At 48.8% G+C, this 41,442-nt stretch carries 39 protein-coding genes; 9 read left to right on the top strand and 30 right to left on the bottom strand.

What is annotated here, in order from left to right:
- Positions 1-104: 104 nt before the first annotated feature.
- From BGX12_RS12200 to BGX12_RS12120, 19 genes are all read right to left on the bottom strand, one after another.
- Entirely contained in the window at positions 105-1,070 is a 966-nt protein-coding gene (locus BGX12_RS12200; protein WP_109736336.1) for an NAD-dependent epimerase/dehydratase family protein, read from the bottom strand.
- Positions 1,071-1,081: 11 nt separating this feature from the next.
- Positions 1,082-1,801 (bottom strand): 2-C-methyl-D-erythritol 4-phosphate cytidylyltransferase, encoded by a 720-nt coding sequence (locus tag BGX12_RS12195; RefSeq protein WP_109736335.1) that lies wholly within the window; start codon positions 1,799-1,801, stop codon positions 1,082-1,084.
- 12 nt (positions 1,802-1,813) lie between these two features.
- Positions 1,814-3,028 carry a CDP-glycerol glycerophosphotransferase family protein gene (locus tag BGX12_RS12190; protein ID WP_158278244.1) on the bottom strand — a complete coding sequence of 405 codons (1,215 nt, stop codon included), beginning with the start codon at positions 3,026-3,028 and terminating at the stop codon, positions 1,814-1,816.
- A gap of 22 nt (positions 3,029-3,050) precedes the next feature.
- Complete coding sequence (locus BGX12_RS12185; RefSeq protein ID WP_146196333.1) at positions 3,051-4,514, bottom strand: lipopolysaccharide biosynthesis protein; 1,464 nt, start codon at positions 4,512-4,514, stop codon at positions 3,051-3,053.
- Positions 4,515-4,625: 111 nt separating this feature from the next.
- Positions 4,626-5,723, bottom strand: coding sequence for a GDP-mannose 4,6-dehydratase (gmd, locus tag BGX12_RS12180; protein WP_109736332.1), 1,098 nt, complete (start codon positions 5,721-5,723; stop codon positions 4,626-4,628).
- 63 nt (positions 5,724-5,786) lie between these two features.
- On the bottom strand, positions 5,787-6,965 hold the full coding sequence (locus BGX12_RS12175) for a GDP-L-fucose synthase (protein WP_109736331.1): 1,179 nt from the start codon (positions 6,963-6,965) through the stop codon (positions 5,787-5,789).
- A gap of 189 nt (positions 6,966-7,154) precedes the next feature.
- Positions 7,155-7,424: a hypothetical protein gene (locus BGX12_RS15350; protein WP_146196332.1), complete on the bottom strand. Its 270-nt coding sequence runs from the start codon at positions 7,422-7,424 to the stop codon at positions 7,155-7,157.
- On the bottom strand, positions 7,399-8,112 hold the full coding sequence (locus tag BGX12_RS12170; RefSeq protein ID WP_109736330.1) for a nucleotidyltransferase family protein: 714 nt from the start codon (positions 8,110-8,112) through the stop codon (positions 7,399-7,401). The genes BGX12_RS15350 and BGX12_RS12170 overlap by 26 nt, the downstream gene beginning before the upstream one ends.
- 43 nt (positions 8,113-8,155) lie before the next feature.
- Entirely contained in the window at positions 8,156-8,305 is a 150-nt protein-coding gene (locus BGX12_RS15545; RefSeq protein ID WP_158278243.1) for a hypothetical protein, read from the bottom strand.
- A 31-nt stretch (positions 8,306-8,336) separates the two neighbouring features.
- Positions 8,337-9,344: a PD-(D/E)XK nuclease family transposase gene (locus tag BGX12_RS12165; protein ID WP_158278242.1), complete on the bottom strand. Its 1,008-nt coding sequence runs from the start codon at positions 9,342-9,344 to the stop codon at positions 8,337-8,339.
- Positions 9,345-9,535: 191 nt separating this feature from the next.
- Positions 9,536-10,672 (bottom strand): dTDP-glucose 4,6-dehydratase, encoded by a 1,137-nt coding sequence (locus tag BGX12_RS12160; RefSeq protein WP_199220771.1) that lies wholly within the window; start codon positions 10,670-10,672, stop codon positions 9,536-9,538.
- Positions 10,673-10,709: 37 nt separating this feature from the next.
- Complete coding sequence (locus BGX12_RS12155) at positions 10,710-11,075, bottom strand: four helix bundle protein (protein WP_109736327.1); 366 nt, start codon at positions 11,073-11,075, stop codon at positions 10,710-10,712.
- Positions 11,076-11,147: 72 nt separating this feature from the next.
- The gene (rfbC, locus tag BGX12_RS12150) at positions 11,148-11,720 is read right to left on the bottom strand and encodes a dTDP-4-dehydrorhamnose 3,5-epimerase (protein WP_109736326.1); all 573 of its coding nucleotides are present in this window, start codon (positions 11,718-11,720) and stop codon (positions 11,148-11,150) included.
- A 102-nt stretch (positions 11,721-11,822) separates the two neighbouring features.
- On the bottom strand, positions 11,823-12,710 hold the full coding sequence (rfbA, locus tag BGX12_RS12145; protein WP_109736325.1) for a glucose-1-phosphate thymidylyltransferase RfbA: 888 nt from the start codon (positions 12,708-12,710) through the stop codon (positions 11,823-11,825).
- A gap of 88 nt (positions 12,711-12,798) precedes the next feature.
- Positions 12,799-14,880 carry an OmpA family protein gene (locus BGX12_RS12140; protein ID WP_109736324.1) on the bottom strand — a complete coding sequence of 694 codons (2,082 nt, stop codon included), beginning with the start codon at positions 14,878-14,880 and terminating at the stop codon, positions 12,799-12,801.
- 41 nt (positions 14,881-14,921) lie between these two features.
- Complete coding sequence (locus BGX12_RS12135) at positions 14,922-15,959, bottom strand: NAD-dependent epimerase/dehydratase family protein (RefSeq protein ID WP_109736323.1); 1,038 nt, start codon at positions 15,957-15,959, stop codon at positions 14,922-14,924.
- Between the two features lie 5 nt (positions 15,960-15,964).
- Positions 15,965-16,876 (bottom strand): dTDP-4-dehydrorhamnose reductase, encoded by a 912-nt coding sequence (gene rfbD, locus BGX12_RS12130; protein WP_109736322.1) that lies wholly within the window; start codon positions 16,874-16,876, stop codon positions 15,965-15,967.
- A 256-nt stretch (positions 16,877-17,132) separates the two neighbouring features.
- Complete coding sequence (locus tag BGX12_RS12125) at positions 17,133-17,855, bottom strand: M15 family metallopeptidase (RefSeq protein ID WP_233246384.1); 723 nt, start codon at positions 17,853-17,855, stop codon at positions 17,133-17,135.
- Positions 17,856-17,858: 3 nt separating this feature from the next.
- On the bottom strand, positions 17,859-20,207 hold the full coding sequence (locus tag BGX12_RS12120; protein ID WP_109736321.1) for a hypothetical protein: 2,349 nt from the start codon (positions 20,205-20,207) through the stop codon (positions 17,859-17,861).
- A 78-nt stretch (positions 20,208-20,285) separates the two neighbouring features.
- On the opposite strand from BGX12_RS12120, the gene BGX12_RS12115 reads away from it, so the two are divergent.
- The 3 genes from BGX12_RS12115 (at position 20,286) to BGX12_RS12105 (ending at position 23,245) form a co-directional block, all read left to right on the top strand.
- Positions 20,286-21,617, top strand: a complete 1,332-nt coding sequence (locus BGX12_RS12115; protein ID WP_109736320.1) for a nitrilase-related carbon-nitrogen hydrolase — start codon at positions 20,286-20,288, stop codon at positions 21,615-21,617.
- Between the two features lie 12 nt (positions 21,618-21,629).
- The gene (locus BGX12_RS12110; protein ID WP_109736319.1) at positions 21,630-21,995 is read left to right on the top strand and encodes a hypothetical protein; all 366 of its coding nucleotides are present in this window, start codon (positions 21,630-21,632) and stop codon (positions 21,993-21,995) included.
- Positions 21,996-22,432: 437 nt separating this feature from the next.
- Positions 22,433-23,245 (top strand): hypothetical protein, encoded by an 813-nt coding sequence (locus BGX12_RS12105; protein WP_109736318.1) that lies wholly within the window; start codon positions 22,433-22,435, stop codon positions 23,243-23,245.
- Positions 23,246-23,607: 362 nt separating this feature from the next.
- Here BGX12_RS12105 and queA read toward each other — a convergent pair whose 3' ends face one another.
- The 4 genes from queA to gltX form a co-directional block, all read right to left on the bottom strand.
- Complete coding sequence (gene queA, locus BGX12_RS12100; protein ID WP_109736317.1) at positions 23,608-24,651, bottom strand: tRNA preQ1(34) S-adenosylmethionine ribosyltransferase-isomerase QueA; 1,044 nt, start codon at positions 24,649-24,651, stop codon at positions 23,608-23,610.
- A gap of 9 nt (positions 24,652-24,660) precedes the next feature.
- A complete protein-coding gene (locus BGX12_RS12095; protein WP_109736316.1) occupies positions 24,661-25,638 on the bottom strand; it encodes a YafY family protein in 978 nt (325 codons plus the stop codon).
- A gap of 16 nt (positions 25,639-25,654) precedes the next feature.
- On the bottom strand, positions 25,655-26,899 hold the full coding sequence (locus tag BGX12_RS12090; RefSeq protein ID WP_111361659.1) for a BON domain-containing protein: 1,245 nt from the start codon (positions 26,897-26,899) through the stop codon (positions 25,655-25,657).
- A gap of 98 nt (positions 26,900-26,997) precedes the next feature.
- Positions 26,998-28,470 (bottom strand): glutamate--tRNA ligase, encoded by a 1,473-nt coding sequence (gene gltX, locus BGX12_RS12085; RefSeq protein ID WP_109736314.1) that lies wholly within the window; start codon positions 28,468-28,470, stop codon positions 26,998-27,000.
- A gap of 234 nt (positions 28,471-28,704) precedes the next feature.
- Between gltX and BGX12_RS12080 the strand changes: the two genes are divergently transcribed.
- Complete coding sequence (locus BGX12_RS12080) at positions 28,705-30,147, top strand: sodium:alanine symporter family protein (RefSeq protein WP_109736313.1); 1,443 nt, start codon at positions 28,705-28,707, stop codon at positions 30,145-30,147.
- 167 nt (positions 30,148-30,314) lie between these two features.
- Here the strand turns inward: BGX12_RS12080 and BGX12_RS12075 are convergent, their stop codons facing one another.
- On the bottom strand, positions 30,315-30,674 hold the full coding sequence (locus BGX12_RS12075) for a type II toxin-antitoxin system RelB/DinJ family antitoxin (protein WP_233246383.1): 360 nt from the start codon (positions 30,672-30,674) through the stop codon (positions 30,315-30,317).
- A gap of 217 nt (positions 30,675-30,891) precedes the next feature.
- Between BGX12_RS12075 and BGX12_RS12070 the strand changes: the two genes are divergently transcribed.
- The 5 genes from BGX12_RS12070 (at position 30,892) to BGX12_RS12050 (ending at position 35,582) form a co-directional block, all read left to right on the top strand.
- Positions 30,892-31,449, top strand: coding sequence for a hypothetical protein (locus BGX12_RS12070; RefSeq protein WP_101479653.1), 558 nt, complete (start codon positions 30,892-30,894; stop codon positions 31,447-31,449).
- A gap of 36 nt (positions 31,450-31,485) precedes the next feature.
- On the top strand, positions 31,486-32,211 hold the full coding sequence (gene ispD, locus BGX12_RS12065) for a 2-C-methyl-D-erythritol 4-phosphate cytidylyltransferase (protein WP_109736312.1): 726 nt from the start codon (positions 31,486-31,488) through the stop codon (positions 32,209-32,211).
- A 54-nt stretch (positions 32,212-32,265) separates the two neighbouring features.
- Entirely contained in the window at positions 32,266-33,648 is a 1,383-nt protein-coding gene (locus BGX12_RS12060; RefSeq protein ID WP_146196331.1) for a hypothetical protein, read from the top strand.
- 12 nt (positions 33,649-33,660) lie between these two features.
- Positions 33,661-34,953 carry a hypothetical protein gene (locus BGX12_RS12055; RefSeq protein WP_109736310.1) on the top strand — a complete coding sequence of 431 codons (1,293 nt, stop codon included), beginning with the start codon at positions 33,661-33,663 and terminating at the stop codon, positions 34,951-34,953.
- 89 nt (positions 34,954-35,042) lie between these two features.
- Entirely contained in the window at positions 35,043-35,582 is a 540-nt protein-coding gene (locus BGX12_RS12050; RefSeq protein WP_199220770.1) for an HD-GYP domain-containing protein, read from the top strand.
- Positions 35,583-35,635: 53 nt separating this feature from the next.
- Here the strand turns inward: BGX12_RS12050 and BGX12_RS12045 are convergent, their stop codons facing one another.
- The 6 genes from BGX12_RS12045 to BGX12_RS12020 all read right to left on the bottom strand — a co-directional run bounded on the left by BGX12_RS12045 (position 35,636) and on the right by BGX12_RS12020 (position 41,279).
- A complete protein-coding gene (locus BGX12_RS12045; protein ID WP_109736309.1) occupies positions 35,636-37,735 on the bottom strand; it encodes a heavy metal translocating P-type ATPase in 2,100 nt (699 codons plus the stop codon).
- A gap of 25 nt (positions 37,736-37,760) precedes the next feature.
- Complete coding sequence (locus BGX12_RS12040) at positions 37,761-37,988, bottom strand: DUF1490 domain-containing protein (RefSeq protein WP_109736308.1); 228 nt, start codon at positions 37,986-37,988, stop codon at positions 37,761-37,763.
- Between the two features lie 193 nt (positions 37,989-38,181).
- Positions 38,182-38,913, bottom strand: a complete 732-nt coding sequence (locus BGX12_RS12035; RefSeq protein ID WP_109736307.1) for a hypothetical protein — start codon at positions 38,911-38,913, stop codon at positions 38,182-38,184.
- Positions 38,914-39,004: 91 nt separating this feature from the next.
- The gene (locus BGX12_RS12030; protein WP_109736306.1) at positions 39,005-39,433 is read right to left on the bottom strand and encodes a flavodoxin; all 429 of its coding nucleotides are present in this window, start codon (positions 39,431-39,433) and stop codon (positions 39,005-39,007) included.
- 53 nt (positions 39,434-39,486) lie between these two features.
- The gene (locus BGX12_RS12025; RefSeq protein WP_109736305.1) at positions 39,487-40,047 is read right to left on the bottom strand and encodes a DUF3793 family protein; all 561 of its coding nucleotides are present in this window, start codon (positions 40,045-40,047) and stop codon (positions 39,487-39,489) included.
- A 125-nt stretch (positions 40,048-40,172) separates the two neighbouring features.
- Positions 40,173-41,279 (bottom strand): hypothetical protein, encoded by a 1,107-nt coding sequence (locus BGX12_RS12020; protein WP_109736304.1) that lies wholly within the window; start codon positions 41,277-41,279, stop codon positions 40,173-40,175.
- Between the last annotated feature and the right edge of the window lie 163 nt (positions 41,280-41,442).

Raw genomic sequence — 41,442 nt, 5'->3', positions numbered from 1 at the left:
TCTCGGTTAAGTCTCATCGCTTGTCCTTTTCTTGGTCGAAAACGCAAGTTAGAAACCTAACCATCCCTAGAATTCACTTTCTAGGGATTTTTTTTGTTTTCAGCCTAGATCGGATTTACTTGACGATGAGAATCCGCGATTGAAAAAATGGATTTCGTCACCGTGTTGAACCCTTTTTTCTCGGCGTCGGTAGGGATTTCAAATACGACTTTTTTATGACCACAGGAGGCTATCATTTCTGCTAATTCTTTGATTGACAGGTTTGATGATGGGTCGGCAATGTTGTAAGCTTGACCATTACCTCCTTTTAACATGATATGTAATATAGCGGAAGCACAGTCCACCACATAGCACCAAGATCGATACTGATTCCCTGAACTTTTTAATACGATATTCTCGTCATTAAGAACATTTCTCATAAATTGAGCGTAGACTCTATTGTCTGTATCGGAAAAATTTGGCCCATAAACATGACACGGCCTGGCTATACAAAGATCTACATTGTACTGGTGACTATATGCGATACACAGAGACTCAGATGCCCTTTTCGCAGATGGGTAACATGCTCTTAAAGAGGCGCAGTTTACGTAGCCGCTGTAGTCTTCTGTAAAATCACGCCCATCGCCTTCTCCGTATATCTCTCCGGAAGAAACATAAACAAATTTTTCCAAGTGGTGATTGATTCCATATTTGAGTATGTTGTCAATGCCCCAAAGATTTGATTTTATTACACTAATTGGGTCTGTTGAGTAAAGTTGTGGAGATGCAACCCCTGCGGCTGCAACTATATAATGAAAATCGATGTCGCATTCGAGTGGGTTTAGAATGTCATGCTTTAAGAAGTGAAAATAGTTTGAATTAAGGTAATTTTTGAAGATTGTTTTTATTCTTTCTTCGCTTCGTCCCGATGCGTAGACATGTAAATTTAGATTGAGATGCTTTAATAACGTCTCGACGATACAACAACCAATTAATCCTGTGGCTCCAGTCACAAGAATGTTTTTCCCTTGAAGCTTTTCCCGAGGAAGGTCTTGGTTTGCTGCTTCTAATATGTCACTTTGATAACTCATGGGATTATATGTTATTTCATCCAGGGTTCTGGGTTTGTGTGGATGAGTGCTTTAAATAAGTCCACATCTTGGGGCCTTGTTAATTTTAATCCGTTTTTTTCAGAACCTTCAACAATATGTTGATTTTTTACTCCGGTTAAAGCCAGTAAGGTGCATGATGCAACTGTATCTGTGATTCCCTGAGAAATGGCTTTTTGGTGGGCTTCTAGGAGTGTGCTTAATTTATACGTGTGGGGAGTCTGGGTTCGAACAAGTCGTTCTCTAGGAATGTCGATGTCGGTTACCGTTTGGCCGACAAGTTCCATGATGGCTTCTTTACATGTTAGTCCAGTGACTGCATAGCCAAACTCTTTACATGTTGCAATATTGTCTGTGATAATTCTGGGATCAACAAGAGGTCTAACACCGTCATGAACAAGGATTATATCGTCATCAGAGCAGCCGCTTTTTTTAAGTCCCGTTATACCGTTGTAAATGGACCCTTGATTTGAATCTGCCCCGTCAAAAATCCATTTTAGCTTCGTTATGTTATATTGATTTGCGTATGCTTGTAGAATCACGCTCCAACCGGGAAGGCAGACTACAGCGATAGCATCTATTTCAGGGTGATACTGAAATGCTTGCATAGTGTAAATGATGACGGGTTGGTTGTCTATGCACATAAATTGCTTTGGGATGTCCTGTCCCATTCTGTTGCCAACTCCACCTGCGGTTAATAAAGCTATGTTCATTTCTAGTCCTTGTTAGTCATTTAAAATTTTAGAGATAATGTTGTCGCATGCTGATTTGTTGTTCGGGGGCAGTAAGTATTTGTTGTAGTACGAGATGCGTTTTTCTCGTAGTGGGTCTGTTTCTGCGATTACATTTTTTATAAATGATTCGATAGCACTCTCTGAAGATGCTAAGTAGTGAGCAAGGAATGCTTCATGCCCGAATTCTCCCTGTCGGTCAGTTTGCTTTGCGTCCAGTTGTAAAAAAAGAACTGGGTTTTGGCTAAACATATATTCAACGGTAAAAGAGCTGCAATCATGAATCATTGCGTCAGAATGTTTAAATAAACCTGCGTATTCTCCAAGTTCAATTTGAGTGTTTTCTAAAGATTCCCATGTTTTATAGTATTGGTCCGTTTTTTGTTTGCCCCATTTCTTTATCAGTTTGGGATAAAGAGTCGGGTGGGGTTTGAATGCCCATTGAACGGAGTCTTTATATTTTTCGGCCATTTTAAGTAAAAATTCCCCGAATACCAAAAATGTTGCGTATTCAATACCTATTCCGTTTGTTCCTGGAAAAGAATGGTGTGGTGCATAAATGATTTTTTTCTTTTCACCACAGGATTTCCATGGATTGGCGTAATTGGTTTTACTTGCACATAATTGATCTTGCATCGGGTAGCCTGTTATTGCAACGTTGCCGTGGTAAATCTTTTTTACTGATAATCGTGTTTTGTAAACGGCTTCGTTTTCTAAGAAGACAAACCATGAATATTTGCAAACCAGGTGGCCAAAAGCCCAAAAGTCACTGCCTGTATTGAATGCATAGTGAATATGACATGTTAGTGAACGAAGATGTTTTTTGAAACCTATTGATATGGGATATGAACCGCTGTACGGTTTGTAATAGAATTTGATATCAGGGTTTATTTGTTCTATGACATTTTTCCCATTATCAAGATCTATGTAATCATATCCCTTGGATTTTATATAGTCAATAAGAGGTTGTTTTGAACCGGGTACCTCTTGTGATGTTGTTACTCCAAGTATTGCTTCAAATCTAGGATGCTTTAGCATAGCCTTAAACAGTGCTTCTGTTTTCCAAGATCCAAGTTCAGCCAAAATAAATAAAACTCTGATTTTATTTTTTTTTCGAATTTTTTTTGCTTTGTACGTTACATAAGGCCTGTAAAGAAGATAAAGATACGACCAAAAACGATACACCAAGGCGTTGAACAACTTATTCAATGTTGCAGAAATTTTTATTAGCTTAGAAGGCATGTTTGCTGACAACCTCCAATATTTTTTTGTTAACGAAAGTTCTTTCTTGCTTTGTTATGCCCCAAAAGTAGGTACTTGCAATTACGGAGAAAACGCAAAATGTTATTGAGATGATTGATGATGTGAAACTTTGAGGAAGTATGTTGTGAATACAGACTGCTGGGGTCGCTGACAGCATGGTGACAATAAATATTGGTAATAGGACTTTTTTCATATAAGTTGAAATAGGCATGCCTACCTGTGATTTTATTATGAAAATTCTTGCAATAATGCCAATTACGGTACATGAAAGCGTACATACAAAAACACTTTCAGGAAGTAAAGAATATTTTATGGCAAAGTATGTGATAGGCATAAACCCGTAAGAAATAATACTTATACAGATATGATATATTTTAACCTTTCCTGTGGCAAGATTTGTCGTGAACATTGGATTAACTATGGCGTCTAATATCACGTTGGCAAGAGTAATTCTGATGAAATTTACTGTATGATCAGGGACTTGTCCTAACCATAGTTGTAAAATTGAGCTCGCTTCGACCATAACAGGCAGTGATAGAACGAAAAGTAAGTAGAAACAAAAACGAGAACTCGCGAATACAAGCGTAAACATTCTTTCATGGTTATTTTCCGCATAGGATTTTATTATTTGCGGATTGATTGCTGTTTGAACATTTGATGCGAAGTTCTTAATTACCCCATCAACCTGAACTGCAATACCTCTTGCAGCATTTACCGCAGGCCCGCAGAATGCGTTTAACATCAAATTGATGCCTTGATTGAAGAAAAAAAATGAAAAATTACCTAAGAGACTCCAACCTGCAAAACCAAACATTTCTTTAAATAATCTAGAATCCCAATAGAAATGCAATTTTGTTTCTTTAAATTTTATTTTGCAGTAGCCAAAGTATATTGCAATGTCGATGATTTGTACAAAGAATATGAGGACGCCATAGAAGATAAGTTTATCATACGGAGCGTGAATTAACGCAAAGACGATAGAGAGCTTTAATATTGCATCTAAGATTGAAATATAGGCGAAAGCGCTCATTTTTTCGTGTGCAATAATTGTTGCGTTAAATGGCACATATAAAATCCCAATTACAGCTGATGCAATAGATAACTGATATAGCCAAAAAGCAGCTTGAAATCGTCCATCCGGTATGACGAGTTTTTCGTATAGGTACCAAAGACCTATTGTCTCCCCCAAGAGAATGATTATCAATGCAATGGTAGCGTGGATTATGAATGACATTGAAAAAACGTCGGAAAGACGTTTGAAATTCTTTTGGCCCAAGAAGAAGGTTATGTACCTTGATGTAGTATTGGTCATAGCTCCGTTCAAAAAACCGAACATGGCTATGATTCCGCCGATGACATTGTAGAGGCCGTATTCTTCCGCACCCAACACCCGTAGAACAACTCTTGATGTGTATAGGCTGACCGCCATCATTACAAACATCCGGAAATACATAAAAACAGTATTTTGGGCAAGACGTTTGTTGTTCGAATTGATTGCGGTCATGTATTTGGGAGTGGGTTGTGAAAGAATGGACTTGTGTTTTTATTTTACCAATCCCTTTTCCAGGTATTCGGCCAGGTTGGTGTGTACTCGGCTGGCGGCTTCGTCTGCGGCAACCTTGCGCATGTCATGGTCCACCATTAATGCAACAAGCTGCTCGAAGGTTGTGGTCTGGGGGTTCCAACCAAGTTCCTTTTTAGCCTTGGTGGGGTCGCCCCAAAGGTTCACAACGTCGGTGGGGCGGTAGAAGTCTTCGGATACGGCTACAACGGTTCTGCCGGTCTTTGCGTCGATACCCTTTTCGCTAATGCCTTCACCTTCCCAAATCAGTTCAATGCCTGCATGGTGGAAGGCAAGGGTTGCAAATTCACGAACGGTGTGTTGTACGCCGGTGGCAATCACAAAGTCCTCAGGCTTGTCGTGCTGCAAAATCAGCCACATGCATTCCACGTAATCCTTGGCGTAGCCCCAGTCACGGAGGCTGTCCAGGTTACCCAGGTACAGGCAATCCTGCTTGCCCTGGGCAATGCGTGCTGCGGCCAGGGTAATCTTACGGGTCACAAAGGTTTCGCCACGGCGTTCAGATTCGTGGTTGAACAGGATGCCACTGCAGCAGAACATGTCGTAGGCTTCGCGGTATTCCTTAATGATCCAATAGCCGTAAAGCTTTGCAACGGCATAGGGGCTATAGGGGTGGAAGGGAGTATTTTCGTTCTGGGGAACTTCTTCAACCTTGCCATAAAGTTCGCTGGTACTTGCCTGGTAAATGCGGCAGGTCTTTTCCAAATGGTTGGTGCGTACGGCTTCCAAAATGCGGAGTACGCCGGTTGCGTCTACGTCGGCAGTGAATTCCGGGGAATCGAAGCTTACTTGAACGTGGCTCTGTGCAGCCAGGTTATAGATTTCGGTAGGCTGGACTTTGCCAACAACCTTCACCAAGCTCATGGAGTCACCCATGTCGGCATAGTGAAGATGGAAATTCGGGGAGCCTTCCAAATGAGCGATACGTTCACGATAGTCCACAGAAGAACGGCGGATAATGCCGTGGACTTCGTAACCCTTAGAAAGGAGGAATTCAGAGAGGTAGGAGCCATCTTGGCCGGTAACACCGGTGATAAGTGCAACGTTGCGCTTTGTCATTCTTTGTTTTTCCTTCTTATTTATAAATGCTTTTCTAGATTCTTCGCTTCGCTCAGAATGACGCTAGCGAGATAAACTTTCCTTGTACCAGTCGAAGAGCTTCTGAACGCCCTGGTCAATTTCAACTTTGTGGGTCCAGCCCAGGCTATGGAGTTTGTCCACGTTAATAAGCTTGCGCATGGTGCCATCAGGCTTGCTGGAGTCGAAATACACTTCGCCTTCAAAGCCTACGGCCTTGACCACCAATTCGCTCAGTTCGCGGATGGTCAGTTCCTTGCCGGTGCCCACGTTAATGTGGCAGTTGCGGATTTCGCCCAGCTTGGGGATGGCGCCGCCGCGGCCTGCGCTGTGGTTACGGTCTACCGCACCATCCACGCTTGCGCCGTAATGTACGCTGGAGTATTTTTCAATGCCGATGATGTCGCTGAAGTTCACATTCAAGAGAACATGCACGGATGCGTCGGCCATGTCTTCGCTCCACAGGAATTCGCGGAGGGGCTTGCCGGTGCCCCAAAGGGTCACCTTGTTGTTCTCGATGCCGTACTTGGCCAAAACCTTGAGGATTTCTTCCTGGGAGGCGTCGCCGTTGATGCCTTCTACCGGGCGCTTGTCCATATCTACCTTGATGCTAGCCCAGTCGTTATCGTGAATGAGCTTTGCCAGGTACACCTTGCGCATCATGGCGGGCATTACGTGGCTGTTTTCCAGGTGGAAGTTGTCGTTGGGACCGTAGAGGTTGGTGGGCATCACAGCGATGTAGTTGGTGCCGTACTGCAGGTTATAGCTTTCGCACATCTTGAGGCCGGCAATCTTTGCAATGGCGTACTCTTCGTTGGTGTACTCCAACTCGCTGGTCAAGAGGGCATCTTCCTTCATAGGCTGGGGTGCGTTCTTGGGGTAAATACAGGTGGAACCTAGGAACAGGAACTTCTTTACGTTGTGGGCGTAGGCTTCGCTGAACACGTTGCACTGGATCTTCATGTTCATCATCATGAAGTCGGCACGGTACAAGGAGTTTGCCATGATTCCACCCACGAATGCTGCGGCAAGCACCACTGCGTCAGGCTGTTCTTCGTCAAAGAACTTCTTTACGGCGTACTGGTCGGTAAGGTCCAGTTCCTTGTGTGTGCGGCCAACCAGGTTGTTGTAGCCGCGAGCCTTAAGATTGTTCCAAATTGCAGAGCCCACCAAACCGTGGTGCCCTGCCACATAAATCTTGCTGTTCTTGTCTAAAGTATTCATTATAATTTCTTCTAGATTACCCGCTTTGACCAGGATGACACAGTATTGACTCGATTACAATATCCACTACACCATCCCTTTATTCCAAATCGGAACATTCATTCTAGATGAAATTTAGAAAAGTTACGGTATGCTTACAATAGTGAAGTTTTTGAAAACGTGATTTACAATAACAATCCTACCAACGAGTTACTTACGAATAGAGATCTTTCGTCGTTTAATGCGTTGAGGCATAAAGCAACAAAATGCATGCCAGTAGCTTATTTCAAGCCAGAAATACTCCACCAAATCAAAACTTTTATATTTCGCAGAGCTTTTTCGTTCTCGGGTCCATCTTTTTAACGTACTTTCTTCGCCATGGTCTGCGGCTCGTCCAAAATTTCCGCCATCAATCACAAGGTTCAGCAGTTTTTCGCCCCATAGCGGGTCAGCTTTACAGGTCAAAGATTCTTCTTCCAACGAAAAGAGCTGTTTTTTGCACCCACATCATGGATTTAATCATGGGTTCAAGGCCAAATTTCTTCGTTTTATGGCAAAAGAGTTGAATCATTTCTGTCGAACAGGACTTTAGGACCTGGTAATAATCCACAAACTGGCGTAATCCTACCCCACCGCCAATAAAATGCGTGCGGATATGGGCCAGCTGCATCGCCAACGCAAATTCCAGAGGGGGGTCATAAAATCCTAGCGGGTTGTACCTGCATTTTGTAAAATCAGCGGTCTCTTCCAGGTATTTTAGCAGTCGGCGGCCAGCGCCAAAAGGGGCGCACTCGACGGGTTTAAAGTGAACCTCGATGGAGATACCGTCAAAAAGTTTTGAATCCAGGTGGACATGGTGAAGGCTGTTCGCATCCGCCCCTTCCATAAGTCCCATTTCGGTCAGGTGCCTAATGACGTTTTTCCGGCCTCCTTCCACAAGCACGTCGATGTCGCCGCACTGTCGAGAGAAGGGGTCCGGGTACAGGCTTGCGTTGGCCTGGCCTTTCAGTATGATAGGGTGCAGCCCCCGATCCATGAACATCTTGGTGATTTTTGCGCACATGGCGTTCATGCGGATGTTGTCCTGCTGGATATAGAATCCCTGGCAGGTCCAGACGCTCTTGATTTCCTTAGGGGGGCGAAGCGCTTCCGGGAGTTCGGGGGACATGTTTTCAATATAGTATAAAAAAAGGCCCGCGAGGGCCTTGAGTCTATTTCTGCAGTGCTGCCAGCTGCGCCTTGAGGGCGGCTATTTCCGCCTGCAGCTTGGCGATTTCCGCTTCGGACCTTCGGCGTTCTTCCTCGCGACCCTTGCGGAGGGCGTCGTCAATGCAGCAGTCAATGTCGAATTGTGTTACCATGCGATCCTCCATCTTGGCAAGAATTTCAGGGCTACTTCTTTTTTGCGAGAGCCTTTTTCAACGAAGCGATTTCCGCCTGCAGCTTGGCGATTTCCGCTTCGGACCTTCGGCGTTCTTCTTCGCGTCCTTCCTCACGACCTTCCTCGCGACCTTCTTCGCGTCCTTCCTCGCGACCTTCCTCGCGGCCCTTGCGGAGGGCGTCGTCAATGCAGCAGTCAATGTCGAATTGTGTTACCATGCGATCCTCCATCTTGGCAAGAATTTCTTTCGGGGTGCGGCGCACACGAAGCCTGTCGTATGCGGCAAGGATTGCCTCGTTCTGTGTTTCCGGGACGTCGTCCTTGTCCTTGCTGTTGCAAAGAAGATCGAGCCACTCGCGTTCCTCAGCGGAAAGGCCGTGTTCCTTCTTGTACTTCGGCAAGTCAATCCAAATATAACTTAAAACATCGCTCTCAGGCAATACCCCAGGGGTACCGACTTTACTTTTGCAATACATGGCCCATTCCTCGCGGTAGCCGTAGCTTGCGTCAACCGCCTCGTTCATGAGCCAGAGGCTGATCACTTTAGGCACATGGTAGCGCGCTGCGGTGCTGATCTTCGCGAAGTCCTTGCGGTAGGCAAGCAACGCCTCACGGTGCGCCTCGGCGGCAACCACAGCCCCGTAAAGCACTGCACGGTCCTTGATGCCTGTGTGGCTAAAGCGCTGCATCTCAATGTCAAACCACTCGTCGCGACCATTTTGCGCATGAATGTCGATGCGCACAAGGTCATCTGAAGCCTGGATGAGGCTCAGATCCGTTTGGCGAAGCCGCAGCGCCTTGATTTTCGCATCGCCTTCAAGCCTCAAGATTGTGTTCAAGAAATCCTGCAAGATCGCCACATCGGCAAATAGCCACTTGAACGAGATGTCAAACCTTGCGTCCATGAAGACATTCTTGCGGAAAAGCTCCGGAACCTCATTTTCGGGGAGGTCCTGTGAAAGAATTTTGTAGTTGGAGAAAAACGCCTGCCAGTCGGTGAAAATTGATTGCAGTTCCATAGAAATATTTTTTCGTGCCGCCGGCTGCATTGCCAGGCGGGGCTAGGCATGTTTTCACCTAACCATATATATACACGTTTTTTTCACCCGATTTGTACACGAAAAAATGATTTTTTTTGTAAAAAAAATCCCGGCAACAAGGCCGGGATGAAAACTATTGCCGAGAGCCCTCGACATGACGTGGAGGCGCTTTACACCTTACCCTTGTACATGTTTTCGTAGTACTTTTCGTAATCGCCGCTGGTGATGTTGTCCAGCCATTCCTGGTTGTCCAGGTACCACTTTACGGTTTTCTCGATTCCTTCTTCGAACTGGAGGCTGGGTTCCCAGCCAAGTTCCTTCTGAAGTTTGGTGGAATCGATGGCGTAACGGGCGTCGTGGCCCAGGCGGTCGGTCACGTAGGTGATCAGGTCCATGTCCTCGCCGACCGCGCGGCCCAGGAGCTTGTCCACAGTCTTGATCACCACCTTGATAATATCTATGTTCTTCCATTCATTGAAGCCACCGATGTTGTAGGTTTCGGCTATCTTTCCGTTATGGAAGATGACGTCAATAGCGCGGGCGTGGTCTTCTACAAAGAGCCAGTCGCGAACGTTTTCGCCCTTGCCGTAAACTGGCAGAGGCTTCTTGTGACGGATGTTATTGATGAACAGCGGGATCAACTTTTCCGGGAACTGGTAGGGGCCGTAGTTGTTGGAGCAGTTGGTCACGATGGTGGGCATGCCGTAGGTGTCGTGGAAGGCGCGGACAAAGTGGTCGGAGCCAGCCTTGGATGCACTATACGGAGAATGGGGGGTATACTTTGTAGTTTCGTAGAAGAAGTCGTCACCGTAGGCCAGATGATATTCAGAACTGGAGGCGGTGGTAGTGAAGGGCGGCTCAATACCTTCCGGATGGTTCATCTTAAGAGCGCCATAGACTTCGTCGGTAGAAATATGGTAGAAGCGCTTGCCTTCGTACTTTTCCGGCAGGGATTCCCAATAGAGCTTAGCAGCCTGGAGCAGAGCCAGGGTGCCCATGACGTTGGTACGGGCGAAAGTGAAGGGGTCCTTGATGGAACGGTCCACATGGCTTTCTGCGGCCAGGTGAATAATGCCATCCACCTTTTCATCTTGCATGAGCTTGTAGAAGGCGTCGAAGTCGCAAATGTCCATCTTCACGAACTTGTAGTTAGGCTTGCCTTCAATATCCTTGAGATTAGCCAGGTTACCTGCGTAAGTCAGCTTGTCCAGGTTGATGATGTTGTACTGCGGGTACTTGTTCACGAACAGGCGCACCACATGGCTACCAATAAAACCCGCACCACCGGTGATTACGATGTTTTTCATCAGGAATACTCCTTCTTTAGGGGTTAGGGGATAGGGGCTAGGGTCTAGGGGTTAGGGAAGTAATCATTCTATTTAGCATTTTTCCAATTTCTAGACACAAAGACTGAATCTCCTTTACTTTTTCTTTATTTCCAAATTCTAATACTTCGCAGATATGCAACTGTGTTTCAATTTCGGCTTTTGATCCACGAGCGATGGTTAAAAAATGAATGTATTCTTTCACCGAATTTCGTTCATAACCTTCTGCAATGTTTGAGGGTATAGAAACTACAGCACGCCTCATCTGATCAGACAGAGCAAACATTTCGCTCTTAGGGAACTCTTTTACAAGGTCATAAACACTAACAACCAACTGAATGGCCTTCTGCCAAACAATCAATTCCTTGAAGTTCTTTACTGGCATAACTATACCCTATACCCTGTACCCTAGACCCTAATCTCTAGTTTCTAATTTCTAGTCTCTAATTCCTATACCCTAAATTTCAAACGCGAAGCCAAGGTCCTTGAGCAGGGGGTTCTTGGTGTCCTTTTCGCTGAGGAGGGGTTCGAAGCCGTTGCCCAATTTTTCTACAGGCCATTCAATGCCAATGGCAGGGTCGTTCCAGAAGAGGCCGCCTTCGTCCTTGGGGTCGTAAAGACGAGTGCATTTATAAACGAAAGTCGCAGTTTCGCTCAGGACCACAAAGCCATGAGCAAAGCCTTCGGGAATGTAAAACTGGCGCTTGTTTTCCGCAGAAAGGACAACCCCTTCGTACTTACCGAAAGTAGGGCTCCCCTTACGCAGGTCCACTGCTACGTCATAGACTTCACCTTCCAGCACTCGCACCAGCTTACCCTGGGGGTTCTTCTTCTGGAAGTGGAGACCGCGGAGTACGCCCTTCTTGGAGCGGGATTCGTTATCCTGAACAAAAACCATATCCAGGCCAGCAGCATCGAACTCGGCCTTGTTGTAAGTTTCCATAAAGTAACCACGATGATCCCCGTAAACAGTGGGTTCTACGATGGTTACACCTTCGATAGATGTCTTGATAAAATTAAACTTTCCCATGATAAAAGAACCTCGTAATAAATTCGTCTGAGGGGACAGGGTCTAGGGGTTAGGGGTTAGGGATTGAGTCCTATACCCTATACCCTGTACCCTATACCCTAACTAATACCTAATCTTTCCTTCTGCGACTTTTCTTAAATGCTGGCCATAGGGGCTCTTGCCGTACTTGGCTGCAGATTCCAAAAGTTTTTCCTTAGTAATCCATCCGTTAATGTAAGCGATTTCTTCTACTGCAGAAATCTGGATTCCCTGGCGACTCTCTACCATGCGAACGAAATCACCTGCTTCAATCAAGCTATCCATGGTACCAGTATCTAGCCAGGCAAAACCACGACCCAGTAACTTTACATCCAGTTCGCCCATATCCAGGTAGGTCTTGTTCAGGTCCGTAATTTCCAGTTCCCCACGGGCGCTAGGCTTTTGCTCCTTGGCGAACTTAGCCACGCGATTATCGTAAAAATACAAGCCTGTAATAGCGTAGTTGCTCTTAGGTTCCTTTGGTTTTTCTTCTACAGAAATCACCTTGCCTGCGGAGTCAAATTCCACCACGCCAAAGCGTTCTGGGTCATCTACATAGTAACCGAACACACTGGCTCGGCCATTTTCCTCGGCATTTTTTACGGCAGCCTTAAGGAGGGGGCTAAAGCCGTTTCCATAGAAAATATTATCGCCAAGCACCATGGCGCAGCAATCATCGCCAATGAATTCTTCCCCTAAAATAAAGGCCTGGGCCAAGCCATCGGGGCTAGGCTGCACCTTGTAAGAGAGGTTCAAGCCCATGGAGGAGCCATCCCCCAAAAGCCGTTCAAAGTTAGGCAAATCCGTAGGAGTGGAGATAATGAGGATATCACGAATACCAGCCAACATCAAGGTGGACAGAGGGTAATAGATCATGGGCTTGTCGTAAACAGGCAACAGCTGCTTACTGGTGACCATGGTCAGGGGGTAAAGGCGTGTGCCAGAACCACCGGCAAGTACGATACCTTTCATAGAGGCTCCTATTTTGTAAGTAAAAAGATATAAAAAAGCCCGCTCCCAATCAAGGAAACGGGCTTCGTTACGCTCTTATGTATAAAGCTTACTTGGCAGCGGCAGGTGCCGGTGCAGCAGGCTGAGCGGCAGGTGCTGCTTCAGCGGCAGGGGCTGCGGGCTGTGCAGCCGGGGCTGCTTCTGCTGCAGGCTGCTGAGCCTTAGGCTTCTTTACATGGGGAGCAAGGACTACGCGGGTGTTCTTGGGGTTAGCCTTGAACTTCTTGCCCTTCTTGGGAGCCTTCACAGGTACCACCAGCTGGGTATCGCCCAGGCCAACGGCACGGACATGCTTGGAGGGAACACCCTTCTTGACCATGTAATCCATGATGGCCTTGGCACGCTTTTCGGACAGTTCCTGATTGTCTTCGGCATCCACACCCATTTCGTCGGTATGGGCCTGGACTTCGATACGCAGGTCCTTACGGCTCATCTTGAGGGCGACCACCTTGTCCAGCACCTTCATGGTAGCCTTGGACAGCTTAGCCTTGCCCTTGGTGAACTTGATCTGGGCCTGGAGCTTGGTCAGGTCTTCGTCCTTGTTGGTGGGGCAGCCTTCGGCATCCACTTCCACTTCGCTGAGGGTTGCGGGGCACTTGTCCTTTACATCCACAACGCCGTCACCGTCTTCGTCGATTTCGCAGCCGTTGGCATCCACCGGAGCGCCAGGAGTAGAAGCAGGGCACTGGTCCTTGGAATCCACGACACCATCGTTATCGGTATCCACTTCGCAACCATCGGCGCCCACCTTAATGCCAGCCGGAGTATCCGGGCAACGGTCCACCATATTGGGCACGCCATCGCCATCGGCATCAGCAGAGAGGTTAGCCAGGGAATCGTTCACAGCCTTGACAGAGTCCATCTTGGCCTTGTTCAGGGAGTCTGCCACCAGGTCCTTCACGGTAATGGTATCTACAGTCTTCACGGTATCGATAGTCTTGACCGTATCCACCTTGGCAATGGTATCCACCACAGCCATGGTATCCACCTTGGCAACGGTATCGACGCGAACTTCAGGCTTGACCAATGCCATGGCGGAGTCCAGCTTTTCCTGGGCACGCTTTTCGATCATTTCCTTGACGCGAGCCTTTTCTTCTTCGGCCTTGTTGTTGTAGCCACCAAAGTTCCAGGTAACAGCAGCAGTAGCAGCCAGCAGCGGAGAAGAGGAGTAACCATAGGTAAGAGTACCCTTGTTATCCTTGACATTGATTTCAAAGCCATCCTTTTCTTCACGATCCTTGACAGCATCCATTTCCAGGTTCTTGAAGATACGGGCACCCACATCTACACCCAGAGCCAGGTCAATATTGTCGGACAGGTGGAGGCGAAGACCCGGGGTAATGATCATAGGATCAACCGTGGGGTCAATGGGAGCGCGCATGTCGTTAATATGAGCTTCGCCGGAGAATTCCAGGAACAGGTCAATGAACTTAGCAGGCAGGTAATTGAATGCAGTGCTATAAATTACAGAGCCGGAATAGTCGTCTGTATTGAAGGGCTGCACATAACCAATTTGAGTATTCCAATGAACCTTACGACCATTGAAGGAGAAAATCAGGCTACCACCGGCAGCGTAATCGCCCAAGGTGTAAGGAGTGGTCGTATTGCTCAAGTACCAGGAATGACGGGGGCGGAAGCCAGCTTCTTCGGAACCGGTAGGTGCGTAGAAGTTGGCCATCAAGGCCAGTCTAAAGAAACCTTCGTTACGGCCCACCAGGTTAAACTTCATCCAGGCTTCCAGGTCGCCAATGGCAACGTCGGTCATGCCGTTATCGCCAATGCGGTTCTTGTTGTCGGTACCCATATCAAAGTAAATGGGCAAAGCAACACCAACGTCCCACCAGTTGGTAAGACCGATGGCGGCATTGACGTTTGCATCGATGGAGATTGCGGATTCGTTCAGGTAAATGGCTTCCTTGGCGGTCTTGTCGTAAATATAGCCGCCGCTGGCCAAAGCCCAGCTATCGAAAGAAATGTTGCCACCTGCACCAAAGGTCACGCCCCACTGGCCCAAAGTGTTTGCATTCATCTGGTGCAAACCTTCAGAACCGCCACCGAGGCCCGTCTGGGCACATGCAAGGCCGGCCGCCATCAGGGAGCCGGCAACTACGGTTTTAAGAGTATTCTTCATTAATCCACCTTTTGTTTGTAAACTTTCGTTTTAAATATAAACTATTTAAGCGGGTTCTTATCGCTTTTATACCACTGCATGAACTGAGAAATGCCATCATGGAGGCTCCAATGGGGCTTATAACCGCATTCTGTCTCCAATCGGGTCGTGTCCGCATTGGTCTGGTACACGTCACCGGGCTGCATGGGCAAAAATTCCTTTTTAGCAGGTTCCCCATAGGCATTTTCGATTTCGCTAATGAAATCCATCAATTTTACGGGGTGACTGCAGCCGATGTTATAAATCTTGTAGGCCACATTGTTTTCGCAGGCGGCTGCATCGGGGGTGCGGTCCACCACATGGATGGTGCCTTCCACAATGTCATCGATGTAGGTAAAGTCGCGGATCATGTCGCCGTTATTAAAGACCTTAATGGGTTCACCCTTACTAATGGCCTTGGCAAAGAGCATGGGAGACATATCGGGGCGCCCCCAGGGTCCATACACCGTAAAGAAGCGTAGCCCTGTTACCGGCAGGTTGTACAGCTTGCTGTAGGAGTGCGCCATGAGCTCATTGCTCTTTTTGCTGGCGGCGTAAAGGCTTACCGGGGAATCCACCTTATCCGTTTCGTTATAGGGGACCTTGGTATTCAGGCCGTAAACGGAACTAGACGAAGCAAAGATCAAGTGCTTGGTTTTAAAATGGCGGCAGGCTTCCAGGATATTCAGGAACCCCACCAGGTTGCTCTGCATGTAGGCGTAGGGGTTGGTAATGGAATAGCGGACGCCGGCCTGGGCTGCCAGGTTTACCACCTTGTCGAAGTTTTCCTTCTGGAACAGTTCATCCAGGGAGGCCTTATCGTCAATGGACAGGCGGATAAAGCGGCAGTTTTCGAACTTGCTGCTCTGGATTTCCGTACCGAAGGGAATTTCTGCGTTATGGTATTCAATGCCACATTCTCGCAGACGACCGTACTTAAGGCGCACGTCGTAATAGTCATTGATGTTGTCCACACCCACTACCGTGTCGCCACGTTCAGCCAGCATGTACATCAATTTCGAGCCGATAAAACCGGCTGCACCTGTTACCAAGATCTTCATATTTTCTACGACAATTCCTTTAGGTAACGGCTGAGGGCGTCCTGCCAGGTGGGCAGGGGCTTAAAGCCTGCTTCAACAAGTTTGCTCTTGTCCAGACGGCTGTTGAAGGGGCGGGCGGCCTTGCTCAAGCCATATTCTGCGGTGGTCACGGGCACCACCTTGGTGTTCATGCCAGCCTGCTTGTAAATTTCACAGGTAAAGTCGTACCAGCTAATGAATCCGCCTTCGTTGGTGGCGTGGTAGTAGCCATACTTTTCGGTTTCGTTCATGTCCACCAACAGGCGAGCCAAGTCGTAGGTGTAGGTGGGGGTACCAATCTGGTCGTTTACCACGCGAACGGTGTCGTGGGTCTTACCGACGTTGATCATGGTCTTAATGAAGTTCTTGCCGTTAAGGCCGAACACCCATGCGATACGGACAATGAAATACTTTTCCAGAGTGTTAGCAACAGCCAACTCCCCTTCCAGCTTGGTCTGGCCATAAACGTTCAGAGGCTTATAGTCCTTGCAGTCCGGCTTCCAGGGTTCTGTACCCTGACCATTAAATACGTAGTCGGTGCTGATGTAGGTCATCTTGCAGTTCAGATGGTGGCAAGCGTCTGCAATGTTCTGGGTGCCGCCGGCGTTAATGGCGCGGACCTTCGCAACCAGTTCATCATCTTCGGCCATGTCCACTGCGGTCCATGCAGCACAATGAATGACAGCATCCGCATTCACTTCCTTAAGGACCTTGTCTACAGCAACGGAGTCCGTAATATCCAGCTGGCGATATTCCGCAGTTGTAACGGCAGAACCGTCGGCAACACCTGCGTATGCAGGAGCGATGTCGGAACCCACCCCCTGGTGGCCGCGCTTCAGCAGTTCATTCATGACGTCATGGCCCAGCTGGCCATTTACACCCGTTACAAAGAATTTCATATTCTCTCCAATTTGTCATCGTCCGTCCCCCCGTCATGCCACAGTCATGCTGACGAAGGTCAGCATCGGCAGTCTCGTTCCAGAGCCGCCGAAAAAGACTACAGCGTCAGGAGGGGTCGTCACACCAGCGTCAGGAGGGGGCGTCGCCGACCACAAGACGAATCTTAAACATTTCGTTACAAATTATAGAATATATGATGGGCGTCAGGTGGCATCTTTTGGGCGTCAGGTGGCGTCGCGAGGGGTATATGGCAAATTAGAGCGGGAATTTCGGGAAATTTTCGTAGGTATAGGCGCGGGTATAGGCGTTAAAATGCCACCACTCGCTACCTAGCGGAACCCATCCCGCGCGGCCCATGACACGGCGCAGTTTATTGCGGTTGGCGATTTGTTCCTGAGTGAGACGGCCCGACTTCAAGGCGTCTGCCTCCCCTACGGATCCAGCACAACGTTCAAAGGAGTCAAAATCGGTGCCCATATCCAGAAGGTTGCCGTTTTCGTCGGTAATGGACAGGTCCAGAGCTAGCCCGAAATTATGGAGACCGCCTTTCACGGGGGACGAAACATAGGCGGAGTAGGCGGTGCCCTGGACGGTTTTCTTGAGGGCCGCCTGAGCGTATATCGGGCGGGAAGCGTCGAAGATTACCAGCACTGAACCCGGCATGGTTTTCTTCATGTAGGCAATGCTTTTCTGAAGCATTGCGAAAGCTTCCTTGCGGACAAATGCCCGCTGTTCCCCGCAGTACAAATCGTGACCCGTTACGTTGTTAAAAGTCCCGTAACGTAAGTCCATGCGGAGCCCGTCCATGTGGGTGATTTCCACCAGGTCCTTGCTTTTTTCGGCGTAGGCAATCCAGCGTTGAACCTCTTCGCAAAAGCGCTTGGGTTCCGCAGGCTTCGGCGGAACAAACAGGCTGTCCGTAGGATGGGCGGAGCAAAACCCAACCAGGGCCAAAAAAATTAAAGCAAGTTGTTTCACGAACTAAATGCCCAGCATGACTTCCACGCCGAACTGAACGAAGAGTCCCATGCCCTTGGCGATGAAGGGCACCAGGTCGTAGCCGTTGGTCACATCCTTGTCGGTATCGCGGGTGACCCAGGAGCGTTCGCGGCCGTTTTCGGAGCCCAGGAACTTGAGGGCGTCCACATCCAGGTTGGCAAAGATGTTGTCCACTTCCAGGTAGAAGCGGGCGCTGCGGAAGAAGTTCTTCTTGCCGTGCAGATCCAGGTTCACGCGGACGTCGGTGCGGTACAGGTCCGTGAACTTGTTGAAGTCCTTCAGGCAGCGGGTGCCGTTATCCCGGGTGGCCGGATTGGAAGGATTGATCTGGTAGTAGTACAGCGGGCGGTGCAAGGCGGCGTGATGAGTGAGGATCACAGACACGATGGAATCCTTGCGGGGGTAATAGCGGAAGTGGGATACGATGTCGAAGCGGGAGTTGGCTTCCCAGGGCAGGGAGTTGCCGTTGTCCAGTTCGTATTCGCCATAGACGGAACTTACGTTGGTCGCCATGGAGAAGTGATGGCTGGTCTTGAATTCCAGGTTGCCGGATGCACCCATGACCCAGGCGTAATCCACAGGGGTAATGTCCTTGTACTGGGCGTAGGCCTTAGGCATGGGCAGCAGGGGATCCACATAGTAACGGCCGAACACGGCACCCTGACCCACGATGTACTTGGAGTTGTAACCCAGGCCCACCTTTGCGGAAGCGCCGGTTTCCAGGCGGCCAGTCAGTTCGCCATCGTCCAGATAAGGCTTCCAGTCACCACGATAGGCGGCGTTTGCGAACAGGCGCCAATAGGCGGTATCTACCTTGGAAAGGTTCTGCTCGTAATCCAAGGAAACGGTGGGAGCGGCATCGTGTTCGCCCCAGTCAGCAACCGCACCTACGGAGAAGATTTGCTGAGAGTAGTCCTGCTTCCAGTTGAAACGGCCTACACCAGAAATGACGCCGGTCTGGTAGTCTTCGCTAATGGGAGCGCCAAAGCCGGGATAGTCGCGTTCCAGGATGTGGTGTTCGTAAAGGAGGGCGCCGCTGATGTTTGCGCCCAGGAGTTTTTCATCGTACTTCTTGTCCACGCCGCCGCTAATGGTGGTGTGGGTCAGTTCGTAACCGTCGATGAATGTCTTGTTCATGCCTTCGGCGGTGTTGCGGAATCCGGTGGTATCGCGGAGGGTATCGCTCATGTATTCCCGGACCAGGCCACCGTGGAAGCTGGTTCCAAAGCGGGAATCGTATTCCAGTCCCAGGACCAGGTAGTTCTGCTCGCCGGAGATAATGTCAATGTTGTTGACTTCGTCGTAGGTGTTGGATGTATCCTGGCTAATGCTATAGACGTCGGAACTGTAGAGGGTGCGGATGGCCCAAGTGTTACCCAGGGAGTCAGAGCCGTTAAACTGGGCGTAGACGTCGATGGCTTCCAGATCGAAAGGATCGGAGTTCTTGACCTTGCATTCCTTGCAGTCGTCGGAGCGCTTGTTGAATTCCGTGAAGAACTTTTCACCCAGGTTCTTGAGCATTTCACCATCCAGACGGCGGAAGGCGAAGCGGAAGCTATCCCAGAACATCCAGGGGGCGTCTACCACCACTTCCTGCATGGTAATGCCGGCGGCGCCCTTCAGGCCCCATTCACCCTTGGTCTGTTCCGGCAGGTACTGTACGGACGTGGCAAGGCCCTGACCAATGGGACCTGCACCGTAGTGGTCGTGAATTTCGATACCGCTCAGGATGTGCGGATTAATGATGGAGAGATTTCCGGGGAAGCCTACATCCAGATGGCGCATGTTAGGAATGCGGAGGCGGCCCAAGTGATAGGCCACGTCCCCTGCGCGGGAGCCATCGTAATAAAGCGCGCTACTAAAATCCTTCTGGCCGGAAATACCCGGCATCTGGCTCAGATGTTCCGTAAGGTCGAAGCGCATGCCTGCGGCATCTTCCAGTTTGTCCAGATTGATCTTGCGTTCGACGTTCCATTGGACCTTTTCTGCACCGCCACCGATGATGGTGCTGGCACCCAGGTTGCGTACGTTGGTACTGAGAGTCACCACCATGTCAAAAAGGTCTGCGAAATCCTGAAGTTCCACCAGGACACTGTCGAAGCCATCCTTTTTAAAGACCAGGGAGGCGTTGGAGGTGTTGACCGTATATTCGAAGCGGCCTTCGGAGTTAGTTTCACCAACGGACTTACCAGAAGCGTAAGTGATGGTAACGCCCTTAATAGGCAGGTCGGTTTCCGCTTCCAGGACCACACCGGAAATTAGCGTGGGGGTCGCAGCGAAAACAGCGCAGGCGGCAAATACGAGAACGCAAATTACGGAACGAAACATCATACGTCCAAATTAGAATTTTAACTGTCCAAAAGCGCAGGGCGGAAACGTCCAACTCAGCATATTTTATATTTTCGGGGTATGTTAGACATCATTCTCGTCCAAATGGAATCCCTTTTAAGCGAAAAGACCGCCAATTTCGCCAAGGTCAAAACCCTGCTACAAACCGCGGGGGCCTACGAGCTGAACGCGAATAGTCGCGGGGAAGCAGAAAGTGGCGTCAGGTTGGACGCAGACGATACCAGGTTGGCTGAGGGTGACTGCAGATTGGACGCTGGTTGTCGCGGGATGGACGCTGGTGATGTCGGGCTGGACGCTGGCTGTTGCGGGATGACTGCAAGTGGCGTCAGGTCGGCTGAGGGATGCAAGTGTCCCCGCCTGATTGTACTGCCGGAAATGTTTGACGTCGGGTATATTCCGCAGCAGCCCGAAAAATACGCAGAAGATTTTGATAGCCAAGTGACGGCTGGTGATTGCAACGGGCTGGCCGCTAGTAACATCGGGCGGAATGCAGAAGATTGCGGGTTGGCTGCAGATGGCGTCGAGCGGAATGCAGATGGGAACGTCGGCGGGACTGCAGAGTTTTTGCAACAGTTGGCAAACGAAACAGGCGACATCGTGTTTGGCGCGGGGATTGCAAAAGTTTCCGCCAAAAGGAACGGCGAGGCAGCGCAGGATGAAACCTCCCCCGCACTGCGCAATCGATCCGCAGTATTTGTGCCTGGCGGAAACGGTGCCGTGAGCGCCTACGACAAGGTCCACCCCTTCTTCCCGGAATTAAACCGCGGTTTTGCCTCTGGCGACTCTATTACTTTATTCGAAATAGGCGACTGGAAAATCGCTTCCGTCATCTGTTACGACCTGCGTTTTCCGGAGCTGTTCCGCGACGCAGTCAAGTTGGGCGCCAACCTCATTACGGTTCAGGCTGCCTGGCCCAAAGTCAGGAAGGCCCACTGGGAAACTCTCCTACGGGCTCGAGCCATCGAGAATCAGGTGTATATCGCCGCCGTCAACGGAGTCTCCCCCTCGGAATGTAACCCCACGAAACAGCTGGCCGGTACGTCCATGCTTATCGACCCGCTGGGAAATGTCATTGCCTCCGGCAGCGATTCCGCAGAAGAAATCATCCGCGGTCAAGTCCATCTGGAACCGCTAAAAAAATATCGCCAGGATTTTCCCGTCCTTCAAGGCATCGCCCCGCAGGAAACAGCGCTGCAGGACGCCGCGCATTTGAACGCCAACCCGCAGGGCACTAACCCGCAGGACGCCGCACCACGAACGTCCCCTCAAGTAAACAACATTCAAGACGCAGCCCCGCAAATTGAAACTCAGGACGCAGCCCCGCAAATTGTAACTCAGGACGCCGCCCCGCAAATTGTAACTCAGGACGCAGCCCCGCAGGCCGGTTCGTAAGGGGGATTCACCGTGAAGATCGTTCTCGTTATTCCGCCGCAGGCCGCCACAGATAATCAAGAGCGCCAGGGTAGTGTCCTCAAGTGTTTTCGGGACGGTTCCCTCCTCATCGATGGCAAGGACAGCAAGAAACCCGCCCAATTCTATTTAACCCCGAAAGATAATTTCCCCTGGGGTCAATTCATCGACAAAATTCTGGTAGGCTGGCAGCTAGCCAACATGGAAGACATCCCTCAGGAATTCCGTCCTCTTAAACGCCTCCCTCAGTTCGTACTAGATGGAATTCTCAAGGAATCTCAGCCCAATCAACTGAAAATCCTCGCTACCCTCCGCCAGCAAGGATATTTCTGCGAGTTACCGCTCCGCAAGGAAAGATAAAACACCCCGCCCCAAGCCAAACAATCAAGCCACCGGAGAACATCAGGCCTGCAGCTAGAACATCGGGCTGGCAACTGCCTGAGGAAAACAGCCGGCGGTTAGTACTAATCCTCGCAAACGCTCATTTTCATACTACGTTTTTCACCCCGCACAAGACCTATCCGGTGTAGGCCTAGTATGAATAGTTGTATTATCAAAGATTCATTCTACTAGCAAACACCACACCCTGCGCGGACTAGTATGAAAAGAGACAATTCCCATTTTCCATACTACGCCCACCAAGGGCACCCCCGTAGCAAAGACAAAACCCTAGTATGAATCACACGCTTTGCAAAGATTCATACTAGTCCGCGCGCTGTAGAATATTTTTTACAAAAAAACTTTGAACAAACCGAGGGAAAAAAGCGTGTATAGAATACACAATAAAAGGAAGCCTCATGTTCAAATCACTACTATCAAACGATTTCCTATTGGAACTACAAAAACAACTCTCTATGATAAACAAGCTTTGCAATGAAAAAACAAGATCATTGAAGAAAGCCCCCGAGGGATATTTGCGCGTGATGCAGCAAGGGAAAAATAAAATCCCTCGTTTTTATCATGTGCTGGAGAAATATTCCAACGGAGTTTACCTCAATAAGAAACATCTTGCCGACGTAAAGAAACTCGCCCAGAAAGAATACGACGAAACACTTTTGACATCGCTTAGGACAATTCAAAAATTGATGCATCCCTTAGTAAAGGCCGTCGAAAAAACTCACCTCGATGAAATATCCAACAAGATACCGTCTCTACGAAAAAGAATGATCACGCCATTCCGCCCCGACAAGAAAACGTTCACGGAAGATTGGCTCAGCAAGGACTACACGAGAAAAACATTTCTTGATGGAGATTTCGAGTACTTCGCAAATTGCGGATTGCGTGTCAGATCTAAATCAGAAGCATTCATCGCAGACACTTTGGACCAGCTTAAAATTCCTTTTCGCTATGAATGTCCTCATACAATCAACGGCATCACTATATATCCAGATTTCACCTGCCTAAATATCCGAACGGGAGAGGAAATCGTGTGGGAACATTTTGGCATGCTAGACAGAGATTCCTATGCAGAAAAAACCGTCAGAAAAATGTACTACTATCTGAATGACGGATACGTTCTCGGGAGAAATCTGATTATTTCTTTAGAAACAGGCAAGCAGCCTTTAAGCCCGATTCAAGCAAAGCAAATTGCGAAGGAATATCTTTTGTAAGGGAAAGGGGCTTATAGAAGAGACTAGTACTAATCCTCGCAAACGCTCATTTTCATACTACGTTTTTCACCCCGCACAAGACCTATCCGGTGTAGGCCTAGTATGAATAGTTGTATTATCAAAGATTCATTCTACTAGCAAACACCACTCCCTGCGCGGACTAGTATGAAAAGAGACAATTCCCATTTTCCATACTACGCCCACCAAGGGCACCCCCGTAGCAGAGACCAAATCCTAGTATGAATCACACACTTTGCAAAGATTCATACTAGTCCGCGCCAAAAAAACGCCCTGCGGCCAACCCGCGATCAACCTGCGGCCAGCCTGCGATCAACCCGCGTTTCCCTGAGGGCAACCATTTTTTACAGTATCAGCATGCCGTCGCCGTAGCTAAACAGTTTCAGCTGGTTTTCCACGGCCATCTTATAAGCGGCCAGCGTGTTTTCACGCCCATAGAAAGCGGAAACCAAAAGAATCAGCGAGCTCTTGGGCCAATGGAAATTAGTCAGCAGCCCATCCACAATCTTGTAGCGGTATCCCGGATAGAAGAATGCGTGCGTCACTCCCTTCTGGGCACGGACCACGCCTGCGTCATCCGCAATAGTTTCCACCACACGGGTGCTGGTAGTACCCACAGTCACCACGCGGCCACCTGCAGCCTTTGCCTTGTTGATAATGTCGGCGTTTTCCTGCGTCAGTTCGTAGTGTTCGCCGTGCATCTTGTGCTGGGTGAAATCTTCTACGGAAATATTCTGGAAGGTGCCGGGGCCCACATGAAGTGTCACCTCGGCAACGTACACGCCCTTCGCCTTCAACGCATCGAGCATTTCCTCGCTAAAGTGGAGGCTAGCCGTCGGGGCGGCCACAGCACCCGAATACTTGGCAAAAATCGTCTGGTATGCCTTCTTGTCTTCTTCGTCATCCGGGCGGTTAATGTAAGGCGGCAGCGGAACATGGCCCTGAGCATTCATAACAGCTTCAAGCTCCACAGGCGTCACCGCAAAACGCAGCACGCGGGAACCATCTTCGTTGATGGATTCCACCGTAGTCTTGACTCCTGCGATCATCAACTCGCGGCCAACCTTAAAAGCCTTGCCCGGGCGAACCTGCGCCTCGTACCGTGCCGAACCGTCTTCAGCAGGAATCATGGCCTGGACCAGTAGGGTTTCCACTTCCCCGTCGTGCATGGTCTTGCCGTACAGGCGAGCGGGAATCACCTTGGTGTTGTTCACCACAAGACAGTCACCGGGCTTGAACAAGTCAACGATTTCGGGAGCCTTCATGATGTGGCGTTCGCCTCCATCCTTCGGGCAGTGTAAAATGCGGGTCTTGCCCTTACCAGCAGTACGGCTGGCAATCAGTTCCGGCGGAAATTCAAAGCTGTAATCAGAAAGATTGTGTTCCATAGCCAACGCTTAATCGTCCATTTCAGCTAAAGTCTTTTTCAGCATTTCCTTGATTTCTTCCTTCAAGGAAGCGGGCTTCAAAATTTTCACATCGGGAGAAACGCCCAACAGCCAAGTCTTGAAATCCGGAGTCAGGCGCAGTTTCAAATCCACGATCATGTTGCCATCTTTATCCATACGCTTGGAGGCTTCCGGAGTAAAGTGGGAACGTTCAAACTGAGTCTGGAGCCACTTGTTCTTCACCAGCAGGGAAACTTCTTCCGGCTTCGTCATCGCAGTATACTTACCGAAGGCGTACTTGTAGTGGATCGCAGCGTCAAAGGCAATCTTCTGGAAAGCGGTGTTGGTTTCCTGCACGCTAATGATATTTTCAAACAGGAAATTCTTGAACACGCCGGTTTCTTCGTAAGTTTCATCGGCGGCAATCAAGTACAGCGTATCCATACGCATGATAACCTTCACCGGGCGAAGTTCAAAAATGCTGGGTTCCGCTTCGTGGGACGAAGGCCTGTAGGAAATCTTGATCATGAAGTGATCGTGGATTGCCTTCAGCACCCGATTGATGCTGGTGCTCTGCAGCTTATTATCGCTAAAGGGACCGTAATCCAAAATGTAGTCCGGGTCCGTGGTAATAGCTTCCGGCTTGAATTCATCGGGATTGGTCACGCCCAACTGCTCGATAATCTTGTCCACCAATTTTACGTTCTTGATGTCCTGAGCGTTGGCGCTCCCCATGTTCTTCTTGATCTTTTCCAGCTGCTTAACGATGGTCTGGTTGAAGTTGACTTCTTCGTTAGTTTGAATAACGTAATAAGTCTGACCATTTTCCTTTGTTCTGCGCAGGCCGCAGTTTTCGTTGGTCAAAACCTCCAGATGGCGGAACACCGTACGGGGGCCGCAATTCAGCAAGTTTGCCATCTGGGCCACAGTCATCTTTGTCTTCAAGAGACTCTTGATTGCATTAATCTTTTCGTATCCAGTCGCCATAGGGGCTCCTCAAAATTTAAATCTGTCGCAAGCGATTTTCCACCGCAGTGGTCACCGCCCTTTTCATCACGGAAAGGGACGCCAGCTGTTTCTGGAATGTCGTATGAACAAATCCTTCCAGCAAGAATTTCTTCTGGGAGAATGAAACCTTAATACAAGTATCCTGGAGCATGGAATGCAAGGCCAGATCCGCTTCGATCTGCTTGCACAGCAAGTCATTTTCCATGGCGTCGTCGGGAATTCTCTCGATGCGACAATTCAGATCCATGACTCCGGGCAATTCAGCCAATTTATTTTCCAAATCCTTGGAGTAATATTTTTCCGCACAACGTGCGTCTACTTCGACTTTGCCGGCACGTACAGTCACGTGATAATCGAACAATCTGGACGAGGGCTGCTCCAATTGCGTCAAGACAAAACGTTCAATCTGCGCGTCGGTTGCGTAATCCTCGGGCTGAATCTTTACGAAGTCTACGCAGCCACGAACCTTAGGTAGGCTGTTGATGCATGCCACCATAGCGCGCTTGATGGACAAGTTCTTGGTGAAGCCGTTCAAGAATACAATGCCCCGGCTGGAATCAAGCGTAATGTTGCCTACGTCCTGGGGGAACACTTGAGCTAACTTACCGCGGACCATTTCAAGCATTTTATCGTTGGGCATGTTCTGGACCGCATCGGGCAAGGTAATCAACACCAGGATGCCATCCTTCAGGAGCACCGCCAGCTTATCCTTCTCCCCATCCCACACAAGACCGACGGCCACGCCAAACTGGTCTCGTATGGTGTGATAGATGTGATCGCCAATCAAAGTGTGGGCACTCTGGGCAGGCAACAGACGGTAGCCGCCGGGGGACTCTTCCTGCTGGATTTCCACCTTGGGGCATTCCACCGTCTGGACCGGTCCGTTATCGTAAACGACGTTCACCACATCCTTGTCCGGCGCATGAAACACGCTCTTGACAACGCAGGGTTTCTGCGATCCCTTAAAGTAAAGCCAGTTCCCCGGAATAATGCGGTTCACGCCAAAGACCTTGGAGTAGTCCTGGTTAACCTGTTCCGGCCTGCAGAACACGAACTCGTTGGAGAACGCCACAAAGATGGTCTGGCATTCACTGCAGGTACACAGCAGCGGGATGTTCGCCTCCATCCCTCCAAGGGTAGTGTACATTTCGCGGGCATAAATGCCGTGGTCCGTCACCTGCTGGCAACGGCGGCAGAACAGCCTCTGATTGTACAACTTATGAGGGAAAAAAGCTCGCATTGATTGAGTGGTTAGTGGGTAGTGGTTAGTGGTTAGTGGTTAGTGGTCAGTGGTCAGTTGTTACTGTTTACTAACCACTGTTTACTAAGCACTATTTGTTATCCCATGAGCGGGAGGGCTACGTCGATACGGCGCAGGGTTTCTTCCTTACCCAGCAGTTCGAAAAGTTCCCACAGGCCAGGACCAGCGGTAACGCCAGAAACAGCCAAGCGGGGAGCGCCCACCAGTTCGCCCACCTTGTGGCCGATGCGTTCTGCCAGAGCGTAGAACTCCTTTTCAATGACCGGGGTCTTGAAATCTTCGATGGAAGCCAGCATGTCGCGAACCTGCTGGCAGAGGGCCTTGGAGCCTTCACCGAAGTGCTTCTTGGCGCCCTTTTCGTCGTAGGATTCCGGAGCCTTGAAGAAGTAGGTGGACATTTCTGCCAGGTCCTGCACGAAGTGTGCGCGGGGCTTCAGGTTCTTTACGATTTCCAGGAGACGTGCTGACCGTTCGTTACTGAGGTCGAAGCCCTTGGCGGCAAGGCCTTCCTTCATGATGGAAAGGAGGGCAGCGTCGTCGCACATGTGAATGTGCTGGCCGTTCATCCACTGCAGTTTCTTTTCGTCAAACATGGCGGACTTGGGATTGATGCGTTCCAGCTTGAAGGCATCGATCATTTCCTGCAGCTTCATGACTTCGCGGTCGTCACCCGGATTCCAGCCCAGGAGTGCCAGGTAGTTCACCAGAGTTTCGGGCAGGTAGCCCAGGTCCCGGAAGTCGCCAACGGAAGCGGCACCCTTACGCTTGGAAAGCTTACCGCCGTTCTTGTCCAGAATCACCGGCAGGTGGCACCATACAGGAGGTTCCCAACCGAAGGCCTTGTACAAAAGTTCGTGCTTGGGAGTAGAAGAAATCCATTCGTCACCGCGAAGCACATGGGAAGTGCCCATCAGGTGGTCATCCACAACAGATGCAAAATGGTAAGTGGGATAGCCGTCGCGCTTGATCAGAACCAGGTCGTCCAGAAGTTCATTCTGGTAGGCAATGTGACCGCGGATCACGTCGTCAAATTCGGTAACGCCAGTTTCGGGAACCTTGAAGCGGATTACAGCCTTTTCGCCAGCGGCAATGCGGGCTTCGGCTTCTTCGCGGCTAATGCTGCGGCAGTGACGGTCATAACCGGTCACAGAGACGCCGGCCTTTTCCTGGGCGGCACGGACTTCCTGCAAACGTTCTTCGGTGCAGAAGCAGTAGTAGGCGTCGCCAGAATCCAGCAACTTCTTGATCTGTTCGTTATAGATGTGCAGACGCTCGCTCTGGAAATAAGGACCGCAATCCTTTTCGCAACCCGGACCTTCGTCCCACTGGAGGCCAAGCCACTTCAGGTCGCGCATAAGGTCGTGAAGTGCAGTTTCGTTATAGCGCTTACGGTCGGTATCTTCGATACGGAGGTAGAAAACGCCACCCATGGCCTTTGCAAAGAAGTAGTTATAGATAGCGGTACGGGCACCACCAACGTGGAGGTAGCCTGTGGGGCTGGGGGCAAAACGCACACGGACGGGACGCTTATTATTGCAGCAATCGCACATAGTTATTCCTTTTCCGCAAACACGCGGGATTAAAATTCTTCTGTGTCAAAATTTAGCAAAACTCCAATTCACGTCGGTGTTCCATTTTCTGTAACATGACTTAAATTGTCATGGACGTTTGTATTTCAGCATTCTTTTACAGCTCATAACTTATTGATCTATAACGCATTACTATATTTCCGCACGTAATTTTTACTTATAGCGGGCATGTGTCCGCGTAGCCAAAGGATCGATATGGAAGCTTTTACCGCTTTTCTTGATACCATCGATGGCTATGTTTGGGGAATTCCCCTCATTGTCGTCATTCTGTTTGTAGGTCTGCTCCTCACAGTCCGTCTGGGCTGCTTGCAGGTGGTGAACCTCCCCAACGCCCTGCGTTACATGCTCCACAACGAAAAGGGCGGCCAGGGCGAAGTCTCTAGCTTCGGCGCTCTCTGCACCGCTCTTGCCGCAACCATCGGTACCGGTAACATCGTGGGTGTTGCAACAGCCATCGGCACCGGCGGCCCCGGCGCTCTCTTCTGGATGGAAATGGCAGCCTTCTTCGGCATGGCCACCAAGTACGCCGAAGGCGTTCTGGCTGTGAAGTACCGCAAGATGGACAAGGACGGCAAGGTTCTGGGCGGTCCCTTCTACTACATCGAAACAGGCCTTAAGGAACGCTTCGGCTGGAACATGAAGTGGCTTGCAGTGCTCTTCGCCATCTTCGGCGTCTGCGCAGGCGTCATGGGCATCGGCACCATCACCCAGGTGAACGGCATTACCAGCGCCATGGCACGACTCACTCCCAACGCCGCTGAATTCGTGAACATCGGCGGCAACTCCGTCAGCATCACCACCGCCATTGCTGGTGTTCTGGTGACAGCATTCTCCGCATTCGTCATCATCGGCGGTCTGAAGCGTATTGCCAAGGTTTCTACCTACATCGTTCCCGTCATGGCAATCCTCTACATTCTTGCCTGCATGCTCTTGCTCATGATGAACTTCGCTGCAATCCCCGAAGCCATCCAGACCATCGTCCGCGCCGCATTCAACCCCAGCGCTGTGACCGGCGGTGTGGTAGGCACCATCTTCATCGCCATGCAGAAAGGTATCGCCCGCGGTATCTTCAGTAACGAAGCTGGTCTCGGTTCCGCACCCATCGCAGCTGCCGCCGCAAAGACCAACGAACCTGTACGTCAGGGTCTGGTTTGCATGACCGGTACTTTCTTCGACACCATCATCATTTGTACCATGACCGGCCTTGCCATCGTGGTTTCTGGTGCCTGGGACCCGAAGCTGGGTCTCGAAGGCGTGAACATCACCATGGAAGCTTTCTCCCGCGGTCTCGCATTCTTCCCCGGTGGCGCAACCATCGCTCCCTACTTCCTGGCAATCGCCCTGGTGTTCTTCGCATTCACCACCATTCTGGGCTGGGCCTACTATTCTGAAAAGTGCCTGCAGTACCTGATTGGCGGCAAGAAGAAGAAGGCCATCCTCACCTACCGCTGGATTTACGTTGCAGCAATCTTCATCGGCCCCTACCTCACCGTAAGCGCCGTGTGGACTTGCGCAGATATCTTCAACGGCCTCATGGCATTCCCCAACTTGATTGCCCTGATTCTGTTGAGCGGCATTGTGGCTCTGGAAACCAAGGACTTCCTGGATCGCTTGCATAGCGGCCAGGTAGGCGAATAATCATCGCAGAATTCGCGCAGGCCGATTCTATGCAAAATCGCTGATTAGTTCCGCGAAGATCTTCAAAAGAAAAACAGATGGCAACAAGCCATCTGTTTTTTTTACATCTCTTGTCCTGAGACTGCCAGTAGAGATAATCACTAAAACCTAATTCAGAAAAAGCAATTTTACTCATCCGCCATCGCCTCCAACTCATCCATCGTCTTAACAACAACCTTTCCCGCCTTATAAGCAGCAGCACTTTCCTCAAGGAACTTCATATTGCTTTCGCTATAGAAGGGATCCGGAAGGGAAATTTCGAAAGGGATGCGATTCTCACGGAGAACCGCCTTGACGAACAAGTTGAGGGCAGAGGACGTAGACAGCCCCACATTCTCGCAGAACTTGTCGAAACGTTCCTTGTCCTTTGTTTCGATACGTGCGGAAATTGTAGAAAGAGCCATACTCAGACCTCCATTTTCCGACAATGTAATACATTCGCTTGCATTTTGCAAGATATTTTCGCAAATTGCGACAGATTCAGCCATATTATTCCTTTTTTCGAAAGAACATGAAACAACCCGATTCTTGCATCGGATCTTTTCATTTGATTTATCAGTGAAAATCCAATTTCGCCTTTTCGCGAAAATTGGCAGTCCCTTTTTTAGGGAAATCCTTCCCGTTTCGTATTGCAGTCAGAAGGATTTAACAAGATGAAACAAATGTAGAAAAAATTATATTTGCCTTTGAAACAAGGATTGATTTATGGCAAAAGAATTTAAGATGCAAATGAACCTGGCCTCCCGCCTGGACAAGTACTCCCTGAAAACTCACCAGCTTATGGTGAAGTCCAAGTTCACCCTCAAGGCAATGGAATACGGTGCATCTCACACCATGCTCCGCAACCTGATGAAGTACGGCGTGGAACTGGACGGCGTATTCAACAGCGTTGGCGATTTCTGTTTTTCCAAGACCACCCTTCCCCTGGAAGAATATTCCCTGGATATGGACGTTCAGTTTGACGCAGTGACTCTTAACGCCCGTCTCATGAGTATCAGCATTTCCAGCAAGCGCGTGAAGGATGGCAACACCGAAACTGAATATTCCTTCAACTTCGAAAAGGATGCCGATAAGGAAGATTTCGATTTGGTCATCCCCTACTTCAAGGTGAAAGAACCGGACGAAGAAGGCGATTCCAACAAGGTTGATATGGGCGGCATCCAGGACTTGGTTTCCGAACTGGAAGGTGGCGGAAAGGGAAAATTCAAGCGCAAGAAAAAACGTCCCTTTATTTACTACGACACCTACTTCACCATCGAGTAATCAAAAACAACGTTTATCGTAAAAACAGGTTTGACTATGGACAAGAAATTTGCAGTGGTTCTCCCGGCCGGTGGCCTGGGCAAGCGCATGGGCGGAAACATTCCCAAGCAGCTGATGCTTTTGGGCGGCAAGCCTGTTTACCGTTATTGCCTTGAGACGTTCCTGCAGATGGACGAAATTGCCGAAGTCGTCATGGCCGTACCTGCCGACTGGAAAAGCCATTTTGAAAACGAGCTTTTCGGATCGGCAGCAGACAAGAACTGCGCCAGCCTCACTCCAGAAATGCGGGCCAAGCTGAAAATTGTTGTGGGCGGTGCAGAACGTTGGCAGTCCGTAGAAAATGGCGTCAACGCACTGACGAGTTCTGCGGAGTACGTTCTCGTACATGACGTTGCCCGCCCCTTCATCAGCAGGGAAATCATTCTTGACGTTTGCCGCACTCTTGTGGAGAAGGGTGCTTGCCTGGTGGCAAAACCCGCCGTAGATACCATTAAAATTGCCGTTGACGGACAAGTCCAGAAAACCATCGACCGCAATACCGTATGGATGGCCCAGACCCCACAGGCCGCCCGCATTGACGTACTTAAGACTTTGTACAAACGAATTGCCGCAGAGCCCCTGAACTTTGTCCCCACCGACGAGGCTAGCATCCTGGAATTTTTTGGCGAACCGGTCTATATCGTGAAGGGCGCCGCCATGAACGACAAGCTGACCACCCCCGAAGATTTCGAACGTTTCGCAACCTTCGCCCATTTTTATTAAATTCGTATTTGAGGGATTTGTTTTGGGCCAACTCAAGCATCGTGGTTTTTGGATATGAGCTTTTTTAAAGTCGCAAAAATTGTAAGCGTTCTGGCCATGGCTTCTTTTGCAAGCCAGACCGTCTCCGTGTTCGTCAAGGATCCCAGCGAACTGCAAAACCTGCAGCGAAACCTGGAAAGTCTCAAGCTGGAGATGGGTGCAGAAAATCCCCAGCTGGACAATTTGCTCTCCCGGGCAAAGAAAATCGCCGAGATGAACGACCGCTGCTCCATGATTTCCATCAACGACGTGTTGGACGAGGAATGCGGACATTTCTATTCCATCGACCTTCCCGAATTTGAAAACCAGTACATGGAAGTAACCGGCGAAGTGCGACTGAGTACCGTAAAGATGGGAAATTCCCTGGCGGAAAGAACGGAGCAGATTCAAGTTTGCGCAAATGCACTTGGAGGCATTCTGGTATCCAAGGATAGGCTTTTGAAACTGAGCGGCAACGTGGACCTGGAACCTCTTGACTTGGAAGGTGCATTTGACGCCACCTACGATTTCAACTTGTACTACGATGAGGCCTTAATGAACCAGCAGAAAAGCCTGCTGGACCGCTGGGTAGATAAGTGCGGCGAAGTCGTCGTCCGAAAGGCTCGCGATGAATTTGCACCTCTTTTCGTAGACCGGATCAACGTCATAAACGATTCCCTGGAAAAGAGCAGCGCCAACGTGAAAATCGTTCTTGAACCGGAATATCTGGACTTTTACTTAGACCTCAACAAGAACGTGGCAGGAGCTTATTACCTAAACGGTGCGGAGCTCTTTAACGTGGCATCCTTACCTACCGGCAGAAACTTTTCCCATGTGATCGTCAACATTCTGGACCAACAAGTTCAGCTGCCTTTAGGTACCAGCGGGAAAATGCAGAACTTTAGAGGCCGCGTAGAATTCACCGCCGCCTACCAGGAAAAGGACCTTATGGGCCGTTGGTTCTGGGGCAACAAGAAAGCGATCAACCGTGCCAAGGTAAAGGGAGAAATCACCTCCAACGCCATTGTCGGCGATTCTACTAAGCCCGCCCCCATCGTCAAGAAATTAGCATCCAGAGATTCCACTGCCCTAGTGCCCTCTGTGGCAGACTCAACGGAACAGGAAAACGGCAAGAACACTGCCGCCAGCGATGCAGCCAAGGACGCTTCCGCACAGGACAAGGGAAGCAAGAAATCCTGGATTCCGCCCGTTATCGCAAGTGCCGTTATGGTTGGCGGTGGCGTAATGGCAGCGGTTTTTAACAGCAAAGCCAAGAACGAAAGCAAGAAAGAAACCTTGACCCGAAAAGAATACGACGACCGCTGTGACAAGATCGAAAACGCACAGACGCTGCGTGCCGTTGGATTTGGAATTGCCGCTGCGGGTCTCGTGGGCCTGGGCGTAACACTACTTTTCTAAGGAGAGGATGATATGAAATTGAATAATCTGAGCACTCCCTCCCGTGTCATCCTGAGCAACCCCACCCGTGTCATCCTGAGCGTAGCGAAGGATCTAGCAATCGCAGCGTCTCTCTTTGCATTTGCAGCCTGTTCCGACTATCTGGAAGACTTCCAGGACAAGTATGACGACGGCAATGCCTTCGCAGAAATTTCTAGCGACAGCGACAATGGCAGCGATGACAGCGAGCTCAGCTCTTCCAGCAAGGGCGACGTCGAATCTTCCGACAGCACGGACAGTTCCAGTTCAGCAACTGATCCAGGCAGTTCCTCTTCTGTTGCAGAATCCAGCAGCAGTGCATTCGAATCTTGCACCGGCACCGTGATTTATGATGCGGAAGAAGATCCAGAGTTTAATAGATTTGGTCGAAAATTTATTACGTATGACCAAGTGTATAACTCAGATTCGAGCAAAATAAGTTCAGACGGAGTAACAGCATATCTTTCTCATGGGGGCTCATTAACAATGCCTTTGGCAGCATCCCCAAATACCATGAATATTGGACCTTGGGGTGGATTCTGTGTTGAATACACTGGTTCAGGAGATTTACATGCTAACGTCGTCGATGAGAGTAGCGGTAATAAACCTATTTTGCTTTACAAAGAGATGCCTAATACAAATGGCGAAAAAAGTTCATTCACATGGTCATGGAATGAAAACAAAAGTTTGATGGAGTTGATGGAGGAACAAAAGAACTCGAACTTATCAGACGGATTTTCAATAGAAAAAGTAAATTCAATCGATTTTTCCAGCTATTCGGGTAATAGCTCTATAACCATTCATAAAATCACAACATTGAATTCCGATGTTCATTTCGAATGCGACGGCTCGGAAATTTTCCCAACGGGCAGAATCTTCCAAGTATTCAACAACTGGTCATCCTCAGGACAAAAAATGGGCGAAATAAAACCATCCGATGACAAATACGAAATTCTATTGTCGGGAGGCAATTCCGTAGCTCCCAATAATGAAGAAGCTATTAAGCAAGAACTAGCAAATGCCCATGGTTTCTGCATGGAATATTCTTCAGACAACTATTTCCTGCTGTCACTTACCCAGTACGTAGATGGCAACCAAAAAAAAACATATGCTAAACGCGAAGTTGGTAAAGGAAATCAAAGGGTTGTATTTGTGCGATGGGATGAATTAAAAGAGCAGTTCACTAATTTTGACCCCCAAGAGAAACATATGTTAGAACTCAGTGCCCCCAAAAACGGCGTAGAAGCAACAAACATAACGATCAGCCGAATGACGCTGCTTGACTAAAAAAGTAAGCAAACACAAAGAAAATGACGGGAATATATTTACAAAATAGTTAGCTTTAACTAACTTTAAGTCATCGGAAGGAGGGGCACATGTCAGCCTTATCTCAATACCATGACTTAATCTTGTGCGTCGTTTCCGCCCTGGAAGCAAGAGATTCCTACACCAGTTTCCATTCCTCCCGCGTAGCGGAAATGGTGGAAGCCCTATGCAGGTTTATGGGCATAACCGGCGATCAGGAAGAGCATTTTCACATTGCCGCGCATCTGCACGACGTGGGTAAAATCGGGATTCGTGACGATGTTCTTTTGAAAGCAGGACGATTGAATGATGAAGAATGGGAAATCATGAAATCCCATTCTTTGCAAGGTTACGAAATTTTACGGAAAGCGAAACTCTTTGAAGAAGTAGCCGTCATTGTTCGCGGTCACCATGAACGCTGGGATGGAAAAGGCTATCCCGACAGATTGTCTGGCAGCAGCATTCCCCTAGGTTCAAGACTTATCGCTATCGCAGATTCCATCGACGCCATGATTTCAGACCGTCCTTACCGCAAGGGACTGGACGTTTCCATTTGCAAGGAAGAAATAAAAAAAGAACGCCGGGATTATGTACGATCCCGACGTAGTTAAAGTCGCTATGGATAATTGGGAGGAGCTGATTGCTGCAGGAACAACAAACTGTGTTATGAAGCCTTCAACCTAGTCATGCTTTTTGCACAGATAGCCATAGTGGATGCATTGTGCAAAAATGCAGATGTAGCGGGAGAAAGAAATCCGAAGAAACCGCCCGCAAGTAGCCCCGTATTAAAGGCGACGATGAACTTGTAGTTGGTCTGGATTCGATTCATCAACTTTTGGCTAAGAACGCGAAGTTCTGCCAAATCTTCTAGATTTTCTCCTCGGAGAGTTACGTCCGCAGTTTCTCGAGCAATATCGGAGGCATCGCTCATGGCAACAGAAACGTTTGCCGCAGCTAGAGCGGGAGCATCATTGATGCCATCCCCCACCATAATGACGCGTTTACCTTCCGCTTTCAGACATTCCACATAATTGTGCTTGTCTTCAGGCAAGACCTGCGCATAGAATTTGTCTATGCCGAGAATTTCAGCAGTTCGTGCTGCAGCATTCTGACTATCGCCCGTAATCATCACCACGTTACCGATTCCTGTTTCACGAAGACGCTTGATGGCCAAAGCAGCTTCTTCTCGCGGGGGGTCGCTAATGCATAAGGCGCCGGCTAACTTACCACCAATTCCTAAGTAAATCACAGAAGCGGCACCGCCTTCCGTATCAATGACAGACTGCTGTTCTTCGGTTACGAGAACTTTTTCGTCTTCAACGACAAAATGCCTGCTACCGATAACAGCGCGTTCACCATTCAAGGTTGTGGCAATTCCGTGAGCCACAATATACTTCACGTCCGCATGCTCTTCCGCATGGTCGATGCCTCGCTCTGCAGCACCATTTACAATGGCGCGTGCCATACTATGGGGAAAATGTTCTTCAATGCAGGCTGCTATCTTTAAAATTTCTTCTTCGGAACGACCACCAAAGGCAATGACTTTCTGAAGTTTCGGTTCCGCCTTGGTAAGCGTCCCCGTCTTATCGAAAATGATGGTATCTGCCAAGGCGAATTCTTCCAGATACTTTCCGCCCTTCACCGTCATGTTCATATCCGCCGCCTCACGCAATGCAGAAATCACAGAAATCGGGGTAGAAAGTTTAATGGCGCAGGAATAATCCACCATCAGGATGGAAACAGCCTTGGAAATGTCCTGTGTCAGCAAAAGCGTAAGACCAAATCCCAGGAAACTGAAGGGAACAATGCTATCAGCCAGATGTTCCGCACGGCTCTGGATGCCCGCCTTCAGATCTTCACTATGGTCAATGAGCTCGATGATTTTCTGGATTTTCGTATTGCCGTTAACCGCACGGACATTTACCACTATGGAGCCTTCATCCAGTACGGTGCCCGCAAATACTGTCTTTCCCGCATTCTTCAACACAGCCTTTGATTCGCCCGTCATGGTGGATTCGTTCACAAAAGCTTCGCCTTCTACAACTGTTCCATCCACAGGAATCATGGCTCCGGAACGGACTCTTACCAGGTTACCAGGCAGAACATCCTTCAAAGAGACCAATGTGTCTACGCCATCCTTCACTACCCAGACCTGGTCCACCTTTACAGCAAGGCTTCCTGTAAGGGCCGTACGGGTACGAGCCTTGGTATAGTCTTCAAGCAAACCGGATACGCCCAGCAGGAACATGACCGTACCCGCGGAGTCGTAGTTTTTCTGCAGCATGGACGCCCCTATAGCTGCACCGTCCAGAACATCTACAGTCAAACGGCCGTTTACTAGCGTAGAAATACCCTTGGCCACATATTTGAGCCCCCGGAAAACCGTAATGGCCGTACGTATGGGCAGCGGAACAAACCAGCGCATGAGATAACGGCGGGCAATCATCACGCACAGGCTATTCTGAAAATTATCATCCAGCTTTTGCAGCTGGAATTCAGTTTCACCATCCGCTTCGGGAAGGGTCTTGGGCACCAGATCCTTCATAAAATTCAGAATGGAATTTCGACTTACGTCAAAATCCCCGTCGGTAGCAGAGTATTCCAGAAGAATACCGCCATTGACGCTACGCACAACAGCTCGTTCCACACAAGGCAAGCTGACACAAGCCTTGTGAATACGTGCTTCAAATTCGGGTTCGAAAGCGTAGGGGCCAGCGTTAAAACGAATGCGGCCAGGCTGATCGTACTTAATTTTGAATTTCATGAAAAATAAGGTTGGTGATTAGGAACTACTTGTCGAGACCAGCTTCGGCCTTGGCGTCATTGCAAATGTCATTGGCCTCATCCTTCATATCCTGGAAGGCGGCCTTTGCATCGGCAGTGAACTTCATGCCATGAGCAAGTCCAGTCACCGCAAGTTCGCGAGTTTTCTTGGCCTTAAGGACCTTCTTGGTTACAGCGGAGCCAACGGCACCAGCAACAACCAACCAGAACTTTTCATTTTTGAAAATGGACATAAGAACTCTCCTTATTTTTTCGCAGGACAATTCCCGCTTGAGTTATAATTTAGAGTTTTAAACGCAAAAACATAACTTACATACAAAGTAAGTTATAAACTTCCAGACCAGGTAGGACTTAGGATTGGGTGAACTAAGTTAGTTAGTCTAGAACTAAGTTAGACTAACTAACTTTGTTAGTTATGCTAACTTTCTATTCATTTTCATCGCCAAGATTTTCATCTACGAAAAGACGAATCACGTCATCCATCACCTTGTCGTCATAATCTGCCCGAATAGCTGCAGCCATCCAATAAGCATAAGAGCCGGTATTAAATCCGTCAAATCCGATTTTTTCATCTGTACTTCCATAACGGAATTCCAAATGGAAAGTCTCTTCTGGAGTGTCTCCCGTGAAAATGAAATAAGTGAATTCACCAGAATTTTCATCATCGCTCTTATAGAGACGTTCAAAGAACGAGTCATTTACTTCCTTAACTAGGGAATAGCTGTGGCTAAAGATTTGCTTTCCATTCTTGTCAACACCAGAAATGATGTTACCCTTAACGGTAAGCTTTGCAACCTTATGCAAGAAATAGCAATTGAAGGCAAAGTCGCCCGTCGACATATCATATTTGGCAGCAGCCTCTTCACCAATAATGTCTCCTTCCATCATGCCAATAATCATTTCGGTAGAAGCATTCGCTTCTTCCTTGCTCATGTCAGGATGGATTTTCTGTATTTCATTAATCCAGATGTCACGATACTCTCCCTTTTCCATTTCTGGGAAAAGTTCAATATAACTGCCCTGAATTTTCGAAAGATAGCTATCGACCTCCACAGAATCATTACCGGAAGAACTGCTGGAATTGTCAGAACAAGCAGCAAAGAATCCCGACACAAGAGAGAATGCTGTTACAAATACAAAAGATTTAAAAAGTTTCATGTTATTTCCCTTGTTATTTTTTTATTACCGCCCCAGAAATAAATCCAGGATGTTATTCTTAAATCATGCTGATAAAGGCCAGCATCACCTTTTATGCCAAAGCCAATACCCTGCCCAATTCCTGGCACTTGGATTTGCCATCATCATCGGGGGCATTTTCAATAGCCAGGGGATCATCCACCAAGATAAGGCCCGAAGAGACTGCATCATTTTTCCAGGCAGTCATATATTCACCGCCGCCCCAGCCGTAAGAACCGAACAAAACGACCTTCTTTCCAGAAAGAGACGGTTTCAGCTGTTCATACAAAGGCAGAAATTCACTATCTTCCAGTTCTTCGGCGCCCATAGCCGGGCAACCCAAAGCAAACTTATCAAAGACAGCTGCAGAATCAGCGGTAAATTCAGAAGTGGCAAAAATGGAAACATCACCGCCGGCGGCCTTTGCGCCAGCTTCAATTTCCTTAGCCATCATTTCAGTGTTTCCGGTTCCAGACCAATAGACAATTGCAATTTTGCTCATTTTATTTTTCCTTTTTTTAGATTCTTCGCTTCGCTCAGAATGACGCGAAACAATTAACTTGCGACAGTTAGGCGTTCCAATGAAACGCCTCGTTCAAACATATCCGCCATAATCTTTTGGCATTTTTTATAGACTTCAAAAATATGCATAGAGTTCGGAACGTCATTGTAGACTTTCCAACAACCGATCCGCTTGTAATTTTTACCGCCATACACAATAAAATCACGAACGTCATCTAAAGGGTAACCAAGAAAAACGCCCACTTCGTGAGGGAAACAGGCTGACTTCGCCATTCGAACTTTAAAGAACTTCAGCAAAGATTCAACATCAAATTCCGCATAGCCAAAACCCTTTAAAAAAGACTGCACTTCACCAATTTTGCTTAGTCTTTCCAATTCACAATCTCTATACACATAGATGTAATACCGGCCATTCTTTTCAGCCAGAACTCGAGCAAAAACTCCTTTCACATTTAAGGTCTTGTTCCAGCGAGCAAGAATATTGCACAGCAACACACCATCTGCAATTTCTAGGCAGAATAGACTGCCCACTTTTACTCCAGCGAGTGTAGGGGCGCATTGCCGAACAAGACAGGAATCAAGCATTTTTGCCATAGTTAGCTTAAACTAAGTTTCAAAAAGATTCAAATATATCCCGCCCGCGGCACTCACCGGGGCGGGATACCCGTCCAGCTTTATGAGGTAACGTTTAAAGCTGGTGGAGGTTTTATGGCATATTCTTAGAAAGCGAATACGGTTTCCAGACCGAGGTTCAGCCCTACATCATCGTTATCGCCGTAATCGTCACCCAGCGGCACATTGACCATGGCAAAGCCGGTAATTTCCAGACCTTCCACCGGAGCGAAGTACAGGCGGGCCCCAACAGCAAAAGATTCCAGTTCATCATCGCTGTCCAAAGTATTAGTATGATATTCCAGCGGAATGCCAAGAGTCAGTGATCCAGCGAGACTCATGCTGGGTTCAACATAGGCAAACATATACTCGGGAATTTCCTCGCCGTGATCGATGGGAGCGTCATCATCCATAATTGCATAGAACGCGGAAGCCTTGATATTGAAGCCTCCCACCTCAAAAGAGGGTTCCACCAGGAAGGCGTGTGTTGCGCCCGGTTCATCTTCTCCGAGGGCATCGGCATGAAGACCATAAACCGCATGGAAACCGAAACCACCAAACTTCAGGTTTGCATCCAAGCCCGCGTGAAGTTCATTATGCTTCGGTTCCTGATAGGACTTGTAATCCACATAGGGACGCAACGTGTGTTCGCCCAAGCCCAATTCATAGGCCAAGTGAGCGTTGTATGCAACGCCTACGCACGATTCTTCACCATCTTCTTCAACGCATACTTGATTGTCGTTGTCGCCGCGACCAAAGCCAAGGCCAAAAACAAAGCCATTAAAATCAATTTCAACTCCTCGGATGTCGTGTTCGGCCATACCTGCAGCATTATCCGCAGGATCATCATAGCCATAGTAGTTCAGGAAGGCTCCTTCAGAGAAAGTCAGGTCACCTGCCTTAATCACGAAGTTTTCGCTCTTACTATACTGAACGAAAGCGCCGTTATAGATTGCCGCAGGATCAGTGGTTTCGCCATCGGCTTCCAGCTGGACTTCTGCAGACCATTGATCATTGAACTTTACTGCGAAATTCAAATCAAAGGTGGAGGCGTAGCTATGGGTAACTTCGTCGTCATTGAATAGATCGCCGGTGTAGGCATCGAACTCGACTTCGCCGGAGATTGCGACTTCAGGGCCCTTGGATTCTGCGGCGGATTCACCGGAAACGGCATCTTCCGCAAAAGCGTTCGCAGCAAGGAGAGAAGCCGACATTAAACCGAATGCGATATTATATTTCGCGGATTCTCATCGTCAAGTAAATCCGATCTAGGCTGAAAACAAAAAAAAATCCCTAGAAAGTGAATTCTAGGGATGGTTAGGTTTCTAACTTGCGTTTTCGACCAAGAAAAGGACAAGCGATGAGACTTAACCGAGA

Source organism: Fibrobacter sp. UWR4, assembly GCF_003149045.1.
Lineage (GTDB): Bacteria > Fibrobacterota > Fibrobacteria > Fibrobacterales > Fibrobacteraceae > Fibrobacter.
This window is presented reverse-complemented; position numbering and strand designations above follow the sequence as displayed.

Excerpts from the sequence above, each read along its gene's own strand:
- BGX12_RS12200 (WP_109736336.1), bottom strand. The coding sequence starts at position 1,070 with ATGAGTTATCAAAGTGACATATTAGAAGCAGCAAACCAAGACCTTCCT.
- BGX12_RS12195 (WP_109736335.1), bottom strand. The coding sequence starts at position 1,801 with ATGAACATAGCTTTATTAACCGCAGGTGGAGTTGGCAACAGAATGGGA.
- BGX12_RS12185 (WP_146196333.1), bottom strand. The coding sequence starts at position 4,514 with ATGATGGCGGTCAGCCTATACACATCAAGAGTTGTTCTACGGGTGTTG.
- gmd (WP_109736332.1), bottom strand. The coding sequence starts at position 5,723 with ATGACAAAGCGCAACGTTGCACTTATCACCGGTGTTACCGGCCAAGAT.
- BGX12_RS12175 (WP_109736331.1), bottom strand. The coding sequence starts at position 6,965 with ATGAATACTTTAGACAAGAACAGCAAGATTTATGTGGCAGGGCACCAC.
- BGX12_RS12170 (WP_109736330.1), bottom strand. The coding sequence starts at position 8,112 with ATGTCCCCCGAACTCCCGGAAGCGCTTCGCCCCCCTAAGGAAATCAAG.
- BGX12_RS15545 (WP_158278243.1), bottom strand. The coding sequence starts at position 8,305 with ATGGTAACACAATTCGACATTGACTGCTGCATTGACGACGCCCTCCGC.
- BGX12_RS12165 (WP_158278242.1), bottom strand. The coding sequence starts at position 9,344 with ATGGAACTGCAATCAATTTTCACCGACTGGCAGGCGTTTTTCTCCAAC.
- BGX12_RS12160 (WP_199220771.1), bottom strand. The coding sequence starts at position 10,672 with ATGAAAAACATCGTAATCACCGGTGGTGCGGGTTTTATTGGTAGCCAT.
- BGX12_RS12155 (WP_109736327.1), bottom strand. The coding sequence starts at position 11,075 with ATGCCAGTAAAGAACTTCAAGGAATTGATTGTTTGGCAGAAGGCCATT.
- rfbC (WP_109736326.1), bottom strand. The coding sequence starts at position 11,720 with ATGGGAAAGTTTAATTTTATCAAGACATCTATCGAAGGTGTAACCATC.
- rfbA (WP_109736325.1), bottom strand. The coding sequence starts at position 12,710 with ATGAAAGGTATCGTACTTGCCGGTGGTTCTGGCACACGCCTTTACCCC.
- BGX12_RS12140 (WP_109736324.1), bottom strand. The coding sequence starts at position 14,880 with ATGAAGAATACTCTTAAAACCGTAGTTGCCGGCTCCCTGATGGCGGCC.
- BGX12_RS12135 (WP_109736323.1), bottom strand. The coding sequence starts at position 15,959 with ATGAAGATCTTGGTAACAGGTGCAGCCGGTTTTATCGGCTCGAAATTG.
- rfbD (WP_109736322.1), bottom strand. The coding sequence starts at position 16,876 with ATGAAATTCTTTGTAACGGGTGTAAATGGCCAGCTGGGCCATGACGTC.
- BGX12_RS12120 (WP_109736321.1), bottom strand. The coding sequence starts at position 20,207 with ATGATGTTTCGTTCCGTAATTTGCGTTCTCGTATTTGCCGCCTGCGCT.
- BGX12_RS12115 (WP_109736320.1), top strand. The coding sequence starts at position 20,286 with ATGTTAGACATCATTCTCGTCCAAATGGAATCCCTTTTAAGCGAAAAG.
- BGX12_RS12105 (WP_109736318.1), top strand. The coding sequence starts at position 22,433 with ATGTTCAAATCACTACTATCAAACGATTTCCTATTGGAACTACAAAAA.
- queA (WP_109736317.1), bottom strand. The coding sequence starts at position 24,651 with ATGGAACACAATCTTTCTGATTACAGCTTTGAATTTCCGCCGGAACTG.
- BGX12_RS12095 (WP_109736316.1), bottom strand. The coding sequence starts at position 25,638 with ATGGCGACTGGATACGAAAAGATTAATGCAATCAAGAGTCTCTTGAAG.
- BGX12_RS12090 (WP_111361659.1), bottom strand. The coding sequence starts at position 26,899 with ATGCGAGCTTTTTTCCCTCATAAGTTGTACAATCAGAGGCTGTTCTGC.
- gltX (WP_109736314.1), bottom strand. The coding sequence starts at position 28,470 with ATGTGCGATTGCTGCAATAATAAGCGTCCCGTCCGTGTGCGTTTTGCC.
- BGX12_RS12080 (WP_109736313.1), top strand. The coding sequence starts at position 28,705 with ATGGAAGCTTTTACCGCTTTTCTTGATACCATCGATGGCTATGTTTGG.
- BGX12_RS12075 (WP_233246383.1), bottom strand. The coding sequence starts at position 30,674 with ATGGCTGAATCTGTCGCAATTTGCGAAAATATCTTGCAAAATGCAAGC.
- BGX12_RS12070 (WP_101479653.1), top strand. The coding sequence starts at position 30,892 with ATGGCAAAAGAATTTAAGATGCAAATGAACCTGGCCTCCCGCCTGGAC.
- ispD (WP_109736312.1), top strand. The coding sequence starts at position 31,486 with ATGGACAAGAAATTTGCAGTGGTTCTCCCGGCCGGTGGCCTGGGCAAG.
- BGX12_RS12060 (WP_146196331.1), top strand. The coding sequence starts at position 32,266 with ATGAGCTTTTTTAAAGTCGCAAAAATTGTAAGCGTTCTGGCCATGGCT.
- BGX12_RS12055 (WP_109736310.1), top strand. The coding sequence starts at position 33,661 with ATGAAATTGAATAATCTGAGCACTCCCTCCCGTGTCATCCTGAGCAAC.
- BGX12_RS12050 (WP_199220770.1), top strand. The coding sequence starts at position 35,043 with ATGTCAGCCTTATCTCAATACCATGACTTAATCTTGTGCGTCGTTTCC.
- BGX12_RS12045 (WP_109736309.1), bottom strand. The coding sequence starts at position 37,735 with ATGAAATTCAAAATTAAGTACGATCAGCCTGGCCGCATTCGTTTTAAC.
- BGX12_RS12040 (WP_109736308.1), bottom strand. The coding sequence starts at position 37,988 with ATGTCCATTTTCAAAAATGAAAAGTTCTGGTTGGTTGTTGCTGGTGCC.
- BGX12_RS12035 (WP_109736307.1), bottom strand. The coding sequence starts at position 38,913 with ATGAAACTTTTTAAATCTTTTGTATTTGTAACAGCATTCTCTCTTGTG.
- BGX12_RS12030 (WP_109736306.1), bottom strand. The coding sequence starts at position 39,433 with ATGAGCAAAATTGCAATTGTCTATTGGTCTGGAACCGGAAACACTGAA.
- BGX12_RS12025 (WP_109736305.1), bottom strand. The coding sequence starts at position 40,047 with ATGGCAAAAATGCTTGATTCCTGTCTTGTTCGGCAATGCGCCCCTACA.
- BGX12_RS12020 (WP_109736304.1), bottom strand. The coding sequence starts at position 41,279 with ATGTCGGCTTCTCTCCTTGCTGCGAACGCTTTTGCGGAAGATGCCGTT.